63 protein-coding genes and 2 pseudogenes (2 of these 65 cut by a window edge) are annotated in these 55,771 nt (G+C 44.5%); 42 read left to right on the plus strand and 23 right to left on the minus strand.

Going from position 1 to position 55,771, the window contains the following annotated elements; translation table 11 throughout:
- Positions 1-228, minus strand: a pseudogene (locus N6H06_RS05165) (threonine synthase); it reaches 900 nt to the left of the window's first position.
- 167 nt (positions 229-395) lie between these two features.
- Here N6H06_RS05165 and N6H06_RS05170 point away from each other — a divergent pair.
- Positions 396-1,187, plus strand: coding sequence for a carbonic anhydrase (locus N6H06_RS05170; protein ID WP_263705792.1), 792 nt, complete (start codon positions 396-398; stop codon positions 1,185-1,187).
- Between the two features lie 162 nt (positions 1,188-1,349).
- On the opposite strand, the gene N6H06_RS05175 is transcribed toward N6H06_RS05170, so the two are convergent.
- Positions 1,350-2,627: a helix-turn-helix domain-containing protein gene (locus N6H06_RS05175; RefSeq protein WP_263705793.1), complete on the minus strand. Its 1,278-nt coding sequence runs from the start codon at positions 2,625-2,627 to the stop codon at positions 1,350-1,352.
- Positions 2,628-2,767: 140 nt separating this feature from the next.
- On the opposite strand from N6H06_RS05175, the gene N6H06_RS05180 reads away from it, so the two are divergent.
- The 3 genes from N6H06_RS05180 to N6H06_RS05190 all read left to right on the plus strand — a co-directional run bounded on the left by N6H06_RS05180 (position 2,768) and on the right by N6H06_RS05190 (position 7,169).
- Complete coding sequence (locus tag N6H06_RS05180; protein ID WP_062746185.1) at positions 2,768-4,213, plus strand: amidohydrolase; 1,446 nt, start codon at positions 2,768-2,770, stop codon at positions 4,211-4,213.
- A 102-nt stretch (positions 4,214-4,315) separates the two neighbouring features.
- Complete coding sequence (locus N6H06_RS05185) at positions 4,316-5,857, plus strand: AbgT family transporter (protein WP_212954197.1); 1,542 nt, start codon at positions 4,316-4,318, stop codon at positions 5,855-5,857.
- Positions 5,858-5,891: 34 nt separating this feature from the next.
- Positions 5,892-7,169, plus strand: coding sequence for an amidohydrolase (locus N6H06_RS05190; RefSeq protein WP_318527497.1), 1,278 nt, complete (start codon positions 5,892-5,894; stop codon positions 7,167-7,169).
- A gap of 150 nt (positions 7,170-7,319) precedes the next feature.
- On the opposite strand, the gene N6H06_RS05195 is transcribed toward N6H06_RS05190, so the two are convergent.
- The 3 genes from N6H06_RS05195 to N6H06_RS05205 form a co-directional block, all read right to left on the minus strand.
- On the minus strand, positions 7,320-7,559 hold the full coding sequence (locus N6H06_RS05195) for an indolepyruvate ferredoxin oxidoreductase subunit alpha (protein ID WP_062746188.1): 240 nt from the start codon (positions 7,557-7,559) through the stop codon (positions 7,320-7,322).
- Between the two features lie 18 nt (positions 7,560-7,577).
- A complete protein-coding gene (locus N6H06_RS05200) occupies positions 7,578-7,826 on the minus strand; it encodes a DUF1450 domain-containing protein (protein WP_062746190.1) in 249 nt (82 codons plus the stop codon).
- Between the two features lie 84 nt (positions 7,827-7,910).
- On the minus strand, positions 7,911-8,531 hold the full coding sequence (locus N6H06_RS05205) for a superoxide dismutase (protein WP_263705795.1): 621 nt from the start codon (positions 8,529-8,531) through the stop codon (positions 7,911-7,913).
- Positions 8,532-8,700: 169 nt separating this feature from the next.
- Here N6H06_RS05205 and N6H06_RS05210 point away from each other — a divergent pair, with 169 nt between their 5' ends.
- The 4 genes from N6H06_RS05210 (at position 8,701) to N6H06_RS05225 (ending at position 12,868) form a co-directional block, all read left to right on the plus strand.
- A complete protein-coding gene (locus N6H06_RS05210) occupies positions 8,701-9,348 on the plus strand; it encodes a helix-turn-helix transcriptional regulator (protein ID WP_062746193.1) in 648 nt (215 codons plus the stop codon).
- A gap of 177 nt (positions 9,349-9,525) precedes the next feature.
- Positions 9,526-10,983 carry an oligosaccharide flippase family protein gene (locus N6H06_RS05215; protein WP_212954193.1) on the plus strand — a complete coding sequence of 486 codons (1,458 nt, stop codon included), beginning with the start codon at positions 9,526-9,528 and terminating at the stop codon, positions 10,981-10,983.
- Entirely contained in the window at positions 10,980-11,780 is an 801-nt protein-coding gene (locus N6H06_RS05220) for a glycosyltransferase family 2 protein (protein WP_263705797.1), read from the plus strand. Before N6H06_RS05215 ends, N6H06_RS05220 begins: the two co-directional genes overlap by 4 nt.
- Entirely contained in the window at positions 11,777-12,868 is a 1,092-nt protein-coding gene (locus N6H06_RS05225; RefSeq protein ID WP_263705799.1) for a glycosyltransferase, read from the plus strand. The genes N6H06_RS05220 and N6H06_RS05225 overlap by 4 nt, the downstream gene beginning before the upstream one ends.
- A 92-nt stretch (positions 12,869-12,960) precedes the next feature.
- Here N6H06_RS05225 and N6H06_RS05230 read toward each other — a convergent pair whose 3' ends face one another.
- The gene (locus N6H06_RS05230; RefSeq protein WP_212954190.1) at positions 12,961-13,308 is read right to left on the minus strand and encodes a hypothetical protein; all 348 of its coding nucleotides are present in this window, start codon (positions 13,306-13,308) and stop codon (positions 12,961-12,963) included.
- A 268-nt stretch (positions 13,309-13,576) separates the two neighbouring features.
- On the opposite strand from N6H06_RS05230, the gene N6H06_RS05235 reads away from it, so the two are divergent.
- From N6H06_RS05235 to N6H06_RS05265, 7 genes are all read left to right on the plus strand, one after another.
- Positions 13,577-14,971 (plus strand): hypothetical protein, encoded by a 1,395-nt coding sequence (locus N6H06_RS05235; RefSeq protein WP_062746203.1) that lies wholly within the window; start codon positions 13,577-13,579, stop codon positions 14,969-14,971.
- Positions 14,968-16,338, plus strand: coding sequence for a UDP-glucose dehydrogenase family protein (locus tag N6H06_RS05240; protein WP_062746205.1), 1,371 nt, complete (start codon positions 14,968-14,970; stop codon positions 16,336-16,338). The genes N6H06_RS05235 and N6H06_RS05240 overlap by 4 nt, the downstream gene beginning before the upstream one ends.
- A gap of 104 nt (positions 16,339-16,442) precedes the next feature.
- Complete coding sequence (locus N6H06_RS05245) at positions 16,443-16,850, plus strand: hypothetical protein (RefSeq protein ID WP_263705801.1); 408 nt, start codon at positions 16,443-16,445, stop codon at positions 16,848-16,850.
- Complete coding sequence (locus N6H06_RS05250) at positions 16,823-17,575, plus strand: glycosyltransferase family 2 protein (protein WP_062746208.1); 753 nt, start codon at positions 16,823-16,825, stop codon at positions 17,573-17,575. The genes N6H06_RS05245 and N6H06_RS05250 overlap by 28 nt, the downstream gene beginning before the upstream one ends.
- A 125-nt stretch (positions 17,576-17,700) precedes the next feature.
- Positions 17,701-18,795 carry a glycosyltransferase family 4 protein gene (locus tag N6H06_RS05255; RefSeq protein ID WP_263705802.1) on the plus strand — a complete coding sequence of 365 codons (1,095 nt, stop codon included), beginning with the start codon at positions 17,701-17,703 and terminating at the stop codon, positions 18,793-18,795.
- A gap of 114 nt (positions 18,796-18,909) precedes the next feature.
- Complete coding sequence (locus N6H06_RS05260; protein ID WP_263705803.1) at positions 18,910-19,875, plus strand: Gfo/Idh/MocA family protein; 966 nt, start codon at positions 18,910-18,912, stop codon at positions 19,873-19,875.
- Between the two features lie 75 nt (positions 19,876-19,950).
- Positions 19,951-20,130, plus strand: a complete 180-nt coding sequence (locus tag N6H06_RS05265) for a CsbD family protein (protein ID WP_263705804.1) — start codon at positions 19,951-19,953, stop codon at positions 20,128-20,130.
- A gap of 50 nt (positions 20,131-20,180) precedes the next feature.
- Here N6H06_RS05265 and N6H06_RS05270 read toward each other — a convergent pair whose 3' ends face one another.
- The 4 genes and pseudogenes from N6H06_RS05270 to N6H06_RS05285 form a co-directional block, all read right to left on the minus strand.
- Positions 20,181-20,423, minus strand: coding sequence for a hypothetical protein (locus N6H06_RS05270; RefSeq protein ID WP_062746215.1), 243 nt, complete (start codon positions 20,421-20,423; stop codon positions 20,181-20,183).
- A gap of 388 nt (positions 20,424-20,811) precedes the next feature.
- Positions 20,812-20,911, minus strand: a pseudogene (locus tag N6H06_RS05275) (radical SAM protein); the annotation flags it as partial.
- A 36-nt stretch (positions 20,912-20,947) separates the two neighbouring features.
- On the minus strand, positions 20,948-21,481 hold the full coding sequence (adaB, locus tag N6H06_RS05280) for a methylated-DNA--[protein]-cysteine S-methyltransferase (protein WP_062746216.1): 534 nt from the start codon (positions 21,479-21,481) through the stop codon (positions 20,948-20,950).
- Position 21,482: 1 nt separating this feature from the next.
- Entirely contained in the window at positions 21,483-22,097 is a 615-nt protein-coding gene (locus N6H06_RS05285) for a bifunctional transcriptional activator/DNA repair enzyme AdaA (RefSeq protein WP_263705805.1), read from the minus strand.
- A 346-nt stretch (positions 22,098-22,443) separates the two neighbouring features.
- Here N6H06_RS05285 and N6H06_RS05290 point away from each other — a divergent pair, with 346 nt between their 5' ends.
- From N6H06_RS05290 to yidA, 4 genes are all read left to right on the plus strand, one after another.
- Entirely contained in the window at positions 22,444-23,355 is a 912-nt protein-coding gene (locus tag N6H06_RS05290) for a DNA glycosylase (RefSeq protein WP_263705806.1), read from the plus strand.
- A 414-nt stretch (positions 23,356-23,769) separates the two neighbouring features.
- Entirely contained in the window at positions 23,770-24,867 is a 1,098-nt protein-coding gene (locus tag N6H06_RS05295) for a Gfo/Idh/MocA family protein (protein WP_263705807.1), read from the plus strand.
- Between the two features lie 153 nt (positions 24,868-25,020).
- On the plus strand, positions 25,021-25,980 hold the full coding sequence (locus N6H06_RS05300) for a ribose-phosphate diphosphokinase (RefSeq protein WP_062746225.1): 960 nt from the start codon (positions 25,021-25,023) through the stop codon (positions 25,978-25,980).
- A 68-nt stretch (positions 25,981-26,048) separates the two neighbouring features.
- Positions 26,049-26,867: a sugar-phosphatase gene (yidA, locus tag N6H06_RS05305; protein ID WP_062746227.1), complete on the plus strand. Its 819-nt coding sequence runs from the start codon at positions 26,049-26,051 to the stop codon at positions 26,865-26,867.
- 44 nt (positions 26,868-26,911) lie between these two features.
- Here yidA and N6H06_RS05310 read toward each other — a convergent pair whose 3' ends face one another.
- The 3 genes from N6H06_RS05310 to N6H06_RS05320 form a co-directional block, all read right to left on the minus strand.
- A complete protein-coding gene (locus N6H06_RS05310) occupies positions 26,912-27,412 on the minus strand; it encodes a DinB family protein (RefSeq protein ID WP_263705808.1) in 501 nt (166 codons plus the stop codon).
- 65 nt (positions 27,413-27,477) lie between these two features.
- Entirely contained in the window at positions 27,478-28,392 is a 915-nt protein-coding gene (locus tag N6H06_RS05315) for a helix-turn-helix transcriptional regulator (RefSeq protein WP_263705809.1), read from the minus strand.
- A gap of 16 nt (positions 28,393-28,408) precedes the next feature.
- Positions 28,409-28,972: a YdeI/OmpD-associated family protein gene (locus N6H06_RS05320; RefSeq protein WP_062746232.1), complete on the minus strand. Its 564-nt coding sequence runs from the start codon at positions 28,970-28,972 to the stop codon at positions 28,409-28,411.
- 359 nt (positions 28,973-29,331) lie between these two features.
- Between N6H06_RS05320 and N6H06_RS05325 the strand changes: the two genes are divergently transcribed.
- From N6H06_RS05325 to N6H06_RS05335, 3 genes are read left to right on the plus strand one after another with little or no spacing between them, the layout of a single operon-like run.
- Positions 29,332-30,048, plus strand: a complete 717-nt coding sequence (locus N6H06_RS05325; RefSeq protein WP_062746236.1) for an SDR family NAD(P)-dependent oxidoreductase — start codon at positions 29,332-29,334, stop codon at positions 30,046-30,048.
- On the plus strand, positions 30,045-31,046 hold the full coding sequence (locus N6H06_RS05330; protein ID WP_062746238.1) for an S-adenosylmethionine:tRNA ribosyltransferase-isomerase: 1,002 nt from the start codon (positions 30,045-30,047) through the stop codon (positions 31,044-31,046). Before N6H06_RS05325 ends, N6H06_RS05330 begins: the two co-directional genes overlap by 4 nt.
- Entirely contained in the window at positions 31,043-31,405 is a 363-nt protein-coding gene (locus tag N6H06_RS05335; protein ID WP_062746239.1) for a VOC family protein, read from the plus strand. Before N6H06_RS05330 ends, N6H06_RS05335 begins: the two co-directional genes overlap by 4 nt.
- Here the strand turns inward: N6H06_RS05335 and N6H06_RS05340 are convergent.
- Entirely contained in the window at positions 31,374-32,033 is a 660-nt protein-coding gene (locus N6H06_RS05340; protein ID WP_263705810.1) for a response regulator, read from the minus strand. The genes N6H06_RS05335 and N6H06_RS05340 overlap by 32 nt on opposite strands.
- Complete coding sequence (locus N6H06_RS05345) at positions 32,030-33,142, minus strand: GAF domain-containing sensor histidine kinase (protein ID WP_263705811.1); 1,113 nt, start codon at positions 33,140-33,142, stop codon at positions 32,030-32,032. The genes N6H06_RS05340 and N6H06_RS05345 overlap by 4 nt, the downstream gene beginning before the upstream one ends.
- Before the next feature lie 149 nt (positions 33,143-33,291).
- Between N6H06_RS05345 and N6H06_RS05350 the strand changes: the two genes are divergently transcribed.
- The 3 genes from N6H06_RS05350 to N6H06_RS05360 all read left to right on the plus strand — a co-directional run bounded on the left by N6H06_RS05350 (position 33,292) and on the right by N6H06_RS05360 (position 34,572).
- Positions 33,292-33,531 (plus strand): hypothetical protein, encoded by a 240-nt coding sequence (locus tag N6H06_RS05350; protein WP_062746244.1) that lies wholly within the window; start codon positions 33,292-33,294, stop codon positions 33,529-33,531.
- Positions 33,532-33,820: 289 nt separating this feature from the next.
- A complete protein-coding gene (locus tag N6H06_RS05355) occupies positions 33,821-33,943 on the plus strand; it encodes a hypothetical protein (protein ID WP_255222684.1) in 123 nt (40 codons plus the stop codon).
- Complete coding sequence (locus N6H06_RS05360) at positions 33,940-34,572, plus strand: hypothetical protein (protein ID WP_062746247.1); 633 nt, start codon at positions 33,940-33,942, stop codon at positions 34,570-34,572. The genes N6H06_RS05355 and N6H06_RS05360 overlap by 4 nt, the downstream gene beginning before the upstream one ends.
- A 32-nt stretch (positions 34,573-34,604) precedes the next feature.
- On the opposite strand, the gene N6H06_RS05365 is transcribed toward N6H06_RS05360, so the two are convergent.
- Complete coding sequence (locus N6H06_RS05365) at positions 34,605-35,114, minus strand: RrF2 family transcriptional regulator (RefSeq protein ID WP_062746248.1); 510 nt, start codon at positions 35,112-35,114, stop codon at positions 34,605-34,607.
- A 93-nt stretch (positions 35,115-35,207) separates the two neighbouring features.
- Between N6H06_RS05365 and N6H06_RS05370 the strand changes: the two genes are divergently transcribed.
- From N6H06_RS05370 to N6H06_RS05385, 4 genes are all read left to right on the plus strand, one after another.
- Positions 35,208-35,972, plus strand: a complete 765-nt coding sequence (locus N6H06_RS05370) for an MBL fold metallo-hydrolase (RefSeq protein ID WP_062746250.1) — start codon at positions 35,208-35,210, stop codon at positions 35,970-35,972.
- Between the two features lie 87 nt (positions 35,973-36,059).
- Complete coding sequence (locus tag N6H06_RS05375) at positions 36,060-36,695, plus strand: bifunctional 4-hydroxy-2-oxoglutarate aldolase/2-dehydro-3-deoxy-phosphogluconate aldolase (RefSeq protein WP_263705812.1); 636 nt, start codon at positions 36,060-36,062, stop codon at positions 36,693-36,695.
- Between the two features lie 269 nt (positions 36,696-36,964).
- On the plus strand, positions 36,965-37,171 hold the full coding sequence (locus N6H06_RS05380; RefSeq protein ID WP_062746253.1) for a helix-turn-helix transcriptional regulator: 207 nt from the start codon (positions 36,965-36,967) through the stop codon (positions 37,169-37,171).
- A 1-nt stretch (position 37,172) separates the two neighbouring features.
- Positions 37,173-37,388 carry a hypothetical protein gene (locus tag N6H06_RS05385; protein WP_062746255.1) on the plus strand — a complete coding sequence of 72 codons (216 nt, stop codon included), beginning with the start codon at positions 37,173-37,175 and terminating at the stop codon, positions 37,386-37,388.
- 315 nt (positions 37,389-37,703) lie between these two features.
- Here the strand turns inward: N6H06_RS05385 and N6H06_RS05390 are convergent, their stop codons facing one another.
- Genes N6H06_RS05390 through N6H06_RS05415 form a run of 6 tightly spaced genes read right to left on the minus strand, consistent with a single transcriptional unit; the run spans position 37,704 to position 42,788 of the window.
- Entirely contained in the window at positions 37,704-38,900 is a 1,197-nt protein-coding gene (locus tag N6H06_RS05390) for a hypothetical protein (RefSeq protein WP_263705813.1), read from the minus strand.
- 11 nt (positions 38,901-38,911) lie between these two features.
- Positions 38,912-39,730 (minus strand): hypothetical protein, encoded by an 819-nt coding sequence (locus N6H06_RS05395; protein WP_212954183.1) that lies wholly within the window; start codon positions 39,728-39,730, stop codon positions 38,912-38,914.
- The gene (locus N6H06_RS05400) at positions 39,727-40,416 is read right to left on the minus strand and encodes an ABC transporter ATP-binding protein (protein ID WP_263705814.1); all 690 of its coding nucleotides are present in this window, start codon (positions 40,414-40,416) and stop codon (positions 39,727-39,729) included. The genes N6H06_RS05395 and N6H06_RS05400 overlap by 4 nt, the downstream gene beginning before the upstream one ends.
- Complete coding sequence (locus tag N6H06_RS05405; protein WP_062746263.1) at positions 40,409-40,789, minus strand: GntR family transcriptional regulator; 381 nt, start codon at positions 40,787-40,789, stop codon at positions 40,409-40,411. Before N6H06_RS05405 ends, N6H06_RS05400 begins: the two co-directional genes overlap by 8 nt.
- A gap of 17 nt (positions 40,790-40,806) precedes the next feature.
- Positions 40,807-41,967, minus strand: coding sequence for a hypothetical protein (locus tag N6H06_RS05410; RefSeq protein WP_263705815.1), 1,161 nt, complete (start codon positions 41,965-41,967; stop codon positions 40,807-40,809).
- Positions 41,967-42,788 (minus strand): hypothetical protein, encoded by an 822-nt coding sequence (locus N6H06_RS05415; protein ID WP_062746266.1) that lies wholly within the window; start codon positions 42,786-42,788, stop codon positions 41,967-41,969. The genes N6H06_RS05410 and N6H06_RS05415 overlap by 1 nt, the downstream gene beginning before the upstream one ends.
- 346 nt (positions 42,789-43,134) lie before the next feature.
- On the opposite strand from N6H06_RS05415, the gene N6H06_RS05420 reads away from it, so the two are divergent.
- Positions 43,135-43,977: an NYN domain-containing protein gene (locus N6H06_RS05420; protein WP_062746268.1), complete on the plus strand. Its 843-nt coding sequence runs from the start codon at positions 43,135-43,137 to the stop codon at positions 43,975-43,977.
- Between the two features lie 238 nt (positions 43,978-44,215).
- Here N6H06_RS05420 and N6H06_RS05425 read toward each other — a convergent pair whose 3' ends face one another.
- Entirely contained in the window at positions 44,216-44,581 is a 366-nt protein-coding gene (locus N6H06_RS05425; RefSeq protein ID WP_062746270.1) for a helix-turn-helix domain-containing protein, read from the minus strand.
- A 152-nt stretch (positions 44,582-44,733) separates the two neighbouring features.
- Between N6H06_RS05425 and N6H06_RS05430 the strand changes: the two genes are divergently transcribed.
- The 12 genes from N6H06_RS05430 to N6H06_RS05485 all read left to right on the plus strand — a co-directional run.
- Positions 44,734-44,982 (plus strand): helix-turn-helix transcriptional regulator, encoded by a 249-nt coding sequence (locus N6H06_RS05430; RefSeq protein WP_263705816.1) that lies wholly within the window; start codon positions 44,734-44,736, stop codon positions 44,980-44,982.
- 198 nt (positions 44,983-45,180) lie between these two features.
- Positions 45,181-45,438: a hypothetical protein gene (locus tag N6H06_RS05435; protein ID WP_153020500.1), complete on the plus strand. Its 258-nt coding sequence runs from the start codon at positions 45,181-45,183 to the stop codon at positions 45,436-45,438.
- A gap of 62 nt (positions 45,439-45,500) precedes the next feature.
- A complete protein-coding gene (nagZ, locus tag N6H06_RS05440; protein WP_263705817.1) occupies positions 45,501-47,069 on the plus strand; it encodes a beta-N-acetylhexosaminidase in 1,569 nt (522 codons plus the stop codon).
- A gap of 47 nt (positions 47,070-47,116) precedes the next feature.
- Positions 47,117-48,460, plus strand: a complete 1,344-nt coding sequence (locus N6H06_RS05445) for an ABC transporter substrate-binding protein (RefSeq protein ID WP_212954180.1) — start codon at positions 47,117-47,119, stop codon at positions 48,458-48,460.
- A gap of 56 nt (positions 48,461-48,516) precedes the next feature.
- Positions 48,517-49,422: a carbohydrate ABC transporter permease gene (locus tag N6H06_RS05450; protein ID WP_062746276.1), complete on the plus strand. Its 906-nt coding sequence runs from the start codon at positions 48,517-48,519 to the stop codon at positions 49,420-49,422.
- A gap of 86 nt (positions 49,423-49,508) precedes the next feature.
- Entirely contained in the window at positions 49,509-50,312 is an 804-nt protein-coding gene (locus tag N6H06_RS05455) for a carbohydrate ABC transporter permease (protein WP_213028931.1), read from the plus strand.
- A gap of 7 nt (positions 50,313-50,319) precedes the next feature.
- On the plus strand, positions 50,320-51,414 hold the full coding sequence (locus N6H06_RS05460; RefSeq protein WP_062746278.1) for an ABC transporter ATP-binding protein: 1,095 nt from the start codon (positions 50,320-50,322) through the stop codon (positions 51,412-51,414).
- A 4-nt stretch (positions 51,415-51,418) separates the two neighbouring features.
- Positions 51,419-52,111: a hypothetical protein gene (locus N6H06_RS05465; protein ID WP_062746281.1), complete on the plus strand. Its 693-nt coding sequence runs from the start codon at positions 51,419-51,421 to the stop codon at positions 52,109-52,111.
- A 415-nt stretch (positions 52,112-52,526) separates the two neighbouring features.
- Entirely contained in the window at positions 52,527-53,507 is a 981-nt protein-coding gene (locus N6H06_RS05470) for a LacI family DNA-binding transcriptional regulator (protein WP_404830333.1), read from the plus strand.
- A 142-nt stretch (positions 53,508-53,649) separates the two neighbouring features.
- Positions 53,650-54,621, plus strand: coding sequence for an ABC transporter permease (locus N6H06_RS05475; RefSeq protein ID WP_062746283.1), 972 nt, complete (start codon positions 53,650-53,652; stop codon positions 54,619-54,621).
- Positions 54,622-54,634: 13 nt separating this feature from the next.
- Entirely contained in the window at positions 54,635-55,525 is an 891-nt protein-coding gene (locus N6H06_RS05480; protein WP_263705819.1) for a carbohydrate ABC transporter permease, read from the plus strand.
- Between the two features lie 19 nt (positions 55,526-55,544).
- Positions 55,545-55,771, plus strand: partial view of an ABC transporter substrate-binding protein gene (locus N6H06_RS05485; RefSeq protein WP_263705820.1) — the beginning only. It continues 1,378 nt past the right edge of the window; only the first 227 of its 1,605 coding nucleotides appear in the window; the start codon lies at positions 55,545-55,547; its stop codon lies beyond the right edge, outside the window.

The following is a 55,771-nucleotide window of genomic DNA, read 5'->3' on the forward strand; positions in this document are numbered from 1 at the left end:
AGTATGGCCTTCGCCTAAAGTTACGGTTTGCCAACTCTTCGCGTTTTTTTCAAACGGCAATGCGTCTATAAATCGCCACAATGTAGGGGGGCCTGATTTCTAAGCAAAAGGTTGGAGCAACGGCGTTTGCTTATCAAGGTCGAGCAGACCGCCACAAGGGCATTTCCAAAGGTTTCGCGAAACAGCGTAGGTTGTATGGCAACTCCGGCAAACATAGGATTGCTTCATCAGACGATCTCTCCTTTTGTAACGTTCATAGAAAAAGGCAAGTTTGAGAAGAACTTGCTCAGTATGCAAATTTTTAACTTCCTTATTGGGAAAATCGAAAAACTACTAGTTTTATAAATTATGTTAATAGATACTAGATTAGGACCCATTATAAGGAGGCATGATCAATGAAACGCTATCACTTGTTTACTGGCTTTACGCTAGCAACCGTTGTTACGTTGGCAACTGCTCCGGCAGCTTCTGCCGCTAGTTTCCTGTCCCCATTACAAGCTTTGAAAGCATCATGGTCCTACGAGGGAGAGACGGGACCTGAATTTTGGGGAGACTTAGACGAAGCTTTTGCTGCATGTTCGCATGGAAAAGAGCAATCACCAATCAATTTGTTCTTTGAAAGGGAGCAAACACCAAAGTGGAATTGGGCCTTTTCATATAGCGAAGCTGCTTTTTCTGTTGAAAATAATGGTCATACGATTCAAGCTAATGTGGAAAACGATGATGCCGGTGGATTAGAAATTAATGGCGAAGCTTATCAGCTCACACAATTCCATTTCCATACTCCGAGTGAACATACGATTGAAAAAACATCCTTCCCAATGGAACTCCATCTTGTTCATGCAAACCATGCGGGGGATTTAGCGGTGCTCGGCGTTTTGATGGAAATTGGCACAGTTCATGAAGGCATTGAAGCCGTTTGGGAAGTCATGCCTGAAGAAGAAGGGACTGCTGAATATTCCATTTCTCTAGACCCGAGCCTATTCCTGCCTGAAAGTGTAACTGCTTACCAATACGACGGTTCATTGACAACCCCTCCTTGTAGCGAAGGGGTGAAATGGACGGTGCTTAATGACACCATTTCGATTTCAGCAACGCAACTTCATGCATTTAGGGACATCTATCCGCAAAACTATCGTCCAGCCCAAGAGCTAGGTGACAGACAAATCGGGTTCCATTATCATTAATAATAGGAAAGCGCCCATCCGGTAGTGGGCGCTTTAGATTGTAGCCAAACGCTTGCATCCTTCGTTGTCCGCCTCGGCCACATAATCATTGTAGCTGATCCTACATTTTACTCGCATCTTCCCCCTCATCTCACACGCGTCCATTATTCCGACGTGCCCACTCTAATGAAACAGGAGACGGTACCTTTTACGTGGCCTGCCACGAAGTTTTTCCTGCCTTACAGTTGTTTCTTCTGCGGCTTTTCCTTGCTCTAATTTCTTCAAAATGCGATTGGCGCTTCGCGTAGTGATGCCTAAATGGAGAGCGAGATCATTCGCACAGACATCATGACGCTTTGTTTTTGCAGGTATGGCCAAAATTTTTTGCAGTTGCAACACAGATACACCAGTTTGTTTGCTCCATTTTTGCAATTGAAGGGGATCTAGTTGTAGTTCGAGGCGTTTCCCATCGCCAAGAGGGCCGAGCAACGTGCTTTCAGTCAAGATATAAGGGCAGCCGATTTTCTTTTGTTGCTTGTTGGCCGTTTTTGCGTTTGTCCGTGCTTCATGGAGTGTTTTTCCTGCTCCCCAGCCTAATTGAAACATAATTTTTGGTTGTTTGCCTTTTAAATAGGCGGATAAAGCACATTGTTGGAAGCTGTTGGTGAGACGCTCTAAATCGCCAAACGAAGTCACCAATTCGAAACTTGTTTCATTCGCATGAACTAAAAGTGGCTCACCTTCCTTCTCTGAGTAAGAAAGCAATGCATGGTGGAGTTTGATTTTTTCTATTTCTGTTTTTGCCTTAAAAGTCAAATAGCCAATTGCGATTTGTTTGTCAGCCAATTCTTGTGTTTCCAACTGGAGCAGCAACGTTTCTATTTGTTTATGGACGGAGCTAGTTGACGGCGCTAAAAATAGTGTCGGGATGCCGTCCTTTTGCAAAACCGGCAAAATGTTGCTGAACCTTGTAATCGATAATTGCGCCCCTTCCATATGAGCGTGTCGATGAAAGGCAATCAGTTTCTCGTACATTTGGTCGTTGACGTCTTGAAATAGCGAATCGCTATAATAAAGGGGGAAATCGTCTAAAGGCACAAACGACTTTAAATTCATATAGTCATTCTCTTTGTTGAGAAAATCAATGACCGTTCGCTTCATTTCAAAGGATCGTTCAAATGTACAAGCGAGCAACGTTTTGTAAAAGTCTTTTTCGCTTAAATCGACAAACACAGATGGCTTAGGCAAAGGGCCGATATTTTGTTCAAAATAGAGCCTTGGTATAATGCCGCCAAAAACCCAGCCATCCATGTCATGGCGGTTTTGCTGATAAATGGTTTTGATTTCACTTAAGCTTTTATATGGAAAATAAATAAAGCTAGCATTTGTTTGTAAACTCATTAATGCTTTCTTTATATGGGGAGTGGTATGGAAGGCGGCCATAATGCCGATCGTTGCCATTGGTCATCCTCCAAATGTCTTATTTTTTTTAGTTTACCAGACTTTTTTAAAAAAAGTATTGGCGATTATGGCGATTTTATAATAAAGTAAGGAAAATACTTATGTCTAAAAACTGTCTTTTAATTGATAGGAGGGAGATTATGGATCAACGACTTTTTCTAAAACGCTATATTGCCGAACATCAAGAAGCTTTTCAGCGAGCGGCGTTAGCCATTTGGAATTATGCGGAGTTGCGGTTTGAAGAGTGGGAATCTTCAAAACTACTTAGTCGTATCCTTGAGAAAGAAGGATTTGCAGTTGAACGAGGTATTGGCGAAATGAAGACAGCTTTTATTGCATCGTATGGAACAGGAAAACCTGTCCTTTCATTTTTAGGAGAATTTGATGCGTTGTCTGAACTAAGTCAAGCAGGCGGTACAGCCGAGCAACAACCGATTGTTCCGGGCGGGGCCGGGCATGGCTGCGGCCACCATTTACTCGGAACTGCGTCACTGGCAGCAGCGCTCGCGACGAAAGCCTACATGGAACAGCACGGATTAGTTGGTACAATCCGTTACTACGGCTGCCCAGGCGAAGAAGGAGGCTCCGGCAAAACGTTTATGGCAAAAGAGGGCGCATTTGCTGGCACTGACACCGCCATTAGTTGGCATCCTGGTACTTATACGAGCGTTTGGACAGCGGAAACGTTGGCGAATATCCAAGCCTCTTTTGCTTTTACAGGGAGAGCTTCCCATGCCGCTGCGGCTCCTCATTTAGGGAGAAGCGGACTTGACGCAGTGGAGTTAATGAATATAGGGAGCAATTATTTGCGGGAACATCTTATTGATGAGGCAAGGGTACATTATGCAATTACAAACGCAGGCGGCCTTTCGCCAAATGTCGTCCAGCCAAAAGCAGAAGTCCTGTATTTAATGCGGGCGCCGACGCTTGAGCAAACGCAAGCTATTTATGAACGTGTGAAAAATATAGCAAAGGGCGCTGCACTAATGACAGACACAACGTTAGAGATCCGTTTTGAAAAAGCGTGCTCGAATTTTGTACGCAACTACGTGCTTGAGGATGTAATGAATGAGGAATTGATTGCGGCTGGCCCGCTTTCTTACACGGAAGAAGAGCGGCGTTTCGCTGAAACGATCCGCCAGACATTTTCGAAAGAAGACCGGGAACAAACGATGGTAGAGTTGGCAAATCTCGTAGAGAACCCGAAGCAGGAATGGCTTGGACAGTTGCGCGACAAAGCATTGATTGATGAAATTGTACCTGTCTCAAGAAAGCGAACGCTTTTGTCCGGTTCGACTGATGTAGGCGATGTAAGCTGGATTGCGCCAACCGTTCAATGCTTAGTGACATGCTATGCGTCAGGGACGGCGTTCCATACGTGGCAAATGGTTTCCCAAGGGGCGACAACGACTGCCTATAAGGGGATGAACCACGCTGCCTTCATAATGGCTGCGACAGCAGTGCGCTTATTGCATGATCCAGACTTGGTTCGTCAAGCGAAAGAAGAATGGGAAGAGCGGTTTGCCAACCTGCACTATGTCTCCCCTATTCCAAACGGCGTAAAGCCAGCACCTATTCAGCGCTAATTGTTCGTGACAGGTTATCTGCCAGAAAAGGCATTTGCACGTTCAAAACGTGATAGACTGTTAGCGAATTAAAGACATATTTAAGACATTGGAGGAACAACGATGACAGAACAAACTGAAAAACGTTCATTTTTTACGAAAGTACTGGATGGAATTGAACGTATCGGAAACAAACTCCCTCATCCGTTCATGTTGTTTATTTACTTGGCCGTGTTTTTAATGGTCGTTTCAGCGGTTTTACATGCGTTCGACTTGACGGTGATAGATCCAGGCACCAATGAAACAGTAGCTGTAAGGAGTTTGCTATCTCAAGAAGGGTTTCTCTATATTCTCTCGTCGATGCTTAGCAATTTTACAGGATTCGCCCCTTTTGGACTTGTTATTACGATGATGCTTGGTATTGGCTTGGCCCAAAAAGTTGGGCTGTTTGAAACATTTATGAAAACAACGATTTTAAAAGCGCCAAAATCGCTTGTAACGTACGCGGTTCTTTTTGCTGGGGTGCTTGGCAACATTGCTTCTGATGCGGCAATGATTATTATACCGCCGGTGGCGGCAATGGTGTTTCATGCCATTGGTCGGCATCCTCTGGCTGGTTTAGCAACTGGATTTGCAGGTGTTGGGGCTGGCTTTACCGCTAATTTTATGGTTGCTGGAACTGATGCGCTATTAGCTGGCATCTCGACCGAAGCGGCCCGCACGATTGATCCTGATTTTGTTGTGACGCCTGTTGACAACTGGTTTTTTATGTCAGCTTCTGTCATCATGCTCGTTTTTCTTGGTGTATGGGTCACGGAGAAAATCATTGAAAAGCGCCTTGGCACCTACAATCCAGCTTACGCAGACGAAGGCATCAACGACCAAAGCCTCGATTATCCAACAAAGCAGGAAATAAAAGCATTGCGCAATGCTGGGATCGCCCTCTTGCTTTATATTGGCGCGGTAGCTGTGCTTGTCGTCCCGGTAAATGGTATCTTGCGTGGTGAAGAAGGGACAATTATCCCGTCGCCATTTATCGATAATATTATTCCGATTTTATTAGTCATGTTTGTAGTGATAGCGGTTGCCTATGGGGTCACAGCCGGTACGGTAAAGTCGACAGCAGATGTACCAATCTTAATGGGAGAAGCAATGAAAGACATGGCCGGTTATATTGTGCTCGTGTTTGCCGCTGCCCAGTTTATTGCCTATTTTAACTGGACGAATATCGCGACATTGATAGCCGTTAGCATTTCTGATTTTTTGCAGCAAGTCGAATTTACCGGGTTAGGGTTGTTCGTTGTCTTTATCTTGCTTGTAACCGTGTTAAACTTGTTTATATCAAGTGGTTCCGCGCAATGGGCGCTTATGGCTCCTGTGTTTGTGCCGCTGTTCATGTTGCTTGACTACAATCCAGCATTCACTCAACTTGCTTACCGGATCGGCGATTCAGCGACCAATGTCATTACGCCTATGAATCCATATGTCGTGATGGTGCTTGGCTTTATGAAACGTTATGACAACAGAGCTGGTTTTGGCACGCTGATGTCGACGATGCTCCCGTATAGTTTGATCTTCCTTGGCGCTTGGATTGTCCTTTTTATCATTTGGAATGTGGCTGGTTTGCCGATCGGTCCAGGCAGTGGCATGTTGTTAACGAAGTAACCCCTATAAAAGGAATGAATGGACGGTGTATACAATGGAAAAATTACAGAATCAACTAAAAACATGGCGCCGTGATTTGCATAAGCGTCCCGAATTAGGCTGGTGTGAATACGAAACAACCGCTTACATTTACAATGTTTTAAAGCCTCTATGTTTTACCCTTCATCTTGGCAATGAAGTAAGTAGCAAAGATAAAATGGGTGTCCCTTCTGCTGAAGTGGATCGCCTCCATTTCAAGCGGGCAGAGGAGGCAGGCATAGATGCTAAATTGCTCGAGAAAATGGTTGGCAATCAAACGGGCCTTGTGGCGACTTTTGACACAGGCAAATCAGGTAAACATATTGCTTATCGCTTTGACATTGACGCGCTGCCCATTTTTGAGTCAAACGACGCCTCCCATTTGCCGGCTAAAGAAGGATTTCGCTCGATCTACGATGGCCAAATGCATGCCTGCGGCCATGATGGCCATACAGCTATTGGGCTTGGACTGGCTCAACTCATCCATGAACATCGGAACGAGTTAAACGGCGCATTTACACTGATTTTCCAACCAGCTGAAGAGGGAGTAAGAGGGGCAAAAGCGATCGTTGAAAAAGGCTGGCTTGATCATGCTGACTATTTCCTCGCTGGCCATATTATGGGTCAACCCCTTGGCACGGTCGTACCTGGCGTTGCTTCTGCATTGGCGACAACGAAGCTAAATGTCACGTTTACAGGAAAATCGGCCCATGCAGGAGGCAGCCCAGAAGAAGGCAGGAACGCATTGTTAGCCGCAGCACAGGCTACTGTTCAACTTCACAGCATTCCTCCACACTCACAAGGGGCAACACGTTTAAATGTTGGCACGTTTCACGCTGGCAGCGGTAGAAACATTATTGCTGACCGGGCAGAGCTTGAACTGGAAACAAGGGGCGAGACGACGGAACTGAATGCGTATATGGCTGAAAACGCCAAACGAATCATCCGCCATACCGCGCAAGCAAGTGGTGTCGACTATACGCTTGATCTAGTCGGAGAAGGGATTTCGGCCAAATCTGATCCCCAGTGGCTAGAAATTGTCAAGCGAGCGCTTGCGGCGAGCGATCTAGTTCAAAAAGTTAGTGACCGCTATGAAGCAATTGGAGGTTCCGAAGATGCGACATTCATGATGGAGCGTGTCCAACAACAGGGAGGGCTTGCTACTTACTTGCTTTACGGAAGCACTCTAGCGGAAAAACACCACCATCCATTATTTGATTACGACGAACGGGTGTTGGAAATCGCAGTTGATAGTTTATGGCGCCTAACCGTGTACCTACAACAAGCGTCCTAACTAAGCGTCATTCGTAGATGAGGGAAAATCACCTAGACTGATGGGGAATACTGTCAATAAAAATTTATAATCATATAAAATGAGGCAAGCGTCGACGTATTCAGTAGGTTGTCTATATGTAAAGCGGAGCCTGCTAGGCTCCGCTTTTCGTTATTCTACCCCAAAAAACGCCTCTGCTTTTTTCAAGAACGGCTCGTCCTCTTTGCTCATTTCATATTCCTCCACGATCGCATCCACAGGACAGACGCCTTGGCAGGCGCCGCAGTCGATGCATATATCGGGATTGATAAAGTACTGGTCCTCGCCTTCTTCGATGCAATCAACCGGGCAAACCTCAGCACATTCTCCCGCCTTTTCGCCAATGCAAGGACTTAAAATGACAAATGACATTCTTGTTACACCTCCAATCTACAGCTTGTACAAGGCAAGCTCTAATTCAATGCGGTCTTTTATTTTTGAAAGGCACTCTTCAGCAGTTTGCCCAAAAATCTTTTTGCCGTTCACGATCGCGTAAGGACGCAAGGCGCACATGCCGCAAAAAGAGAGGCAGCTGTTTGTAATTACAGCCACTTCTGGGTATTCACTTTCTAATAGCCCCTCCACATCTACAGTATGGATAAGGTTTGAATCACATAATTCTACAACAATAATGCCCATCGTTTTCCCTCCTTTCGCGGCCTGTGCCTGCCAAGCAAAAAAGAAAGGCGGAAAGCTTGAACCGCTTTCCTCCCTTCTTAGTCTTTAACCGATCGCCTTTTCGTATGCTTTCGATACGGCCTCCCAATTAATGATGGAGAAAAAGTTCGCAATGTACTCTGGCCGCTTGTTTTGGTAATTCAAATAGTAGGCATGCTCCCAAACGTCAAGACCGAGAATGGCTTGTTTTCCGTCCATAATCGGATTGTCTTGGTTTGCTGTACTGTAAACTTCCAACTCTTTGTTTTCATTAACGACAAGCCAAGCCCAGCCTGAGCCAAAACGTGTCGTCGCTGCTTTAGTAAATGTTTCTTTGAAGCTTTCAAAGCTGCCAAACGCTTTATTAATGGCTTCTTTTAAAGCAGCGCTCCTTTCATTTGCGCCTGTTGGCGGGGCAATTACTTGCCAGAACAATGAATGGTTAAGATGGCCGCCGCCATTATTGCGGACTGGGGTTTGAACCGATGCTGGAAGTGACTCGATGTTAGCGAGCAATTGTTCAAGCGATTTGCTCTGCAACGATGGCTCGTTTTCCAATGCCGCATTCAAATTGGTAACGTATGTTTGATGATGCTTGCCGTGATGGATTTCCATTGTTTTTCTGTCAATCGTTGGCTCTAGCGCGTCAAAAGCAAAGCCAAGTTCTGGTAATGAATGGGTAGCCATAGAATCCCCTCCAACTTGTTTATGTACTTTGTATACTTGTTAGTATAAAAAGTATGTCTTTATAATACCGTGAAATCCTTTTAAAAATCAAGGGGGTACGCATTACTTCTTTTCTGTTTTTATACGTTGTAGTAAACTAATGTGTAAGAGCAGCAGGAGGAGTGTAAAAATGGAAAAACAAACAACGAAAGAGAAAATCCTCGAGTTGCTGAAAAAGCAAGTAGAGATGAGTGTCGGCGAATTAACAGAGGCGCTCGGGATCACCCATATGGCTGTCCGCAAGCACCTGAATGTTCTTTTAAAAGACGGCTTTATCCAATTTCGTGAAATCAAACAAGAAATAGGGCGTCCTCTGCAACTGTTTTCGATTTCAGAAAAAGGAGAGCGCCTTTTCCCGAAAAATTATGAAGGGTTGACAGTCGACTTTTTGCGCGACATTCAAGACCTTCACGGCGACGAATCCATCCATTATTTGTTTAAAAAACGGGAACTGCGTTTAACTGATCGATATTTCAAGCGGATGGTCCACAAATCGCCTGAAGAAAAAATGGCCGAGCTAACAAAAATCCAAAACGAAAAAGGATACATGGCCGAAGTCACTCAGCATGATGCCCGGACATTTGAGCTTGTCGAGCATAACTGCCCTGTATTTGCAGTCGCCAAACAATTTAAAGCTGCCTGCCAATGCGAAACGTCCTTATTTAAAAATGTGCTTGAAACGGAATCAGTCAAACGAGTAGCATGTCAATCAGACGGCGACACTGAATGTCGGTTCGTGATGGCCTTTTCAGAAAATCGGCAAGTGGAGCACCGTTGAGCGTGAATGTGCGTATAAAAGCGATAGCAAGTTAAGATTGTGTAAAGGATGTTAAACGTTCGCGCCTTTTGTAAAGAAGGGCACTTTTTTCTTTTTGGCATGACTTTGCTACAATCATGCTGTCCATACTAGATGATAGAAGGAAATGGACGGGAAGGAAAAAGGTTGTGGTAAAACGTGCTTGCTAGACATGCATTTGCTTATCTCCTCTCACATGGGGTACCGGCATTGGTCGGGTTTCTCGGCATTGCCGTTTATTCACGGATGCTCTCACCAGAACAGTACGGGCGTTACGCTCTTGTGCTTGCAGTAAGTGCACTCGTCAACGCAATTGTGTTTGAATGGCTGAAAGTCAGTGTGCTTAGGCATTACAAAAGCAGCAAGCAAAGCGAAGCTTTCTATATGACGGTAAAAGTGGCTTTCATAGGGCTAATGGCCGGAACGCTAGCGCTCGCAGCCATAACGTTGCTCGTTTCCGAGTGGCTGTCGCCGCCGCTTTTGTTTTTAGCATTGTTGCTGTGTTGGGCCCAGGCATGGTACCAGTTGAATTTATCGCTTTTGCGGGCAGAGCTTTCCCCTGTAAGATATGGAAGGGTTGCGTTTGCCCGCTCATTGCTCGGGCTAATTTTAGGGGTCTTGTTCATTGCAGCGGGGTATGGGGAAATAGGCTTGGTCATTGGAATCGTTGTCGGTTTAGTGTTGCCGCTCCTCCCTTTATTTTGGCAACGGTGGGGATGGCGTTTCCATCATAAAGCAATGGACTACACGCTTTTACGGCAATTTGCAGCGTACGGATTGCCGCTTACGCTGACGTTGTTGCTTGGGATGGTGATTCACCAATCGGACCGGATTATTATTAGCGAAATGATCGGAATAGAAGCAACGGGTATGTATGCAGTGACATACGATTTGACGGAACAAACGATCTTCACACTCATGTTGATTATCAATCTTGCTGCTTTTCCACTTGCCGTTAAGGCGCTTGAGGAAAAGGGGGAAGAAGCAGCGCGAGAGCAAGTAAAAGCCAATACCAGTCTATTACTTGCTATAGGTATTCCGGCACTTTGCGGCTTGGTCGTGCTTCGCGAAGGGGTGGCCGAGCTATTTTTAGGAGAAGCTTTCCGGGAGACGGCAGTGCTGCTCATGCCGTACATTGCCGTGGGCGCCTTGTTAAAAGGCTTTAAACTCTATGGCGTCGATATTATGTTCCACTTGTATAAGCAAACAAAGCTGCAAATGGTACCTGTCGCAGTAGCTGCCATCGCCAATGTGATACTGACGATTGCCCTCCTTCCTACTTATGGCTTGGAAGGGGCCGCTTTTGCGACCGTAGTTGCTTATGGTTTGGCGATTGCTCTTGCGTGGCTGTTTATTAATAAGCAAATGGGGCGGCTGCCATTTCCGGGTAAAGATTTTGTAAAAGTTTTGTGTGCAACAGCTATCATGCTCCTTTGCATGTGGCCGTTTTTAGGCAGTGCCCACTGGGGGATGCTCATCCTTCAAGTGGGGATTGGAGGGCTTAGCTATGGTGTTGCCTGTTTGCTGCTTTTCCGAAAACAAGTTCAGCTTATGTACAAAAAGGTAAATCGAAAACGAAATCAAACAGTCATTGAAAAAAGGGGAGACGGACAATGATTACATTTGTCGTGCCAACGCTTGGTGAACGATGCAACGAATTTAAACGATTGCTTGTCAGTTTGGATAAGCAAACGGATAAACGGTTTGAGTTGATTGTCGTGTCTCAAGGCAATGACGACCAAGTAGAGGGATGGCTGAGCGCTTTCCAGTTGCGCTCGACCCATATTAAACTAGGGGAAAAGGGCTTATCTAGAGCGAGAAATGCAGCTTGGCCAGCGATGAAAGGCGACATTGTCTCTTTTTCCGATGACGATTGTTGGTACCCGCCTGATGCAGTCGAACGGGTACACAGCGCATTTGCGCAAGGGGGCGCTGATGCCTACTGCTTTCAAATTTATGACCCGATCCAACAAAGCCCGTATAAACACTATGACACATCGCCTGGCACTGTCCGGGGACGACGCGTTTGGAAAAAGTCCTCAATTGAGCTGTTTTTCCGCCAGTCAGCGATTGAATTGCTGCGCTTTAATGAAGCATTCGGGCTTGGAGGAACGTATCCAAGCGGAGAAGAAAACTTGTTTTTGCGGCAGTTTTTAGTGGCAGGCCATACACTGATGTACATACCTGAAACAATTGTATTCCATGAGAAACCGTCTCAAGCGTCACGGCTCCAGGAAGCGCAATTGGTCAGCAAAGGCCCGTTATTTAAAACAATGTACAACGGGCCGTTTGGCTTCGTCTTGCTTACAGCATTGTTTGCTAAAAAATTCAGGCACTTAAAGCACCCAGCTGCGAGCTATGCGAAAGCGGTACGGGCATTGCTGGACTATAAGCCGAAGGAGGCAAGGCCGTGAAAATCGCGTTTGTGCTCTATTCGTTTGCAGCGGGTGGGGTTGAGCGGATGACGCTTCATTTAGCAGAGGCGTTTTTACAAAAAGGCAAGCAAGTCGATTTGCTTGTTATACATCCTGAAGGCGAATACAAACAAGCCGTTCCAAAAGGCGTCAACCTTTTCACGTTTGGCAAAAGAACGGCAAAGGAGGCTTTGCCAGGGATGATTTCTTATTTGCGCCGGGAGCAGCCAGACGTGGTTTGTTCCGCAAAAGACTACTTAAATGTACTTGTGATTGCCGCTAAGAAGCTGAGCTTTTCGAAAGCGCAGTTAATCGTCTCATGCCGTGTCCATTTGAGCGAGCAAGCAAGGAAACAGCCAGCCCAGTTTAGCCGCATTAAAACAGCAGTCCGTTACAGCTATCGCTTTGCCGATGATGTCGTTGGCGTCTCCAAAGGCGTAGCTGAAGACATAAAGGCGATTGCCCAATTGCCTGATGAAAAGGTTCATGTCATCTATAACCCGGTTGTGACGAAAACGTTAGAGGAAAAGATGGTACAGCCTGTTAGCCACCGCTTCTTTGAAGAAAGGAATGCCAAAGTCATTGTCACAGTTGGCCGCTTGCATGTGCAAAAAGACTATCCTACCCTATTGCGGGCATTTGCGAATCTACAACAAAACGAGTTGCCCGAAGCAAGGCTGCTGTTTATAGGCGATGGGGAAGAAAAAGAATCGTTGCAAAAGCTCGCCGCAGAATTAGAAGTTGGCCAAGCTATTGATTTTGCTGGTTTCCAACCGAACCCTTACGCCTATATGAAAAAAGCGCATTTATTTGCCCTTTCTTCTGCATGGGAAGGGTTTGGAAATGTCATTGTGGAAGCACTTGCGACTGGGACTCCTGTCGTAGCGACAGACTGTCCAAGTGGCCCAAGGGAAATTTTAGCGGACGGAGAATATGGCCAATTGGTTCCAGTGGGCGATACGGTGGCATTGGCACAGGCAATGAAAGAAGCTTTGCTTAGCCACCATGACGAAGTGGAATTAATAAACCGTGCTCGTGAATTTACAGTAGAAGCTTGTGCTGCTGCCTATGAAACATTGTTTCGTTAGTAGGGGAATGTGGCTACCCTTCTAGATATAGGCGAACATCACCATTTTAATAAAAAGAAAGAGGGGCTTCCTTTATGGGGCCCCTCTTTCTTTTATGGAAACGTAAGTGCGGCGATTTTAAAGATGCCACTATCTTCTGCTTCTGCCCAGTCAGCAACGTAAAGCAACTCGCCTTCCGTATCGTAACGGTAAATCCGGTTTTCGGCCAGCATATAGCGTGTGTGTTCATGTTCAGCCAGTAATGTCTGTAGCTTTGTATAAGCGTCTTCCTCGATGGCGGCTTGTTGGGCGAGCAACGATTGGAATTGCTGCTCGGATAGTTCAGACGCATTGTTGCGCAAATAGCTGTCTCCTTCAAGGGCGCTGCGGATGACGAGCGTTTTCTCCCCACACCCCCCTAGGAAAAGCAGCAACATAACTGCAAAAGTCAGCTTTTTCATGATGACATTCAGCTCCTTGCTCCATTGTGCCCTAAGTATAGCGTGGTTAGACGCAGAAGTGTAGCTGGCAGAAAACGGATTGTAAAGGCGAAAAAAGGACATGCTAACAAGAGTTATCCTCTGTCAGAAGTGGGTTTACCGATTTTAAGGCTGGCCAAATTTTTTACAAAGGGCCAGAAACTTTAACCAATTCTTTACACCGCCTTTATAAATGCTCTTTGTTTGCGTGATACGATGGCGACAGTTCACGTTGAAAGGATCTTCATGTATGCAATCTTACCGATTTCCGTATGTCATTTCTGCGCATGTGCCTGCTTTTGCTTTTGCAGTGGTAGGTGTTTATGCAGCGCTGGCTCCAGTAGCCGTCTCCCACGTGTTCCAGCATGTTTTGTTTGTTCCCAGCTCAGTGTTATTGACTGGGTTAGCGATTTTTCTATTAGGACTAGCCTGGTTTTTGCGTGGTGAAGGAGTCTACGTAAGGCAATTACAGCCAGTCGCGATTAGCATGCTTGCCGCTGTCGTTATTCCAGCACTTTTAGCGACTATCGCTGCCGGGTATGCTTTAACGGTTTTCCAATCAACCGAGTATACTGCCTACATACAGCAGGCGTTGCCGCGCCGGTTAATGAACCTCGGTTTATTTGCTTCTTTAACCATTCTGATTTTGCTGTTTTTAAAACAGGACCCTTTGCGGATGACCCGTTCTCTGCTTATTGGCTATTTGACGGGCGCAAGCATTCTTGTCGTAGGGGGGCTCTGGCAATTTCTCCATTTTTCGATCGGATATCCGATGCCGGGGTTCGAAACGCGTGCGTTTGTGCATAGTGTTAGTCAAGATGTGCTCATAAATTTTCGACTAACTTCCTTTACTGACGAGCCAAGTTTTCTCGTTCCATTTTTAATTGATGGCCTGATTATTGGCGTGCTGCTTTTCACGAGAAAAAGCTACGCGTTGTATGGCATTTCTGCCGTGCTGGTCTTGTTGCTTTCTTTTTCCGTCAGTGGTTACGCCAATTTGGCGCTTGTTGGGGCGGCCGCCGTTGTGTTGCTGTTTTCTCGGGGATGGATATCGAAACGAGTCGGCCTTTATGCCGCCTTAGCGTTGCTCCTAATTGCTGTTTTAGCAACGCTGGCTTTTCCGCAAGTCGTAATGGGTTTATTTATGCCGATTATCGGCCGTTTAGACAGCCTGTTTGATGTGATGCATCATAGCCGTTTGTATATGCTCGTGTTCCCATTTGTGTGGCTGTTTGATTATTCTTTCGTCAACGCTTTGTTTGGATACGGGCCAGGAGGATATGACTTTTTGGCACGGACGAAATTTTTAAGCCACCAAGGCGCTGTTAGCGGCACGTCAAACAATGTGTTTGTCGATTTGCTATTTGAACATGGGATGATTGGCGGCATGACTTTTGCTGTCGTCTTTCTAGCTGTGTTTGTCTATTTGTGGAAAAAGCGAAGTGGCCATTTTTACTATTCGGTTGCCTTGGTGTTGTGGCTCCATTTAGGAGTGACCTCCTTGTACCGGTCTGATTTTGTCTCACCGCGTTTTTGGATTCTAGTTGCCATTACTGCTGGTTTAGCCGAGATGGCGAGGAGAGGCTTGTTTTTTCAAGCACATCAGGATGACCATACATCAGAAAAGAAGGTGGAAACGTTATGAAGCTCTGTGTGATCGGAACGGGATATGTCGGGCTTGTATCGGGTGTCTGCTATAGCCACATTGGCCATGAAGTTGTTTGTGTTGACCGAGATCTAGAAAAGATCAAGCGTCTTAGCCAAGGGGAAGTGCCGATTTTTGAACCGGGCCTTGAAGATATGCTAGCAAGCAACATGGCGGCAGGACGGCTATCGTTTACGACCCGTTTGTCCGAAGGGCTGGCCGGGGCAGATGCGGCGATTATAGCCGTTGGTACGCCAGCTCGGGCAGATGGATCGGCAAATTTGGATTATGTGGAAGCAGTCGCCAAGGAAATTGGCTCATGTATAAAAGCGGGGCTTGTCGTCATTACGAAAAGCACCGTTCCAGTCGGAACAAATCGGAAAGTGAAGAGCTGGATTGCTGAAACATGCGGGCACGAAGATTTCGAAGTTGCCTCCTGCCCAGAGTTTTTGCGAGAAGGCACTGCCATAGCCGACACGCTTGAAATGGAAAGAGCTGTCATTGGCGTAGAAAGCGTCAAAGCGGAGCGGCTCCTCCGAGATTTGCACAAACCGTTTCAGACAACGATTGTCGCATGCAATCTTGAAACGGCAGAAATGGCTAAGTACGCAGCCAATGCGTTTTTAGCAACAAAAATTAGTTTTATTAATGAAGTCGCCAACGTCTGTGAACAAGTTGGAGCCGATGTCACTTCTCTTGCCGAAGCGATTGGTTTGGATCGCCGGATTGGACGCCACTTTTTAAAAGCTGGCATTGGTTACGGTGGTTCTTGTTTCCCGAAAGATACGCAAGCGTTTATCCGTGTCGCCCAACAAGCAGGCTACGACCTGCAAATTGTGCCTGCAGTAGAACGAGTCAATGCTGCCCAGCGCTTAACGGTTGTCAATAAACTGAAAACAGCACTCGGTGATAATTTGGCGGGCAAACGGATTGCAATCCTAGGGCTAGCGTTTAAGCCAAATACAGACGACATGCGGGCTGCTCCCGCCCTTGATGTGTATCCAGCGCTAGAACGTGAACAGGCAAATATGGTTGCTTTTGATCCGATTGCCACCGAGCAAGCAAAAGCAGCGTTGCCTGGCATTCAACTAGCAAACACATGGCAACAAGCAGTCAGAGATGCTGATGCTGTTCTGCTACTGACGGATTGGGAGACATTTAAGGACATTTCCTTGCCAGAGTTGAAAAAGTTGACGAAGCAACCGATCGTCATTGACGGCCGCAACATGTTCGACCCTAAAGAAATGGAAATGCACGGTTTTTATTACGATTCGGTCGGCAGGCCGGTCGTTGATGGGCGGCTTGAACGCATCCGTGAATGGGAAGATCTTGTGTTGGGGATTTATGACCGCTTCGCCAATGGATAAATGTTGAACCTGAATGATGTTGCTGACTTTGTCGGCAACATCATTCAGATTGTCTATTATCTGGAGCACGAATCTTTGTTTTAGGACAAGCAAAGGAGGAGAACATGCTAAAAAATTCCCTAGTTGCCTGTGGCATTTTGCTGTTTTTAAGTGGTTTCTTTTTTTTAGATGAGGGAGAAGCCAATCCATATAAAGAAGAAACCGCGACCATTGACCAGAAGGCTTTCATGGAATTAAAGCTTGCTCATGAAGCGGCAAAATATGTACTCGAGAATAACGAGCAGCAATGGTACAGCCATCATTTTACAAGAACACTTTCGGAAGAAGAACAAGCTGCTTTTCTTGCCATTTCGTTAGAAGAAGAGGCCGAAGTTGCAGAAGAAGGCGAAGAACAGGTGGCCCTTGCTTATAATGGCACGGTCGTCTCGTATGAAAAAGTGGACAACGTTTGGAAAATAGCGCAAGTGGAGGAGGCGCATAGGCAGTGGAACAACAACCACTTGTATCAATAATTACTCCTGTTTATAATTGCGAGACCTTTTTACATGAGACGATTGAATCGGTGTTAGCGCAAACATATGCCAATTGGGAGCTATGGCTGATCAATGATGCTTCTAGCGATGGCAGCAAGCACATTGCTGCCCAATTTGCCGAAGCAGACAGCCGAATCAAGCTCGTTGATTTAGAAAAAAACAGCGGAGCAGCAGTGGCGCGTAACAATGGCCTAGAAAGGGCAGAAGGCAAGTATGTTGCTTTTTTGGATGGCGATGACCTGTGGCGGCCTCAGAAATTAGAGAGGCAAGTCCGTTTTATGGAGGAGACTGGTCATTTGTTTTCGTTTACGAGTTACCGGATTATGAGAGAGGATGGTACGGAGCGAAGCAAAGTGGTTGAAGCGCCATCTGTCGTCACGTACGAGCAGTTGCTATCCAACACGATTATTGGGTGTTTGACTGTCATGTTAAATCAAGATGCATTAGGACCGCTGCAAATGCCTACAATAAGGACGAGACAGGATTTCATGCTGTGGCTTTCAATATTGAAGAAAGGCTACTCCGCTTACGGAATAAAGGAGGAGCTGGCGGTATACCGCAAAGTCGGCAACTCGATATCAAGCAACAAATGGCAAGCGGCGAAACGGAATTGGGAAATTTACCGAAAACATGAGGAACTGCCCTGGCTGAAAGCGTGCCGTGTTTTTGTCGGTTACGCGTGGAATGGGATGAAGAAATTGTAAGGAATTTAAAGCGTTTTAAGGGTTCATGAAGAACATGTAAATTGTCCCTTTTATTCGATGGATTTTGCTATTCTTGCTTAAGTAGCAACTTGATAAAAAGAATAGCAAAAGCGAGGGTGGCAAACATGGAAGCTTACATACTTGCAATCATTAGCAGCTTTGCGGCAGCCATCGCGGTCACACCCCTTGTGATCAAATGGGCACATCGCTTTGGCTTTGTCGATCAGCCAAACAAGCGAAAAGTACATCAAAAACCAATGCCTCGGATAGGCGGTTTAACATTTATTTTTGGGACAGGAATCGGATTGTTGGCAGTGGCAGACCAGTTGGCGGCTGATTGGCAAACAACAGTCGCGATTTTGGCAGGCGCCTTACCAATCATAGCCATTGGCTTACTTGATGATAAGTTTGCGCTCCGAGCAAGGACGAAGTTGTTGTTTCAACTTCTCTCCGCCTCGATCGTCGTCATTGGCTCAGGAGTGTCGATTGACTTTATTTCAATCCCGTTTGGAGAGCGGATTGACTTAGGCATTTTAAGCAGCATTGTAACAGTGATATGGCTGATCGCGATGATGAATGCCATTAATTTAATTGATGGCTTGGACGGGCTTGCCGCAGGCGTCGCCGTCATCGCGCTAAGCACAATGCTAGTCATTGCGGCAGGAAACCCAGCAGCTTATGGGCTTGTCTTCGCCTTTGGTTTCCCTTTAATTGGGAGTGTTGGCGGTTTTTTGATATTTAACTTTCATCCAGCGAAGCTCTTCATGGGCGATACAGGCTCGCTGTTTCTCGGGTACATGATCGGGATTTTATCAACAATGGGCTTTTTCAAAAGTGTAACGATTGTCAGCATCGTGGTGCCTTTGTTCATACTCGGCGTACCTATTCTTGATACCGTGTTTGCGATTATCCGCCGCAAACTGAACCGACAAAAAATTGGTTCGCCGGATAAAGGCCATCTTCACCACTGCTTATTAAACAGAGGGTACGGCCACCGGCAGGCGGTGTTGACGATTTATGGCGTTAGCCTCCTGTTCGCGGCATGTGCGATTCTTTTGTCCATGTCGAGCTTATGGTTCTCACTGCTCGTGTTGATCGTTGTCGCTTTGCTGATCCAACTATGTGCAGAGTGTATAGGCTTAATTGGCGAAAAACGAAAACCGCTTTTAAATGCGATCAGAAAATGGGCAGGCGCAGGAGCGCCATTAAGAAGCAAATAACAAAGCTCTGGTGCATTCCGCTTGCACCGGGGCTTTGCCGTTTTCAAGCGGAATGCTGGCATATCATGGCACAGATCAGGTACGATTAGGAAAAAACGCCTTGGAGGAGATAGCATGACAACGATCAATTGGGCGATACTTGGCCCAGGAGCAATCGCCAGCGATTTTGCCCAAGCACTAAACAACATCAACGGAACGATTTATGCAGTCGGTTCAAGGTCGATTGAAAAAGCGCAGGCGTTTGCAAGCAAATTTGGTGTCAAGCATGCGTTTGGAAGCTATGACTCCATGCTTCACGATGAAAACATCGACGCCGTTTATATTGCAACGCCCCATTCCAACCACTATGAATACATTAAAAAAAGTTTACAAAATGGAAAACATGTTTTATGCGAAAAGGCCATCACGGTAAACGGCCAACAGCTTGAAGAATTAATGGGTCTTGCAAAAGAAAAACAACTTGTGCTGATGGAAGCAATGACCCTTTTTCACATGCCGCTCTATGCCAAGTTGCAACAGTTGATTCATTCAAATGCGTTAGGGCCAGTCAAAATGATCAACGTCACATTTGGCAGTTTAAAGGAAGCGAACCCGCAAAATCGTTTTTTCAATAAAGAACTTGCCGGCGGGGCGATTTTAGACATTGGCACCTACGCGTTATCGTTTGCGCGCTTTTTTTTAGATAGCCAGCCACATGAAGTGTTGACGACGGTCAAGCCGTTTGAAACAGGCGTTGATGAACAGTCGGGAATTGTCCTTAAAAACAAACAAGAACAGCTGGCGACGATTGCACTAGCAATGCGCTCGAAAATGCCAAAACGAGGCATTGTCGCCTGTGAAGGGGGCTACATAACCGTCGATGACTTCCCACGGGCCCAATCCGCGCTGCTCACTTATCCTGATGGCTCAACCGAGGAAATCACAGCAGGCGATACAGAACATGCCCTCCAATATGAAATACAAGCGATGGAAGCAGCAATAGCCGGCCAAGGAGACACACATATAGCGCTTTCCCGCGATGTAATGGAGCTAATGGATACCGTTCGCCGCCAATGGGGCATTACGTATCCATTTGAGTAACGGCAGAAAAAGAAGTTTAACATGGACCGATAGCGTCTATTTAGATAAATACACATCTAAAAGGAGGCGTTATCGATGGCAAACGGAACAACCGACAAAATGAAAAGCGCAGCAAACAAAGCAAAAGGAGCAACCAAAGAAGCTGCCGGAAAAGCGGCAGACAATAAAAAAATGCAAGCAGACGGCAAGAAAGACAAACTAAAAGGCAAAGCCCAAGAGATGGAGGGCGACGTTAAGAAGAGGATGAAGGAGTAAAAAAAACGGCCCGAGATCGGGTCGTTTTTTTACAGTACTCTCCAATTTTATTATTTTATTAAATACTTCTTTTCAAACTTATTAAACATCCATTTAGAGTAAATTATTTCTCCGTCCATCATCGCAAAGTGAAGTGCTTCTTTATATATGTGGTAATTATCGGTTGCCATGGCCCGATAAAATAAATTAAATTTGTTTTTTCCATTTTGTTGTTCGGCTAAATCCAATAAAGTTAATGCTTTATCAAACTGTTTACGAATAATGTATTGATGGGCTCGTTCTTCAATATCCATATCCTCATCTAAAGGAAAATATTTTTGGTGCACATTGTGAAGAAACGGTAAGTCATTGTTTTTTATCACGTCTGCTTGTGAAAACTTTAATTTCTGGTAAAGATTTATTGAAGTAAGTAGATGTTGTTTTGATTTCCTGAAATTTGAAAAATGAGTATTTGGCCGAGGATTTGATGGACATTAGCAAGAATATACTCTTGGCTTGTATAGCCCATTCTGTGTGTGCGTTTACAACCGCTGCCGGCAACCTGTGCAGTAATACCGAATTCAGCAAGCAGTTAGAGAATGTTAAGTCTTGTCGGAATAGGGGAAGCATAGTGTGTAAAACGCTTGTGAATATCTTCCCTGCTCGAAAGAGGGATATAGGCATTTGGCGCACATCACACTATGAACACCCAAATGAGCAGCCTGTATAAGGATTTAGTGAATGAGTATACCCAGGAAGAAAGCATGGTTTTCGGATTCTTATAGAACAATCCACTTTTCATGAGGGAACCTACTTTCCAACCATTGTAAGGCAATAATCACTCATTGCTAGCTGAGGCTTGTCTTTCCAAATCCAAAAGCCGTGTCTTCATTTCTAATCCGCCACGGTAGCCAGTTAATGATCCATTCTTTCCTACTACACGATGACACGGTACGGTTATTAATACTGGATTCGCCCCAATCGCCGCTCCTACAGCTCGAACGGCTGCTGGTTTATTTATAGAATTGGCAATGTCGGAATAGGACCTAGTCTGTCCGTACGGAATGGCACAAAGTGCGTTCCAGACTGCAAGCTGGAATGCTGTTCCATCGTAATCAAATGGAACAGTGAATGTTTTCCGTTTTCCTTCCAAATACTCGGTAATTTCAACCGCATGAGGCTCAAGCTTTTCAGCAGCTTCCACTAAAGGACTTCCACTAAAGCGCTTTTTAGCCCATTCGGATAATTCCTCAAATGGTTCGTTCGGTGAACCAACAAACACCAGTTCCTTAGAGGTTGAAGCGATATAAAAATTCAAATCTCTAAACGTTAGCAAAGACCAATATAAGGTTGGTTTGTTGTTTGATTCCATTTTACAGTTCCTCCATTTTACTCATTTGACGAAATTGTGCTGGTGTATGTCCCATTTTCTTCTTAAATAAAGTAATAAAATAGGACGTGTTAGGTATACCTACACTTATGGCGATATCCGCAATCGCTTTATTTGTGTGAATCAAATATTCTTTAGCAGCGTTTAATCTAACCTGATGGATATATTCAACGGGTGTGATGCCTTTTATTTTTTTAAACGTACGATGCAAATGATAGGGACTCCCGTGAGCCATATCTGCTAACGTTTCTAAAGTTAGCTTTTCGATGAAGTTTTTATCGATGTATTCGGTTATAAGAGCCACCCATTCACGATCAGGCAAGCTCTCATTCGTAGGCTTGCAACGTTTACAAGGGCGGAAATTGGCATGGAGCGCTTGTTTTGCGTTTGAAAAAATACATACATTTTCTTTTTTAGGAACGCGAGATTTGCATGACGGTTTACAGAAGATCCTTGTGGTTTTTACGGCATAGAAAAATTGATTATTGTACGAGGCATCATTCTCTATAATTGCTTGCCACTTTTCCTTTGTCATCAGGTTCTCGTCAGTCAAAACCCCATCACGATGTTGAAATGAATGATTGATACGATCCGGCATTACTCCCACCTCTTCTCACAATGATCCCCTTTAATGGCCGTTTTGTATGACTCTTCTTCACTATAAAGTTCTATGAAGGAGTCACATTCGTATTTTGTTACTGTAAGCTTTGCAAACCTCATTCGTTTTGAATGGAATCCTAGTTTAAGCATCTGACATTTATATCTTGAACGCTTTTTAGAACCTTTGATAACTAACACTATAACCTCATAAATAGAAAAATATAAGGTGTTTAGAATGTAATAGCAAGATAACAAAATTCGTACTAATTATTATGTGGTAAAGTGAAACGTCAATCAGTGTAAGTTTTCTTAGGAAAAAGTCATAAAGTGAGGAGCATGAAAAAGTGAAATGGGATGAAATCAACGATGATATGATTATTGCATTACCTGAAGAGTTTGACATGAATGTTAACCTAGGCTATCTAAAAAGGGAAAAAAATGAATGTATGTATGAAATCGAGAACGATATCATTACAAGAATGATAGCCATTGGGGAAATTCGGTCCTTGATACAGATAAGCGTCATTGATAATAAACAGATGGTTGTCAAGTTTTTAAATGATTCTAGACCTACCGAAAAGTGGCAACGAGAAAAACTTGTAAAATATATTCATGAATGGTTTGATCTTGATAACGATTTAACCCCATTTTATAAAATGGCAAAAGCAGATCCATTACTTAAAATGACGGTTGAAAAATTTTATGGATTGCGAGTCGTCGGCATTCCCGATTTATTTGAGGCTTTATGTTGGGGTGTTCTAGGGCAGCAAATTAACTTAGCGTTTGCGTACTCATTAAAAAAGCAATTTGTAGAAGGATTTGGCGATTCCATCGAATGGAATGGTAAAAAGTATTGGGTCTTCCCACCGTACGAACGAATTGCACAGTTGACAACTACCGACCTAGCAGGAATTAAAATGACCGTAAAAAAAAGTGAATATATCATTGGAATTGCTAGGCTTATGGCAAGTGGAGAATTGTCGAAGGAAAAATTAATAAAAATGGACTTTAAAGATGCTGAAAAAAACTTAATTCAAATACGAGGCATTGGTCCTTGGACAGCCAATTACGTTCTAATGCGATGTTTACGATTTCCTGCTGCTTTTCCAATCGATGATGTCGGTTTGCATAATGTAATTAAGCTACTCACAGGATCCGAAACAAAACCAACAATAAAAGAAATCAAAGAGTATGCTGCGGCTTGGACAAATTGGGAAGCCTATGCAACGTTTTATTTATGGAGAACCTTATATTGATGTATTGTTAAAACGGAGAATCCATCATAATTTACAAGGGAGGAGGCAAATACAAACAGTTTTTCTCTTAATGAAAAGTAGGAGAGAAAATGTGAGAACACTATTCAGGAATACACATTAGGTATTAGACAGTATATGAAATGGTTTGAAGGTTGATACGATGGAAGATTAACAAATTTGTACAGATTACATTAGATAGTTAGCTAAACAGAGGAGTTTTATGGATTTCCTCTTTACCCAATTCACGGGAAGGCTAGCTGGATGGGAAATTTTTTAGAACCAGCACAACCGTTTCCCATCCAGCTGATGCCTGTCTGCCTTAATCGCAATTAAATCTGAAATCAGTTGCTATTTTTCATTTACGAATTAGAATGAAAGCGCTATAATGTGGTGGACTGAAGGGAGAGTGGTGACATGAAAGCGTTAAAGGCTGGCATTGTCGGTTGCGGGAATATTAGTGACATTTATTTTCAAATGAATAACCGGTTTGATGCGATTGACATTATTGCCTGTACAGACTTGAATTTTGCGCAAGCAATGAAGCAGGCGGACCGCTACAGCGGCGTGGAAGCAATGGAAATGGATGATTTTTTTGCCAATGAAGACATTGACATTGTTATTAATTTAACTACGCCATCTGCCCACTATGTCGTCCATAAACGGGCGCTTGAAGCGGGCAAACATTCATATGGCGAAAAACCATTAGCGCTTACGCTTGAGGAAGCAGATGAACTGCAAGCGCTTGCCGACGAAAAAGGGCTGCTGTTAGGGGCCGCTCCTGATACATTTCTTGGCGGTGGTTTGCAAACGTGTAAAAAACTAATTGATGACGGCTGGATTGGAAAACCGGTTTCGGCAAACGGGTTTATGATGAGCCATGGCCCAGAAAGCTGGCACCCAAATCCGGACTTCTTTTATAAAGTCGGGGCTGGTCCAATGTTTGACATGGGCCCGTACTATTTAACTGCGCTGATCTCCTTGCTCGGCCCAATTAAGCGTCTGACGGCTTCGGCTGGCAAGGCATATACAGAACGGATGATCACGTCTGCGCCAAAATTTGGCGAAACGATATCCGTGGAGACGCCAACCCATTTAGCCAGTGTGCTTGATTTTGAAAATGGGGCAATCGCCACGCTTGTTACAAGCTTTGATGTATGGGGCTCAAAAACGCCGAACTTAGAAGTGCACGGCACAACAGGGTCGCTGCTTTTGCCTGATCCGAATACATTTGGCGGGCCTGTTTATGTGAAAAGGCAAGGAGAACAAGAGTTTCAAGAAGTTCCGCTCATTTATGGCTTCCAAGACAACAGCCGTGGCCTCGGCGTGCTTGATATGGTTCATGCCATTCAAGAACGCCGTCCGCACCGCGCAAATGCGCGCATGGCTTACCATGTCCTTGAAGCTATGCATGGCGTCCTTGCCTCATCTGAGAATGAGCGCTCTTATTATATGAAGAGCAGTTGTACACAGCCAGAGGCGTTGCCACTAACAATGACCACAAGAGGGTTTTAAGAAAACATACCTGCCGAACGATCCTTTAAGTAAGGAGAAGTCGGCAGTTTTTTTCGTTTGCTTGGTTTCACTGTAAATGGTTGCCGATGACGCCACGTTGTGCTTCGCAGCAAAGTAGGCTAAAATCGAATGTGAGAGACACATTGCGGAGGGATGCATGTGGGTTATTCTATTGACAAAAAAAAGTTTAAGCTTTTTACTGTTCGCTCCAATCCATTGCTAACAAATGAAATCGCTTCTTTGCTCGGTTGTGCAGTTGGAAAAAGTTCGGTCAAACGCTTTAGTGATGGCGAGGTGCAAATCAATATCGAGGAAAGTGTCCGTGGTTCTGAAGTGTTTGTCGTTCAATCCACATCACAGCCTGGCAATGAGCACGTAATGGAACTTTTGATTATGATCGATGCGCTAAAGCGGGCGTCTGCAAAAGAAATCAATGTGGTTATTCCCTATTTTGGCTATGCTCGCCAGGACCGCAAAGCTCGGGCACGTGAGCCGATTGCAGCCAAACTGGTCGCTAATTTGCTGGAGACGGCAGGGGCAGACCGGATTTTAACTGTAGACTTGCATGCTCCGCAAATTCAAGGGTTCTTTAATATTCCTGTTGACCCTCTTCAAGGGCTGCCGCTTTTAGCGCGTTATTTCCAAAACAAAGCGCTTCAGCAACCTGTGATTGTGGCGCCAAATCATTCTGGGCTTGGCCGCGCTCGGCGGTTAGCGGAATATTTGGATGCGCCGATTGCCTTCATCGATAAACGCCACCCAGAACCAGGGTTTCCACAAGCTGTGAACGTCGTCGGCGACACAGAGGGAAGGGAAGCGATTATTGTTGACGACTTAATTGATACGGCGGCCACTGTGACATTAGCGGCCAATGCGTTGCAAGAAAAAAAAGCGAGTGTGATTTATGCGTGTTGTACGCATCCTGTTTTGACAGGACCGGCGATTGAACGGTTGCAAATTGCGCCAATTAAAGAGATTGTCGTCACCAACACAATTGAATTAGACGAAGATAAAAAGGTCGGGAACTTGACTGTGCTTTCAATTGCTCCGCTGTTGGCGGAAGCAATTTACCGAGTTCATCGGGAGCAATCGGTGAGTACGCTGTTCCAGTAACCCTTGCTTGGGAAAGGGAATCTCCCAAGGAGGCATATCGAAAAGAGAGAAGCGTAGGAGTGGAAAATATGTACAAATTGATTGCGATTGATATGGATGGGACGTTGTTAAATGACCATCATGAAGTGACACTGGAAGTGAAAAAGGCGCTTTTAGAAGCGCGCCAAGCGGGGGCGACAATCGTTCTTTGTACTGGGCGCCCTTTAGGTGGCGTCACCCGCTATTTGCACGAGTTGGAATTGAACCAAAAAGGCGACTATGTGATCGCCTACAATGGGGCACTTGTACAAGATACACATACAAATCAAGTCGTAGTTTCACACACACTTCGCTATAACGACTTAGTCGAGTTAGACGAACTAGCAAAAACGTTAAATACGCCTATGCATTATTTTGACGATAAGCGGCTTTACACTGGAAATCGGGACATTAGCCCTTATACCGTGTATGAATCGTTTCTGACAAAAGTTCCGTTGCGTTATTGTCCAGTAGAAGAAGCAGATCCATCGATACTCGTGCCAAAAGTGATGTATATAGATGAACCTGAAAAATTGGATCAGGCGATTGCGGCAATTCCCGCTGCTTTAAAGGAACGTTATTCCATGGTCAAGAGCGCGCCGTTTTTTTATGAAATTCTCCATCCACTCGTCAGCAAAGGCAATGCGGTCAAACATCTTGCTGAAAAGCTTGGTTTTAAGCGCGAAGAAGTAATGGGCATCGGCGACAATGGCAATGATTTGTCGATGATCGAATATGCTGGCTGCGGCATAGCAATGGAAAATAGTATACCAGAGCTAAAAGCCGCTGCCGATATCGTCACAACTTCCAATAATGACGACGGCGTCGCACACGCGATCCGTACGCAATTTTTGCAACATGCTCATTAAGAAAAAAGAGTTGGCGGCGTTTCGCTGCCAGCCCTTTTTTGTGCCTAGCTTTGGTACCAATACAAGGAGAAGTCAGTCATTGTCGAAGCATATCCTTGTTGCCTTAACATGGTTGTGATGTTGCCTCGATGATACGTGCCATGATTGGCAACATGGAGTAAAATTTCTGCGTAAGCCGTTTCTCTAGCGCCAGACCATGGATTATTGACTTGTATTTTTTGTTCTAAGTCTTTTTGGCGATTTATCCACTCGTCATACTGTGAAGCTAGTTGTTCAAAAGACTGAACAAATTCATCTATAGAATATCCATTTGTCTTTTCTACAAGGGCGATCGATTCTTCCAATGCTTCTTGCATATCGATTCCTTTTAGGACTGCGAGCCACATTACATCTACCACATAAATGTGGCTAAACGTTTGCGCAATCGTCGGATACGAACTACGCACCTCTTCATAGAGGACATTGCTTGGCAATTCCTTCATTTTTTCCAGTAATACTTGATTCGCCCAAACATGATAGTGGTACATCTTTTTTGCATGGTTCATTTTTCACATCGACTCCTTAACGGTTGATAGTTGTAGTATAAAAAAAGATGTATGACAACAGCCTGTCATACATCTTGATAAACATTTATTATTTTTTTTGCCTCATCTACTAAAACCGCTTGTAATTCCACAGGTTTTACAATTTTAACGCCACTGCCGAAGCTTAAAAGAATCGTTTTTAACCATCGAGCATGTAAAGGTTGAAACACAGAAATAGTAAACGTCATACTTCCATCACTGTTCTTGACTTTTGAAGCATGCTGGAATTGGTCCAACACTTCTACTAAGGAATCGCGACTCACCCAAATGACAACATCCTCAAATCGTTCTAGATTTTTAGCTGAAAAAGAGGGGTCCCTTTTCATGTCGTGATTTTTGGGAAATGTCTCTTCCGTCAGCGTAATATTCATCATGCGTGATACTCTAAATTCTCTATAGTTGCGCCGTTCTCTGCAATAGCCATATAAATACCAGTTACGAAACTTATATTGAATGTGAATCGGTTCTATTTCCCGTGATGTCCATTCGTTTTTCGTACTTACATAATCAAAGCGAATGACCCTTTTTTCTTGTATCGCGTTTCGTAGATCGATTAATGAATTTGCTTCTGTTCGATGGCTTTCTAAGTCAACTGATAAAATTCCATTGTTTCCACTTGGATCGAGTGATTTTAGTCTTTCTATCGTATGGTCAATCGTTTTATCTTCAAAAATACCCGATAAACTACGAAGCACCATAATGAGATTCGATAGGTCATGGGAACCGATTAAGCTTTTATCAAATTTATACCCTTTGATGATACCGAACCCGCCGTTCGTACCTTGGTATGAAACGACTGGTATCCCAGCCGCACAAATGGCTTCAATGTCTCTATAAATTGTTCGCGATGATACTTGAAATTCATCAGCTAAACGAGAAGCGGACAAAATTTCATTGTTTAGGAGCTTGAATATGATCGATATCAAACGTTCTAATTTCAATTGTAAGTTCCTTTCTTCAATAATCGATTAAGCGACCGTTGTCATTCCACTGACCATACATGTTATTTTCTCTTGTATGGTCAATAAACTTTTTCAACCTCTTATTGAAAATATCCGGTTCATTTCGATAACTTTGTATCGTATCGATTCGAATCCTTCTGTATAGTTCAGGAAAATGAATAAAGTTCTGATATAATTGCTCATCTTCTTTCAAACGAGTTTCTATATCTTTATCAATTGTAAAAGATTCAGGTCGCATATCGGGTAGGGCTTTCATTCCTCCTTCTCTCATCAAACCTAATTTGTCTAATCTCCGTACTCTTTCTTTGTTTAATTCTGTCCAATGGCTGTTCTTTTTTCTCGGGGAAAGCCTTTGGGCTAGTTCAGTATCTGATATTTTCTTTTTTATGCCATCAATCCAACCAACACATAATGCTTCTTCCACAGCATCTACATACTGGATAACATTTGGTTGTTCAGCCATGCTTACAATGATCCAACAACATTTTTCTGTCGTTGAATGTTCCTCAAGCCAATCTCTTAATTCCTGCCTTGTCTTAACGCGAATGAAATTCTCCATTTTTGAAATTACCTTTCTTCAATCAGTATTTGTATTGAGTATCACTCACACAAAAGGTTTTAAAAATTATACCATTTATCCGATAACATCCAATAGGACTAAACCTTGATGAACCCCCTCTCCATACTCAGACTGATAGAAAACGCTTGTAACCAAGGCGAACAAAAAAGGTTGAGCGTTTAGCTACAAAATGAACCGGAGGGATTCATTTGTTAGGACGTAAGCGAACCTGTTATTCATACACCAAAAGATGTATACGCGACAGAACGAAAGGTGGAACCACATTTACACCTGCCTGCTGAAGCAGGAAGAGGCTCGTTTTCTTAAGATGAGAGTATACATCTTAGGGAGGGATAGAAATGACAACAATTGTAATGATTACGGGAGCGACAAAAGGGCTGGGCCGTGCTTTAGCTTGGCATTACGGAAGAAAGGGGTACGCTCTTGCGGTGACCGCACGGACGGAGGATGACTTAGTGCAGCTCGCCTCGGCGCTGCAGGCTGAAAATATACCGGTCGTTGCGGTAGCAGGTGATATGGCGAAAGCCGAAGATGCGGAGCGCTTTGCTGCCCTTACGCTGGCACGGTATAACAAAGTGGATGTGTTGATTAACAATGCGTCGATTTTCGGGCCTGGGCCAAGCTTGTTGCTTGATTATCCAGATGCCGCTTTTCAAGAGGTATTGTTAACAAATACACTGATTCCGTATTTCCTTACAAAGCAAATTTTGCCGACGATGCTTGCCCGTGATAATGGCATTGTCATTACGCTCACTTCAGAAGCAGGAAAGACAGGGTTTGCCGAGTGGGGCGCCTACGGCATTTCCAAGTTTGCAGTCGAGGGCATGGTACAAACGTGGGCCGATGAAGTCGCTGACAGCAATGTCCGATTCCATCTTGTCGATCCTGGCGAAATGGATACAGACATGCACGCCCAAGCGCTGCCTGATTGCGATTATCCCCTTGATCCGCCGCAAAAGCGTTTGGCTGTCTTTGACTATTTAATTGAGGAAGGAGCCGCAAACGGCAGCCGTGAAGAAGCGATCGTCCACCAACAGAAGGAGGGGGAGCGATGATGTTGATTCCGGCAGAAAAGCGACTAGATGCAGACACGCCTCCTGAGAAACGGGGGCAAAAGCGGGACGGTGTTCGTTTGCTAACATATTGGAGTGACAGTGGACGAATTGTACATGGGGAATTTTCCCAATTAGCTAACCAGTTGGAAGCTGGCGATGTGCTCGTATTTAATAATAGTCGCACGATCCCGGCTGAACTAAAAACGGTTGATGGCGTCCGTGTCCGTTTATCCCGTGAAGTTGAAGACGGCATTTGGGATGGGCTTATTCTAGGGGAAAGCAGCAAGAAGCTTGTGTTTATGCATGGGCTAAAGGCACTTGTAACAGGCCCTGGGACAGAGCCGCCGTTAGTCAGGCTTGTTTTTTCCTGTAGTTCCGGCCGGCTCCTCCGTGAGCTTTATAGGCAAGGGGATGTGATTCGCTATGAGCATGTGGCCCGCTCTTGGCCATTGCAAGATTACCAAACGGTCTACGCTAGCATTCCTGGATCGGTCGAAATGCCTTCTGCAGGACGGGCATTTACATGGCGCATGCTTGCCAATTTACAAAAACAGGGCATTCGCCTTGCTTTTGTAACCCTTCATGCCGGTTTAAGCTATTATGGCGACGACAAATGGCCAAATCCAGCGCTTCATCCGGAAGCATTCTCCATTGAAGACGAGCAGGCGACAATTATAAACGACGCCAAAGCGAATGGAGGGCGGGTGATCGCCGTCGGAACGACAGTCGTCCGTGCTCTAGAAACAGCAAGCGATGGCACGGCTATCATTCCACAAGCTGGGGTAACGTCACTCTATCTTTCCCGTACAAGCAAGCTGACCGCCGTCGATGGGTTGTTGACAGGTTTTCACGAACAGGAAGCGAGCCATATTGATCTGTTGCAAACTTTTGCCGAGGAAGCAGGGGTAAAAGCCATTTACAAGGAAGCGATTGCCCATCGTTATTTGTGGCATGAGTTCGGCGATATGAATTTAATAATGAAGCAGGCGCGGCCGTGAAGGTCCATCATCTTGGCCTGGCTGTCGCTGATTTACAGGCAGCCTGGCCTTATTATGTAGCAACGCTTGGCTTCAGGTGGGAATGGTGTATAAGTACGGGCGAGGAGCGCTTTGCCTTTTTCCGAAAAGGGCCGTTCACGCTGGAACTCGTGGAAACAGAACCAGGAGGGCAAACGCTCCATCTCGCTTTTTCATTAGCCGATCATGAAGCGTTTGCTGTGCTGGAAAATATCAAAAAACGCGGCTTTGTGCTTACCGATCGGTTTCTCCTTAACCGAGACGAAGAGTCGCTTTATTTTGTCCATCCAAATGGGGAAGAAGTAGAGTTCATTGTTCATCCAAAAATGAAATGGGCTTAGCAATCCCTGCTTGAATCGCAAACAACGCAGCTTGCGTCCGATCATGAAGCTCCAATTTGGCAAGAAGATTGGAAACATGGGTCTTTACCGTTTTCTCGGAAATAAACAGTGCGGCTGCGATTTCTTTATTGCTCTTGCCAGTGCTGATTTCTTTCAGCACGTCGACTTCTCTTTCCGTCAAACGGTTCACTTTGTCGGCGACAGAATTGGCCGGGCGCGCCACATGGGTGAGTACATGCTTCATAATCCGCGGGTCAAGGGGAAGTTCCCCGCTATTAGCGGCCTGAATCGTGTGGATCAACACGTCAGGTTCCACATCTTTTAGCTGATAGCCACAGGCTCCCGCTTGCAGTGCTTGAATCACAAAGTCTTTTTCTCCATAGCCTGACAACATAAACACTTTTGCCTGTGGATAATCACGTAAAATCACTTGTGTCGCCTTAATACCATCCATGACTGGCATGTCAATGTCCATCAATAATATGTCAGGGCGGTGGCGTTCATACAATGCAACCGCTTCTTCGCCATTGCTCGCTTCAGCGACAATCTCAATGTCGGGATGGGCTTCTAAAAAATAGGCGAGCCCTTTGCGGACAACATGGTGGTCGTCAGCTAGCAAAATTCTCATTCCATTTCCCCCCTTTTATCAGGAAAGCGAATTTCCCACGTCGTTCCCTTCCCTGGCGTTGAGGCCAATAACGCCTGCCCGCCTAGTTCTTTTGCCCGTTTGCGGATCGAATCAAGCCCTTGTCTGCGGCTCACGTGGTTTGTTTCAAAGCCATCGCCTTGATCAGAAATCGTTAAAAACCACTCCCCCTGTGCTTTTGTCAAAGAAATCATTGCTTCTTTCACGCCAGCGTGTTTTTTACAATTGTTTAATGCTTCTTGGATGATTCGGTAAGTAGCTAACTCCATTTTTGCTGGCCAGTCAATCTCAGTAGGAAGGAGGAGGCGTACGGAAATGCCGATTAAGCGGCTGTACTGTTCAACTGCCTGTGCCAGTCCCGCCTCTAATTCCTCTCCTGAATGGCCTCGTATAATGGCCCGTAGTTCACCCAATGCTGCGCTTACCAATTTGGAAACGTCAGTCATTTTCTCTTTCATTTCTTCGTCTTTTGTCCGGATAGCCATCCCTTGCAACGTCATGTTTACGGAAAAAAGCAATTGGTTGACTGAATCATGGAGATCCTGCGACAGCCGTTGCCGTTCATTTAATTCAGCCTGCTCTGCTTCAAAGGCAACAAGTTCAACACGTTTGATCGCTGTTCCGATTTGCAAAGCAATGAGTTCTAACAACTCCAGTTCATCTTGTGCATAATGGTGTTTTTGGGGATGGGCAACGTTTAAGATGCCAAGGGGCTCCTCACCTGCATAGATGGGAACCGTAGCATGATGGGTAATGCCATTTGTGTCGCCCCAGCTTCGTTCAATGGCCCGTTCTAAACGTTGGCATTCAATCATATTAACAGCCCGTTCCAATGTCCCGTGTAGGAATTGGTTTTTGCACCAGCAACCGCCGTCTTTAAGCGGGGCGCAATTTTTTCGCGAGAGTCCAGGAGGAATGCCGCTTGCAGCATAAAGGGTATGGTTTCCCCTTTGATCAATTAAAAAAATCCAGCCGCTCGAAAAATCGAGCTCCGCAAGCAATGTGTGCAACACGTTGTCAAGCATACGTTTCAAGTCATTCTCGGCATTTAACGTCTGGGAAATTTGCTTAAGCGTGTGGAGATGGCTCATTATATAAACTCCTTTTGATGAAAAAGGTACAGTGTAAATTTCTCTTTCTAGTTTAGCATAGGAGTTCTTTGCCGTGCTTTTGTAATGTTTAAACAAACAGCAAACGTGAAATAGCAAAGTAACACCTTTAGTTAGGAAAGGAAACGAACATGAAACGACACACATTGTTGATTATTGCTGGATTTTTGCTTTTTGGCGCTCTTGTTGGAGGCGGAGCTGGCGCCGGTTTACGCTACCTTTTCCACTACTTTTGGGCCGATGGTCAGCTGCGAGGAGGCGATTTATGGGTAGCGGCAGCAATTGCTGCTGTGCCTGGAATGGTGGCCAGCGTCTATTGGGGCTATTTTTACCGCAAAAAAGAACGCAACGAAACCAAGCATTTGCATTAAGTGGGACTCAACCCAAAACGTAAATGATTTGTAAAGACTCTGTGTGAAAGCATGGATTCTATTGCAGATAAAACAAGGATATCGTATAGTTAAACAAAATCAAATGGAAATTCCCAAAGGGGAGTAGCATAAAAGCAGCTGTCGTCATTACAGGAGCAATCCTCGGCACTGCTGGCAGCCCAGGCTTCATGAGCTGCTTGCGAGACCTTTGTCCATACTGTGGGCAAAGGTCTTTTTTGCGTGCTTTTGCCTGCGGCGGTTACCAGAAAACATAAGGGGGAGATCGGATATGTCGAAAATAACAAAGCTACTAAAATCAAAAGCTGTGCGGGAAGGGGTCAAACAAGCACAAAAACACCTCTTGCCGGTTGTCAAAAAAGAGTTGGCAAAGCGAATGTCAAAAAAACGATGAATGCGGAGACGTCTACGATCTATAGAGATGAATTGGCCAACATTGTATTTGTAAAACAAGGCAGGAATATAGCGCTAAACAACACTCCTGAGAATTGGGAACTAATTGGCAAGGGCAGGAGTGCATACGTCTTTAAAATAACAGGGGAACAGCGGGCGATCAAAGTGTTTTATCCGCCGTTCGAGCATTTGGCGATGGAAGAGGCACGCAACTATGAGAAAGTAGCGGGTATTTCGTTTTTCCCTCGCCTTTACGAAGCGGGTGAAGGATACTTAGTCATGGATTTCATTCGTGGGAAAACGTTTTTTGACTGCTTAGCAGAAGGCGTGGCAATTACGAGGGACCATGTTGCCCAAGTCGACAAAGCCCTTGAATTGGCAAGGAGCACCGGCTTAAATCCGTCTGACATCCACTTGCATAACTTGCTGCTGACAGAAACAGGCGCTGTCCGCTTAATTGATATTGCTCGTTTTTCCCAAAAAAAGCAATGCACACAATGGCAAGACTTAAAAAGAGGTTATGAGCGCCATTATGGACAACGTTATTTTCCGAAACGAGTGCCAAAGTGGTTGATGCGGATTGTCGCCTATTTCTATCAGTTGCGAAAACGTTTGAACGGCAAACAGTAAGCTAGCCCGAAAAAAGCAATGCCATTGTCCGTCTAGTGATTTCTCTGTTCTTTTAATTGGGCAATATCAGGAGAACCGAGGGCGCGGTTCCAGTCAACGAGCTCGATCTTTTCTCGGTTTAACGTCTGATGAATCGCTTCTGCCAATGTGGTTTTGGCCAAGCTAGCCATGTATTGTTCTTGCGCTTCCAGAAAAATGGCTTCAAGCCGTTTTGAACCGGCTTCTGCTGCAGGAGTCTCAGGGAAAACATATTGGATCAAGCCTTCTGTCTGGAAGAATGGGCTTGTTCCTTCAATGGCTTCAAGAATATCAAGCATGGTGATCGCTTCAGGCGATTTGGCGAGGGCGAAGCCACCGCTATTGCCAGGCACGCTCGTAATGAGCTTGCTGATGACAAGTTTGCGCATAATTTTCTTTAAATAAGAAGGAGAAACGCGGAGACGGGCGGAAATGGTATCGCTTTTGACGTGTTGCTGCCCTGTTTGCGTTGCTAAAATGACAAGGATACAAACAGCTTGTTCAACCCCGCTTTTAATTTTCATTCGCTTGCACACCTTTCTACAAAAAGGTTGTTCGTTTTCCACTATACGGCTAGTTGGTGAGAAAATGCAATCCTGTTTTTAGAGGGGCAAGTTATGGTATTTTTAATAGAAAGAAAGGAAGGTGCATTCGTGTTTACTTTTATTGGTTGTGGCAGTGCGTTTCATACAAAACTAGGCAATAACGGCATCATGGCAAAAGAAAGTGGCCAGCTTTTTTTGATTGATTGCGGCAGCTCTACGTTTCATCGTTTGCAATCGTTTCATGTATTAGACGGGGTTAAGACGATACACGTCGCCATGACCCACACTCACCCTGACCATATAGGCTCCCTTGGCGATTTGATTTTTTACTCCTATTTTAAAATGGAACCAGCATTTCAAGCAAAAGTAACAGTGCTAGCACCTAAAGCATTGCTGCCGGCGATAAAGGCAGTGTTGAAAGGAAATGGAGTAGACGATACCCATGTCTTTTGGCAAGAAATAAAAGATGCCTATATGTACGAAGGCTGCGGCGGGATCGAGCTTGTACCTGTACAAGTGCAGCATGCTGAAAATCTGCTTTGCTTTGGCTACGAAATTAACACGAAAGGCAACCACATTTACTATAGCGGCGATGCCAATGCAATCAGCGCCGACGTGTTGCAAAAATTAAAAGCAGGACAATATGACGTCTTTTACCAAGACACATGCACGGCCGATTATCCAGGAAATGTCCACTTGTCCTTACGTAAGCTGATCGAACTTGTCCCTGAAGAGAACCGGTCTGTTGTGTGCTGCATGCATGTAGATGAGGAATTCGATTTAGCCTACGCAAAAAAACAAGGATTTCAAACGGCAACCGATTATTTGATTTCGTGATCGCGTTTTTGTTGATTGACAACGTTTGCAATAAGCTCCTATACTAATGAAGATCCAAGTACAAAGACAACTGTGGAGGGTTTCCCTATGAGTTTAGACAAGCTTTTGTCTTCTGGGGTAGTGGCTGTTATGAGAAAGCTGCCTGTTGAAGACATTGAAAACATTGCCAGTGCGCTCATTGAGGGTGGCATTAGCGGTTTAGAAATTACGCTCGATTCAGACGATGCTTTAGGTGTGATCGAGCGCTTAAGCAAGCTCGTTGGCGAACGTGCTGTCGTCGGTGCCGGTACAGTGTTAAGTTCAGAACAAGCTGAAGCGGCCATTGACGCTGGGGCTAAGTTTGTATTTGCCCCTATTCTCGACAAAGGTACGATTGAAGTGGCGAAACGGCGGGAGACGATTGTCATTCCTGGCGTGTTTACGCCTACGGAAGCCTACCAGGCAGTAAAATGGGGCGCTGATGTCGTGAAAGTGTTTCCTGCTGATTGCGTTGGTCCTTCTTTTATCAAATCAGTGAAAGGGCCACTGCCGATGGTGCGGATGATGCCGACAGGGGGCGTTGATTTAACCAACTTAGCCTCGTTTATAAAAGCTGGCGCAGTTGCAGTCGGTGCAGGAGGCTCTTTGCTCGACAAAAACATCATCGCTGCCCGCGATTGGCCGCGTTTGACGGAACTCGCTAAGCAATATGTCGATTGTGCGCAAACGGCAAGGGGCAACTAAAACAGCGATTGTCCCCATTAAGCAACGAAGCTTAATATTGAAAACAAGAGCAATGATTCATAGATAAAGGAATTTGTCCAAGACTGGCGGGAACCAATGATTAAGAGCGTCTAAAAAGATGCTCTTTTTTTGTTTTTTACTATTTCTCTCAATGCTTGCCTGTGTGGGGAAAAATTGTTCACAAATGTGTAAAGATATGTTTACATTTTTACGCAAACGGGCATATCATAATATGTAAAGATATATTTACTTTTTTGAGGTGATGGGTAATGGCAGTGGAAAACAAAATCCGAGCCATCCGAAAACAAAAAGGGATCACGCAGGTTCAAATGGCACAAGATTTACGTATCACCAGACAAACGATCAATGCGATTGAAAAACATAAATACAATCCAAGTTTAGAACTTGCCCTTAAGTTGATCCATTATTTCGATGTCCCGATTGATGAGCTTTTTACATTAAAGGAGGATGAATAACATGACACGGCAAAAAGGTTTGGCATGGTTGCTTATTTTCGTTTCTTCTTTAGTAGGCGGGTTTTTAGCAATTTACTTCCTGAATGACGGACATGAATATACGATGCTATTTGCCATCGCAGGCGGCGTTTTACTGGCGTTATCATTTACTTCATTAGTGTCCGTTCACGAAAAGACAAAAAAGTGCCAACATCCGATGAACGCTCTGAATTTCTAGCAGAACGTTTTTTAGCAATCGCATTCATAGCGGTCTTGTTTATCAGTGCCCTATTATTGATTGGGCTCATGATAATGGCTATACGTCCATTCAGGTGGGAACATTGTTAATTTATCTCATGCTCGTTTTCTTTGGATTAGGCATTGGTGTAGTTGTAGCCAAGAGGATCTAAGGAAACATTAGTAAAAGAGAGGATTTGTTATCAGTTTTTACAATCAAGGAACGTTTATCAAAAGGGGGAGAACGCGCCTTGTCAGGGAGAAAAAAGTAGACAGTTGAAAATTGAATTTCCCAACTGCCTAACGGTTTGTTGTGTTATAGCGGACCTTCGTAATAGACATCTAGCCAGTTAAATAAGACCGAGGTATCTCCCTTATTAACAAATTGCCCTTCGTACACGGTTTCGCTGGAGCTTAAGTGAATGGCTTTAATGAATGCAAGTGTGTCTTGGTGTTGTAAATCTACGGCAAACACATACAACACCCCGTCTTTACAGGCAACACCAGCTACTTCTCCATCGATCTCAATGGTGGTTGCTTCAGGAAGCGTTCCATCAAGTTCTTCTAAATTAATAAGTTGATACGATAAGTAGCTTCCATCGTACTGTAAAATCATTAGTTCGTTCCCTACTTGAAAACGTTCATAGCCAATCATGTCATCTATAGCCAAAGCTCGTTGATCTTCCTCGCTTTTATCATTGCTTTTAGATAAGACATCAAGTTCCTCGCTGTCATAGTTGTACGAATAAACTTGAACGATTTCCGTATTTCCTTCAGGCGATACGTGTTCAATTGCCCAAGTTAAATAGCCGTTCGGCGAATAAAAGCTAGAAGGGTATGAGTCTAAGTAAATATCGGCTTTGCTTATGGTGCTTACGTAATCTTCAGAGCTACTAAAATGGGCCAGTTCCTGGCGTTCTTCAATTTGTTTGCTTTGAGGATCAATTTTGTAAAGGGAAACCACTTCACTGCTGCCAACGGATTCGAGCAATGTCATATGCAAAAGCGAATCGCGAATCTGGATGTCAAGCAAGTCAACTTGCTTAGTCGGCGTGGTTTCTATCTGAAAGTCCAAAGATTGCCCTTCCGAACGATCGAGCCAGCTAATTTGCAATGACGATGGTTTTTCGATCGGATGAGACTGGTAGGGAACATCAATATGGACAATAAAGTCTTGATCTACATATAGAGAGTTCCATGTATCTTTTCCTCTAAAAAAGGAGCGGAACTGTTTTTGCAACTCATTGATCGCAGGATTTGGGGTAGCATCAAGGGATTCAAGAAAAGACGGCTTATTTGCCTTGCCATATAAAGGAACATTATGGGTGTTGTCCCCTTGCCCTTGTACGCCAAAACCATCAATGACGTCCTCTGAGCCAGATACCGTTTTAAGTTCAATGCCATCAGCGATTTCCTTTATATCTTGCTGCTTAAGTGTGTAACTAATAGCCAACCAACTAAAGACGACAATACTAAACACAATCAATGTCATGCTATACCAATATCGTTTCATCATAAAGCCTCCTACACCGTCACATATTTGGCAATTAGCCGTCTGGACAGCAGAAGATTAATGGCGATTAACAGAGTGACTAACGCAATCGCCACAAAGAAAAGCTCTGAATCATAAATTCGCCCTGACAGCATTCCGAGAGGGACGGTCGCCGCACATAGGACGACCCCACCATAAGAAAGCGCAAAGGCAATCCCGATTAAGCGAAAAGACCGCTCAATTAAAACCATTGTAAAAATCGTCGTTAATGCGAACAGGCCACAGCCGAACATCATAAACAGATCAATCAAGTAGTTTTCGGTGTCAAACACATGAATAAAAACAAAATCAAGTGTTGTATTCAAACTGTCTGTCTGTAAAATTTCGTTTGGCAGCCGTAGCGATAAAAACAAGTCCTGGAGTGGATACAGACACAATTGGAATGCATAAACGACGATCGCCATGAAAACGATGGCTGCTAGTTTAGCAAAATAAACGTGCATCCGGCTGTTTGGCAACATGAGTAGCCTGTGTATGAAAGGGTGGCTGCCGTACCACTCCCTATACCAAATCAACAACGCGTAACAAAAGAGGGCGCCAAATAGAAATAGCAACGGACCTACATAAAGGGAGCTGAATAAAAACGAGTTCATGGAAATAGGGCCGTTCTCCATTAAGAACTCAGCAGCGGTTCGCCCAGACGCCAAATGAGCGTTGTATTCCGTTAATGTACTTTGCGTGTAGATGAAAACGACAGCAAACTGCATGAGCGCAAACAAGCCAAGTGCTCCGAGAAACAAAGGCATGACGCGCCTCAGTTCAAAATCAACCAACTTTAAATAGCTTTTCATGACTGGTATACCTCACGCATCACATCTTCAATCGATTTGCCTTCAGCTAGGCGCATTTCTTCTGTATCGAACTGTTTGAGGACACGCCCTTCATCAAGAAAGACGACTTTGTCTATTAAATGTTCAATATCATTGATTTCATGAGTCGTGATGATGACGCCGCGATCTTCGAGAAAGCCGCTGGAAAACAAATCGGTGATTTGTTCGCGACTGAAAATGTCAATGCCTGAAAACGGTTCATCCATAAGCACGTAGTGTGTATCTAGCGATAGGCCGAGGAGGAGGTTCACTTTGGCTGTATTCCCCTTCGATAAATCAGCAATTTTCGCCGCACGATCAAGTTTAAAGAATTTAACGAGTTCATTGGCGCGCTCATCGTTCCAGCTTTTATAAAAGTCGCGCATAAAAACAATTGCTTTGTCAATCGTCATTGAGGGCGGCATCGGGATGACGTCAGGGATGAATGTCAACGTTTCATATCCCTTTGGCGATAGCTTGCTGCCGTCAATCTTGATTTCCCCGCTACTTATAGGCGTTAAGTTCGCAATCATTTTGAGGACAGTCGTCTTGCCGACGCCATTAATGCCGATAAGCGAAGTAATTTCCCCGCGTTTGGCCGTAAACGAGACGTTATGCAGCACTGCTTTGCGGCCATATTTTTTCGATACGTTTTTCACTTCAATCATGTTCCGTTTCCCCTTCCTTATAGCGAGCTTGGATCATGGCAATGACTTCGTCGAGCGGAACTTGAATAGTGCGGATTGCTTGCAAAAATGTATCAACTGACTCCTGGATTAATTCATCACGGACTGAGTCAAGTACGTCTTGGTCATACGTAATCCGGCTAGGTTTGTTCCGTTCAGTATGAATCAACAATTGATCCTCCATTTCTTTATAGGCACGTTGTGCTGTGTTTGGATTGATTTTTAATGTCGCGCCAAGTTCTCGGCGCGAGGGGATTTCCTGCCCAGCAACAAGCTTCCCAGTAGCAATTTGCTCTTTAAAGTAGCGGACAACTTGTGCGTAAACGGGCTCGCGGGTGTTAAAATGAATATTCATCAAGCGCTCCCTTCTTTTTATGCACGTTTTAGTTTATGGAAATAAAGATACCCATTTTCAGTTCCATATTCGGTTTTCCCATGATAGAGGATTTGTCCATCTTCTAGTTTAACTGTGTAAAAACTATAGCTGGAAACAATCGGATTTTCTTCTGGCATCGTTTCGTTTACAAGCAAGTGAAGAAAGCCGTTTTCCTCGGTGAAACCAACTAAATAGTGTTCTTCACTCTCTGTTAGTTCCTTTGGCAGCTCACCGATTGGCGTGAGCGTTTCTGGGGAATCAGCTTCAAAGCGGTAGACGACTTGGTTGTCCGTCTCCCCTAACAGTGTGACACTGCCGTCATCTGCTTCTGAAGCATTTACAATGTTTTGTCCGTTGCTTGTGTCGATTTCTGACAAGCGGTTCGCTTTGAAATCGTAAAAAGCGAGCGATCCATTGATATTCAAAATGACTGCTGGCTGCTGTTTAAGGCCAATCAATACGTAGGCACTGTCGCTGGCAACCGAATCGGTGGCCAAATCGGCAAGAGCGGCTTCTTGCACAATCGCTTGTTTCTCCAAATCAATTACATAAAACAATAAGCGATCGCCATTTGGCGTTGAAGTCATTGTTTCCATAATGACGGAAACGGTACTGCCTTCCACATAAGCATAAGAAATATAACCTGTTTCTTCGCCATGATAGTCGTCAAGAGAAACAGTTGCCTGTATGGAATTGCCTGTGTTGTTCTCAAGGACTGTAATCAACATTTCCTGTTGATCTTGTTTGAGGCTAATAGCAGTAACCTGGTTATTTTCGTCATTCACGTCCGTGTAGGTATGAAGATGATTAAGTGGGCGAAATAAAGACCTATGTTCAAATGCCATTCGGTCATAGTAAGGGTCATACCTTGCGTCATAGCGTTCAAGCCATGACAATGGTTCACCAAAGGCGACAGTGTGCCCGTCTGTTTCAAATAAAAGCGAATTGCTTGCATAATCCTGCCATTTCTCCAATGTGCCACTTAGCTGCACTCTTTCTAAATACGACTCATCGCCGGAAATGGTTTCCCATTCAAATGGGATCGGTTCAATGTCTAAACGGTCAGAAATGGCCACATAAAAATAGGTGATTGTTACTGACAAAAACGCAATAAATACGAACAACACCATGTAGCGTTTACTGCTAACATGTTTCATTAGGCACTCACCTTCTTCCGGATTAAGTAAATGCTTAGCCAGGAAGACAACACGATTGTCGTCAGCCCCGTGGCTACGGCAATCAATAGTGCTTCCGACGGGAATACATAACTGTAGAAGTCACTTATAAAAAAGAAACTGTTCAACCAAAAGACAAAAGCCAGATAAAGCGCTCCTAACAATGCTCCTTTGACACGGAAACTACGTTCAAGGAGAATGGCCGAAAACAAAGCCGTTAAAAAGGCAAAACCTAGGCCATAAGCAAGCACGAATACAAACGGGTCGAGGGGAATGAGCAAGCTAAATAACCTGTTCGTTTGCATGATTTGAGCCATTGATAACGGAGCGAGAAAAAGTTCGCTCGGCACGACCGCTTCAATGATTTTGTTGCCTATTGCGGCTAGTACAATTTGCAGCGCCACTAAACCAAGAACGAGCAAGAACAGTAAAAGCAGCTTAGCTGCAAATAACTGGGCACGGTTGATTGGCAACATCAGCAGCCGGGTAATGACATTGTTTTTACTGAACCAATCGCGGTACCAAATAAGCAACGAATAAGCGAGCATGATCGCAATGGCGATCATAATCGAACCAATAATAGGAAGACCACCGTACAAGGACTCCCAGCGAATCGAGTAGGACTCGGCAATTTGCTCAAGTGATACGTTTGTGATTAAAGCTTCGTTTGCGAAGTTGGCAGCCTTCGTTGAGGCCAAGATGTAAATGGCAATAAGCTGGATCGCGGAGACAAGGCCGAATAGGCAAAAATACACCTTGGACACACGCTTCCATTCAAAATGCAGCAATGATAGAAATCGCATAAGTCACCTCTTTTTGTGTGTATGTATTAAATGATTCATACATTAGCATCTATGTGTACTATATGCTTGATACAGATAAACTGTCAAGCTTTTTTTTCAACGTATGAAACACGCTGTTTTCACATACATTGGAATAGTATTGTTTTGTTTTGACTGCCAGCTATGAAGACAATCGATTTGCCCAAGTGAAACAAGCCAGAATTTCATAGGCTTTTTCTGGATTTTATCGTACACTAGAGCTACAGACCATTCGTCGCAGCAGAACAAAACATAAGTCCTCATGGAATGAATAGGAGGGAGGCTGTCTTGGGAGGACAGCGAGAAATCGCGCAAGGCAGCTAGCGGAATGAGCAAAGTACACACAGATGAAAGAGAAGATATGTTTAAAACAAAAGACCATAACAATGTAGCGATTTTTATTGATTATGACAATGTGTATTGGACGCTAATGAACCGGTACAACCATAACCCTAACCACGAAGAGCCAGAAAAGAACTTATTCAACTGTTTATGGGATCGGTACGGGCAAAACCAAGTCCGCACGTTTCGCGCTTATGCCGATTTCCAGCGAATCCGTTCAAGCTTGACTGATCTCCAAAAGCAGCGCGTCCAAATCCGCCACGTCTATTCAAACGATAAGGAAGGCGATTCCCGCAAAAATTCGTCGGACATTGAACTTTGTATAGACGCAATTGAAAGCACTTATAAAGATGAGAACATTTCCTGTTATGTGTTTGTCACTGCGGATAGTGACATGGTTCCGATTATGAGCAGGCTGATGTATAAAGGGAAACGTGTCGAACTTTATTATCTATCGGAGGCAGCGCCGAAACATACCGATATTACAAATTACTCCCATTATAGTGAAGACTTGCGTGACTTTTTGCAACTAGAAATCAAAGAATACCATTTAGAATCATATAAACTGGATGCCCTTCGTTTTGTTGAGGAGTGGGAACAACGCTTTGGCTCGGAAAATGAATTGTATTTAGGGGCGCCGTGGTTGAGAAACCAATTCTCGGTCAAGTTTGGCATTCCTGCCAATTCAGCGAGTGAGTTGATTGATTTATTGAAAGTAGAAAAGCTGCTTGGCACTGAAAACAAAGAATTGAAGAATGGGGATATTAAACCAAGTCTAGCGTTAACAGAACAAGGGCGCAGTTGGCTTGCACCCTTGTCGAAAGCGTAGGTATGTTTTAGGTGGAGATTTGTCGAATCTTAAGGGTTGACTTGTAGATAAGTCTCAAATATTATAGGGATAGACAACAGATTCGTTATAATTCGCTAAAACATTAATGCGTTAGACAAATTCGTTATGAGAGGCAAGGACATACCTTGTCTCTTTTTGTATGTTTTTGACCACTCCTTTTTGATAGGGATTCGTGTTGTTATATGCTTTGTTCCCCAAATTGTAAAATTGTAAACCTCTAAATGAACTTATTTTCATTTGGGCTGGCATATCGTCTGTTTTTTCGAATCTTTCTAAATAACTTCAACTGCTCCTTTAAAAATTCCTGCTCTTCAACATCCAAATCTTTAAAATAATAGTGCTCCGTTTGTTCATTGACACGATAGAGGGAAACACTTTTTTCCTCCGTCTCTCCGGCAATATAAGCAATGGAAACGTGATAGATTTCAGCAAGCTGTTTTAGCTTGCTAAGAGAAGGTTCGTTCCGACCTTGCTCATAGAAGCCGTATGCACTTTCGGTAATGCCGAGAAAGGAAGCAACATCTTGTTGGGTCAACTGGTGGGCTTTTCGCAACTCGCGCAATCGTTTATTCAGCTCAACCATAAGCATACCCTTCCTGCATGTTCGCAATAATTTACTCGACCGTTAACAATGAGCATGGAGTAGCGGATGGTCATTTTCACTCTTTTTTATTGTGTTGTTCTATTGACTGACAATTATTTGTTGGGTAAACTGAAACTACAATATGTTGGGGAGTGATCACATTGTGCAAAAGGGATCAATTAATTTCCTTACGAAAAAGCAGAAACTGGTCTCAACAAAAAGTAGTTAGTCTATTGAAGAGAAGATACGACATCATCATCACGGAAAGTTACTATGGAATGATTGAACAAGGGTCTAGGCTTCCAAGTTTGTATGTCGCCCTTGCCATTTCCGATTTGTTTAAGGCTGAGCCGTCTTCCCTGTTTGGTGCCCCTAAGCGCAAACGTGAAATCCATTCTTAGGGACAATGGGTTCGATAAAAGGATGCGATAATCCTCTAGATAAGCTGAAAATTATATAGGAGAGGCGGCCATGTTCCCAGTGAGGAGCATCGTTTGGGAGGCATAAAAGCATGTTTTCATTGATAGGATGATAGAAAGGGAACGAAAATCAGCAGTGGAAAAAGACGCTGTTAAACAAACTACAGGACGAAGCGCCGTTTGTTTTTGCCCATGGAGTGCTGGCATGGCTGGGAGCGACCATTCACTTGCAACATAAATGATTACCGCGATGTTAGAGAGCACATGCCCCATAGTCGCTGTATGCAGGCACAAACGGCTGCCTTAATTAGCGAGACTGGCTCCATTGCTTTTGGCAAAGATGCAAAGGGAAAACGATGGCGTGCAGGAGGAGGGGCTATTTGCTTGGCTGGACGTTCCCCTGTCTATGGAGCGGTGCTTGCAGCAGAAAACAGCTAGGCAAGGACGAGGAATCGGCTTTTACAATCCATTTTTAGTGGCTTTAAGGGAGAGGGAAAGGCATGGATGGAGAACAAAAAAGAAAGTTGGGGCAGTTGCTAGTCTTTGGTTTTCATGGAACGACAGCGACGCCGGAAATAAAGGCGCTGATCCGTGACCATTATGTCGGCAACATCCTTTTGTTTAGTCGTAACATTGAAACGCCTGAACAGTTGCTATCCTTAACGAGCGATTTACAAAAAGCAGCAAAGGAAGCTGGTCACGAGCGCCCGTTGGCGATTTGCGTCGACCAAGAAAACGGAACGGTACGCCGCTTAAGTACAGGCGTAACAGCGCTCCCAGGAGCGATGCTTCTAGGGGCAACGAACAAACGCCGCTATGCATCCGTTGTCGGACAGTTGACAGCGAAAGAGCTTCGCGCTGTGGGGGTTAACTGGAACTTAGCCCCAGTCGCTGATGTGAACAATAATCCGAACAACCCAGTGATCGGCGTCCGTTCATTTGGCGAGGACCCAGGCAAAGTCGGCGAATATGCGAAGGAAATGATGAATGGCTTGCAGTCAGAGGGCGTCATCGCTACACTGAAGCATTTTCCAGGCCACGGCGATACGGTCGTTGACTCACACCATGCAGTGCCGACCATTCCCCATGACTTAAAACGCCTTCAAGAAGTGGAACTTACGCCTTTTAAAGCGTGTATAGAAGCAGGTGCAGAAGCGATCATGAGCGCTCACATCCATTTCCCAGCGTTGGAGACGGAGTTCATGCCTGCGACAATCTCTTATCAAGTGTTGACGGAACTTTTACGTCACGAACTAGGCTATTCAGGCGTATTGATGACAGACTGCTTAGAAATGGAGGCGATTGCCGGGACGATCGGCACCGCCCAGGGCGCTGTGGCCGCATTGCTCGCAGGTGCAGATATGCTTGTTGTCTCTCACAGCGAAAGCCGGCAACGCGCTACAATCGCTGCGTTGGAAGCCGCATTTGCTGAAGGGAGATTTGACCAAAAACAGCTGGACACGTCGTTTCAACGCATTGATGCTTTAAAAGCAAACTACTTGTCTTGGGATAGGCTACCTCGGCGAGAGGACTTGAAGAACGTCGGTTCAACATTTCGGCAAAGCGAGGCAAATGCCATTTATGCTGATGGGGTGACGGTAGTTGGTAGGAGAAAGCTATCCCCTCATCAACCTTTGCTGCTGTTTTATGGGAACGTTCAGCATAGAACACCTGCAGAAGAAAGGCAGGATGAAGAGCATCCACTTGTAGAGGTGCTCTATAAAAAGGCAGCAATGGCAAAAGCAATCGCATTTGACGATGAAAGCCAAAATTGGGAGCGCTGTTTAGCCGAGGCAGATCTTTATGAGCAAATCGTTGTCGCCACATCGAATATTGCCCAAGCGCCCTACCAGCAACGATTCATTCACGCATTAATGGCGAAAGGGCACAAGCCGGTTATTATGGCGACGCAAAACCCTTATGACTATCGCTTTGTTCCCAAATCGTTAACGTTTGTGGCCAGCTATGAGCCTACAGAGCCGGCGATTGCTGCAGCTTTAGCATACTTATTTGGCCAAGGCGAGGCAAATGGCCGTTTTCCTGTATCGGTAAGCGAGGGCGGGAGGTGATGGTTCGTCCTATATAAATATCATTTCGGGTTTAAGGGGGAAAGCATATGAAAAAATCGCTGCTCTACACAGCGGCAACAAGTGTTTTACTTGTTCCGCTAGCCGCTTGCAACAGCGCAGGAACAGGAAATGAAGGGAACGCAGGCAATTCAACGGACACAGTCACAGTCTGGACATACCCAGTACATGAAGAGTATGAAAGCGAATTGAAAGAGTCAATAGCCGAATTTGAAGATGCCAATCCTGATATAAAGATCGAGTATGAGATCCTTTCCTGGGCGGAAGGAGAGCAGAAGTTTGATATTGCTTTAAATACAGGGAGTCCACCTGACTTGTATTTCGGCAAAGCACTTGGAAAATACAAAGAAACACAGCTTTTAGTGGAGCTGGACGATAAACTTAATATTGATTTAGCCGACTATGACGACGTTGCTCTCGACCATATGCGGATTGAAGGTTCTTTGTACGGCCTTCCTCTCTATCAGTACCTTCATGTATGGGGCGGGAATAAAGCGCTGTTAGAGGACTACGGAATCGATTATGAGAAGATTCAGAATGAAGGATGGACATGGGATGAATTTTATGAGCTTGCTAACATCGGCGAGCAAACGAACGACAATGGCGACCGCCAATATGGATTTGTATTCCAAGGCGTGGATGAGGAACTTCTTGACCATCTCGCCCGCAACAATGGCCTTCCTTACAGGATGACGGAGCACGGAATTGCTTGGACAGATGAGCGGATTTTAGAAGCAATGGAGTTTATTGTCAAGCTTCGTGAGGAAGGCATCATGCCAAATGAAACAGCAGCAATTGACGCGGCGAAACGGAATGAAATGTTTTACAATTACCAAGCGCTTTTTTATGGCAGAGCCATTCCTTATTTTGAACCAAGTGCAGAAAAGCGCAACGAAGATATACGAAACGGCGACATTGACGGCGAGGAAATCGAAGTTGTCTTGTTGCCTACACCGCATAATGAAGGACAGGAAGAAGTAGCCCGAGGCGGGGCAGAAGGCTATTTGTTGTTTACGCAAAAAGGGGCAACGGAAGAGCATATTGGAAACAGTGTGAAAGTGCTAGAACATTTAGCTGGAGCTGATGCCATTGGCAAAGCCTCTTCAGCGCTCGCTTTGCCGATCGTCCATAAACAAGCAGCCGCTGATTACGATTTGCCTCTTTCTGAAGTGAATGAACGGGCCGCCCAACGTCTAGCAGGCAAAGTCTTGCCACCTAACAACATCAACAGCGAGCTAGCGGCCAAAGACGATATGTTTAATACGCAAGTCGTTGTACCGACATTCCAAGCATTAATAAATGGTGAAACAACGCCTGAACAAGCGCTGGAAAAATTTAAAGCAGAGGCCGAATCAGCCCCATTCAAACCTTAAAGCATCAGGCTAAAAAGAGGGGGACTCCCCCTCTTTTAAGGAAAGGAGAAAAATGCATGGCTACGACGATTCAGTCGCCTTCTAAGTGGCGTTTGTTTTTTCGTGATTACGGCTGGTGCTATTTGTTTATTACTGTGCCGATTCTTGTATTTTTGCTGTTTACGCTCATTCCTGTTATTTATGCATTTATTATGAGTTTTCAACAATACCATGTAATGGGTTCTACCTTTATCGGGTTGGACAATTATAAAACGATGATCAATGACGACGTATTTTGGAGGTCGATGCGTAATACATTTATTTTTACAGTTACGACTGTGCCTGTTAGCGTCGCGATCACATTAGTGCTAGCCGTTTTGATTTTCCCACGCGGCAAAAAAATGCAAACCTTTTTTAAGGCGTCTCTTTACTTGCCGACAGTCGCTTCAGGCGTGACAATGGCGCTCGTATGGTTTTGGATTTATGACCCGACGAATATGGGCCTCGTAAATATGATACTCGGCCTCTTTGGGATTGATCCGCAGATGTGGCTTGGCAGTTCCAACACTGCTTTATTTTCCCTCATTTTAATGAGCTGGCTGACTGGGCATGGGGCCGGTGTGATTTTATATTTGGCTGCCCTCGGGGGTATCCCTAAATCGCTGTATGAGGCAGCCGACATTGACCATGCCAGTCCCTTATCCCAGTTTTTCAATATTACATTGCCTTTGCTCAAACCGACAACGCTTTATTTGCTCGTAATGGGCATCATTACCTCGTTCCAAGTGTTCATGAGCATTTATTTAATGACACAAGGCGGTCCGAACTTTGCGACAACAACGATTGCTTATTTAATTTATGTACATGCATTTGAATATTACCAATTTGGCCTTGCAGCTGCAGAGTCGTTCGCTTTAGGGATCGTGATTATTGTTGCCTCTGTATTTCAATTCAAGTTAATGGCAAGCGACGTAGAATTTTGACTGGAGGTGGTTGCATGAACCAACCAGCGGCAAGCACAAAGGTGCCTCTTAACCGCCCGCCTGAACGAAAGGCAATAGCCGCAAAAATGGTCAGTTACGCACTTTTGTTGTGTTGGATTGTTATTACGCTGATCCCGCTTTACTGGATGCTGGTCATGTCGTTTAAGGATACAGCAGTGGCGTCTTCCTTTACTCCTGAGTGGTTCCCAAAGAATCCATCGATTGCTACATACGTGCGTTTTTTCACGGAAACCGATGCCGTCCGTTGGCTGTTGAATAGCCTGTTTGTGTCATCTGTATTGACGCTAACCAATGTGTTGTTTTGCTCTTTGGCAGGCTATGCGTTTGCGAAGTTGCGATTCCCAGGGCGGAACACGATCTTTTGGCTTCTCCTTGGAACGATGATGATCCCGGCGCAAGTGACATTGATTCCTGTTTATATTATTGTTGTCAACACGTTGCAGCTAGGCAATACATATACCGCAATCATGCTACCGATGTTTGCTACAGTTGGGAACATCTTTTTGATGAAACAATACATGTCGACTTTGCCGTCATCGCTCATTCAAGCGGCACGGATTGATGGTTGCAGCGAGTGGCGTATTTTTTACAAAATCATTTTGCCGATTTCAAAACCAGGTTTAGCTGTGTTGGCTATTTTTACATTTGTGGCGACATGGAATGAATTTTTTTGGCCTTTTCTTGTCACACAAACGAGTTCGATGCGGACGATTCAAATTGGTTTGGCTAGTTTTAAATTTGCCGATGCCACTGATTTCGGGGCAATGATGGCTGGTTCTGTGGTTGCAGCGCTGCCGATGTTTCTATTGTTTTTCTCGCTGCAAAAGTATTTTTTGCAAGGTATTACCATTGGTGCCGTGAAAGGATAGGTGAAAAATGGCGACGATTGTATTTGATCGCATTACCAAAACATTTGTTGACGAAAAGCGCGGAGGCACCTTTACAGCCGTGAAAGACGCTACGTTTACGATCAACGAGAAAGAATTTCTTGTTTTTGTCGGCCCCTCAGGCTGTGGCAAGACGACATCGCTGCGGATGATTGCTGGTCTTGAAAAGCAAACAGAGGGCAACATCTATATAGACGGCCAACTTGTTAACCACGTCCATCCAAAAGACCGCGACATTGCAATGGTGTTCCAAGATTATGCGCTTTATCCTCATATGACGATTAAAGAAAATTTAAGTTTTGGCTTAAAGAATATGAAAATCGACAAAAGCATCATTGACGAAAAGGTCCGTTATGCATCAAACATTTTAGGGCTGGATGACTTGCTTGAACGGAAGCCTAAAGAGTTATCTGGAGGGCAACGACAACGTGTCGCTCTTGGCCGTGCCATTGTCCGTGACCCAAAAGTATTTTTATTTGATGAACCCCTTTCCAACCTTGACGCGAAACTGCGTGTGCAAATGCGGATTGAATTGGCTGAGCTTCATCAACGCCTTGGGGCGACAATTGTCTATGTCACCCATGACCAAGTAGAGGCGATGACATTAGGTGAACGGATTGTGGTTATGAATAAAGGCGAGATCCAACAAATTGCTTCGCCACAAGAACTGTATGCCAAACCAGCGAATATGTTTGTTGGCGGCTTTATTGGTTCGCCGGCGATGAATTTTTTGGAGGCAAAAATTGTCTCGGATCAGCATCTTCAAGTTGGAAACAGCAAATGGCCTTTGGCCCCAGCATTGAAACAAAAAATTGCTAGCTACATTGGCAAAGACGTCGTATGTGGCATTCGTCCAGAACATATCCGTCTTATAGCTGAAGGCGATGGCCACGCTACTGTAACGGTGCGCGTATGTGAGCATTTGGGCTCGGAAAACTTAATTTATTTTTCTTTAAACGGCACAAATACGATTGCAAAAGTATCAGGGGAATCATTTGTCCAGGCTGGAGAAGAAGTGTCTGTTTCTCTACAAATGGATAAAATCCATTTGTTCGATAAAACAAGCCAACTACGAATAGGGTGAGTCTATGTTTTCAGTGACAGCACTTTTGCGGATAACGGCAAAGGATTTATACCAATACGTTGTTTCGGTCGTTGCTATTAGCTTGTTCGTTTCGATGATCATGTTGCCAGGCATCTTGTTTTTGCCTTGGCAGTTGGCGATTGCTTTTGCCTTGTTTGCCGGTGGGCCAGTTTGGTTTGGCGCGAGCAAAGCAGTTGAGACCATGCTGCAGGAGGAAAAGGCATCAACGATTTTAACGTTTTTAAAAGCAACGAAAACCCATTGTTTCCAAGGAATCGCCTTTGCTTGCTTTTTCGGCATATTTGTTTTGATTGTCGTTTCTTCTTGGTGGTTGTGGGCCGTCGAAGGCACATGGTTTGCCTTTGCAATTGCCTGTTTTCAAACGTATTTTGCTGGCATGGTTGCTTTAAGCCAGCTTTATACGGTGCCGCTCGCAATAAAATACGGGCTAAAATTGCCAAAAGCGATGCTCGTGAGCATCAAATTGTTGTTAGCAAACCCCCTTTATACGATTGGCGCTTTTCTTCAACTGATTTTGTTTACTGCGCTGCTGTCTGTGACCATTGTTGGCAATGCGCTCTTACTTCCGGGTGTGGCGGCAGTGTTCGTAAGCAGAATGACGAGCGGTGCTATTAGTCGATCTGATTTAGTAGACAACGGGGATGTTGTTCAGCAACAACCTAGTTCACACTGCTAGCATATGTGTAACATGCAGCATCTCCAATTAAGCTGCAATAAAGTTTTCGGCACGGCACCGGTACTAATTGCCCTATGTCAATGAATCGAAAAGCAAAGAGTGGCAGACCATGTGTTGGTTGTTTGATACGTCGGTAAGAAAACGCTTTAAAAAATGGTATAAACCAGCCCTTTTTTGTTTAAGATGCTAAAAAGGGGTGCTTGCAGATGAAGGATCGCCATATGCAAGACGGACGGTTTGTTTTAGGGCTTATTTGGGGTACGTTGATTAGCTTGCCGATTTGGATTATCCTCTTATTCATTGGTTACTGGCTTTTTTTCTAGCTTGCCTATTGCCATATGGCTTTAGGCTTTTTTATTGTGTGAAAGCGCTGGCTTCATTAATATAGAAGGCAGAAGAATAGGGGGTGTTTAAAATAAAGCCGAAAATTAGCGATGTGGCCAAAGCGGCAGGTGTTTCGCCCACCACTGTTTCGCGGGTAATGAACAAACGTGGCTACATAAGTGAAGAAACACGCCAAAAGGTTTATGACGCAATGAAAAAGTTAAACTATATTCCGAATGATTTAGCACGCTCGCTTTACAATAAACGCTCCAATTTAATTGGCTTGATTGTTCCAACAACCGCTAACCCGTTTTACGGGGAACTAACAGCGCGGATTGAACATTTTTGCGCGCTTGCTGGATTAAAAGTGCTTCTTTGCAATAGTTTACATAACGCAGAAAAAGAAGCACATTACTGGGAAATGCTGCGGCGCAATCAAGTGGATGGCGTGATCGTCTGTACATACAACCGTGGATTAATCGACGTGTCTGAGCAAATGCCTACAGTTGCATTTGACCACTATTTATCAAGTGGGATCCCAGTTATTAGTTCCGATAATTATGCAGGGGGAGAACTTGCTGCCGCCACGCTGATCGAAGCCGGTTGTAAATGCATCGTTCATATTAATGGGCCTGCTGAACTAGAGACGCCTGCCAATCTTCGGCGCAGCGGTTATGAAGCAGTCATGCAACGCTATGGTTTGCCAGCTATGACCTATGAGATTCGTAGCATTTTGTCACAAGCGGAAGCAGAAGCTGCGATTTGTGCTTTGTTTGATCACCAACCAAACATGGATGGTGTCTTTGCAAGCGACGATAGCATCGCTCTAAAGGTGATCCAAGAAGCGCGGCGCCGTAACAAGCGTGTTCCTGAAGATGTGAAAGTGATCGGATATGACGGCACGGAGTTCGTCCGTCAGCATGTGCCGGAACTAACAACAATCAAGCAGCCGATGGCCACGATGGCAGAGACAGCTGTGCAAATTCTCATTCAGCAAATAGAACAACCAGATAAGGCGCTAGAAAAAGAATATGTGCATAGCATTGAATTAGTAAGAGGGCATAGTGTATGAATAAAGCATAGGCAAAAAACATCATTGCCGAACAATCGGAGATGTTTTTTGCCTGATTTTATGTCAACCGGTTGACATATGAAACCGGTTGACATAAAATCATTTTGAAAGCGCTTTTCATAATAGGGGAGGTGGGAAACAGATGTCTGTCGTACAGCCATCGCGCATAAAGGACAATCGTGCCAGATTGGGGCACATTCAACCACAAAAACAGAAAAAGTTCGTCCGTGTGCTTCGTAGTTGGCAATTATATGTGTTGTTGGCGCCAACGATCATTTACTTTCTTATATTTAAGTATTACCCCATGTATGGGTTGCAAATTGCGTTTAAAAATTACTTGCCAAGTTTAGGAGTATGGGGCAGTGAATGGGTGGGGTTTGACCACTTTCTACGCTTCTTTCAGTCTTATCAATTTTGGACTATTTTGGAAAACACACTTGTTTTAAGCATTTATGAACTTGCAGTTGGGTTTCCGCTGCCAATCCTATTGGCATTAATGCTAAACATGCTTATCAGCCACAAATATAAACGATTTCTCCAAACAGTCGTGTATGCACCCCATTTCATCTCTGTCGTTGTCTTAGTAGGAATCTTATTTGTTTTTTTATCGCCATCAAGTGGATTAATCAATCATTTGATTGGATTGTTTGGCGGCGAACCAATCAATTTTATGGCGAGTCCAGAGTGGTTCAAAACGTTATATGTGTTCTCTGGCGTTTGGCAAGGAACGGGCTTTGCAGCGATTATTTATTTGGCTGCATTGAGCGGGGTCGATCCATCTTTGCATGAAGCGGCGGTGATGGACGGCGCCAGTAAGTTTAAACGAATGCTACATATTGATATCCCAGCGATTATGCCGATTTCCGTTATCATGTTAATTTTAGCGCTAGGAAACTTGATGAACATCGGGTTTGAAAAGGCGCTATTGATGCAAACACCGCTAAATAAAGAATCATCTAATATTATTGCAACGTATGTGTACGAGGTCGGCATCCAGCAAGCGCAATATAGTTTTGGCACAGCAGTAGGGTTATTTAATGCCATCATTAACTTGATTTTGCTTGTCACAGTCAACCAAATCGCACGAAAAATGTCCGACAGTAGTTTGTGGTAGGGGGAAAGATCGAATGGATAAATGGAAACGGACAAGAGGAGATAAGGCGTTTGATATAGTCAATATCACGTTGCTGACAATTGGCTGCCTGCTTGTGTTATATCCACTTTACTTTATTGTGATTGCCTCGATAAGCGATCCAAACCGTGTCTTTGCCGGAGATGTACTCCTATTGCCAAAGGATATTACGTTTGATGGCTTTAAGCGTATTTTTCAAGATGACAATATTGTAAATGGTTTTAAAAATACACTTCTATACGCAACACTTGGTACTGCGATAAGCGTGTCGCTGACGGTCACCTCTGGATACGCTCTTTCCCGTAAAGATTTGCCAGGACGCCATATCATTATGATGTTTTTGGTGGTTACGTTGTTTTTCCATGGAGGAATGATTCCAACGTATCTTGTCGTTCGCGAATTAGGAATGGTGAATACGATTTGGGCAATGGTAATTCCGAATGCAGTTGGGTTATGGAATGTCATTATTTGCCGTACTTTTTTTCAGACATCGATTCCGAAAGACATGCTAGAGGCAGCACAAATTGATGGCTGTAATGATTTTCGTTTCTTTGCAAAAATTGTTTTGCCGTTGTCAAAGCCTATTATTGCCGTCATGGTGCTTTTTCACGTCGTCACTCATTGGAACTCTTTTTTTGATGCGTTGATTTACTTGAATAATGATTCGCTTTATCCGTTGCAATTAATTTTACGAAATTTGCTCATCCAAAGTGAGGCATCGACGCAAATGATTGGCGACATTGAATCGAACCAAGTGCAGCTTGCTGTGGCAGAACAAATTAAATACGGAGTCATTATCGTTTCGTCTTTACCGTTGCTTGTTTTGTACCCATTTTTGCAAAAATATTTTGTAAAAGGCGTTATGATTGGATCGATTAAAGGTTAACAAAAGGGGGAAAACGCGTATGAAAAAATGGACCACATGTTTGCTTGTTTCTGCCATTGCTTTGTCTGCCTGCAATAACGAATCAAGCAACAAGGAAAATCACAATGCCGAGAAAGTAGAATTTAATGAAACCGGGCTGCCTCTTGTCGACGAAGGAGTTGATGTGTCTTTACAGTTTGTCTCGCCAAAGTCCGCATTGGCGCCAAATTTTGGTGAAATGACGATCTTTCAAGAGCTCGAAAAGAT

Origin of the sequence: Shouchella tritolerans (genome assembly GCF_025770735.1) — a bacterium.
GTDB lineage: Bacteria > Bacillota > Bacilli > Bacillales > Bacillaceae_D > Shouchella > Shouchella tritolerans.

Bases quoted from the DNA above. Each gene is read 5' to 3' on its own strand.
- N6H06_RS05360 (WP_062746247.1), top strand. From the start codon at position 33,940: ATGAATGCGGAGACGTCTACGATCTATAGAGATGAATTGGCCAACATT.
- N6H06_RS05170 (WP_263705792.1), top strand. From the start codon at position 396: ATGAAACGCTATCACTTGTTTACTGGCTTTACGCTAGCAACCGTTGTT.
- N6H06_RS05425 (WP_062746270.1), bottom strand. From the start codon at position 44,581: ATGGTTGAGCTGAATAAACGATTGCGCGAGTTGCGAAAAGCCCACCAG.
- N6H06_RS05415 (WP_062746266.1), bottom strand. From the start codon at position 42,788: ATGCGATTTCTATCATTGCTGCATTTTGAATGGAAGCGTGTGTCCAAG.
- N6H06_RS05365 (WP_062746248.1), bottom strand. From the start codon at position 35,114: ATGAAAATTAAAAGCGGGGTTGAACAAGCTGTTTGTATCCTTGTCATT.
- N6H06_RS05400 (WP_263705814.1), bottom strand. From the start codon at position 40,416: ATGATTGAAGTGAAAAACGTATCGAAAAAATATGGCCGCAAAGCAGTG.
- N6H06_RS05345 (WP_263705811.1), bottom strand. From the start codon at position 33,142: ATGAGCCATCTCCACACGCTTAAGCAAATTTCCCAGACGTTAAATGCC.
- N6H06_RS05190 (WP_318527497.1), top strand. From the start codon at position 5,892: ATGGAAAAATTACAGAATCAACTAAAAACATGGCGCCGTGATTTGCAT.
- N6H06_RS05300 (WP_062746225.1), top strand. From the start codon at position 25,021: ATGCATGTGGGTTATTCTATTGACAAAAAAAAGTTTAAGCTTTTTACT.
- N6H06_RS05175 (WP_263705793.1), bottom strand. From the start codon at position 2,627: ATGGCAACGATCGGCATTATGGCCGCCTTCCATACCACTCCCCATATA.
- N6H06_RS05210 (WP_062746193.1), top strand. From the start codon at position 8,701: ATGGAAAAACAAACAACGAAAGAGAAAATCCTCGAGTTGCTGAAAAAG.
- N6H06_RS05330 (WP_062746238.1), top strand. From the start codon at position 30,045: ATGATGTTGATTCCGGCAGAAAAGCGACTAGATGCAGACACGCCTCCT.
- N6H06_RS05445 (WP_212954180.1), top strand. From the start codon at position 47,117: ATGAAAAAATCGCTGCTCTACACAGCGGCAACAAGTGTTTTACTTGTT.
- N6H06_RS05465 (WP_062746281.1), top strand. From the start codon at position 51,419: ATGTTTTCAGTGACAGCACTTTTGCGGATAACGGCAAAGGATTTATAC.
- N6H06_RS05385 (WP_062746255.1), top strand. From the start codon at position 37,173: ATGACACGGCAAAAAGGTTTGGCATGGTTGCTTATTTTCGTTTCTTCT.
- N6H06_RS05380 (WP_062746253.1), top strand. From the start codon at position 36,965: ATGGCAGTGGAAAACAAAATCCGAGCCATCCGAAAACAAAAAGGGATC.
- N6H06_RS05355 (WP_255222684.1), top strand. From the start codon at position 33,821: ATGTCGAAAATAACAAAGCTACTAAAATCAAAAGCTGTGCGGGAAGGG.
- N6H06_RS05325 (WP_062746236.1), top strand. From the start codon at position 29,332: ATGACAACAATTGTAATGATTACGGGAGCGACAAAAGGGCTGGGCCGT.
- N6H06_RS05320 (WP_062746232.1), bottom strand. From the start codon at position 28,972: ATGGAGAATTTCATTCGCGTTAAGACAAGGCAGGAATTAAGAGATTGG.
- N6H06_RS05230 (WP_212954190.1), bottom strand. From the start codon at position 13,308: ATGAAAAAGCTGACTTTTGCAGTTATGTTGCTGCTTTTCCTAGGGGGG.
- N6H06_RS05220 (WP_263705797.1), top strand. From the start codon at position 10,980: ATGATTACATTTGTCGTGCCAACGCTTGGTGAACGATGCAACGAATTT.
- N6H06_RS05350 (WP_062746244.1), top strand. From the start codon at position 33,292: ATGAAACGACACACATTGTTGATTATTGCTGGATTTTTGCTTTTTGGC.
- nagZ (WP_263705817.1), top strand. From the start codon at position 45,501: ATGGATGGAGAACAAAAAAGAAAGTTGGGGCAGTTGCTAGTCTTTGGT.
- N6H06_RS05260 (WP_263705803.1), top strand. From the start codon at position 18,910: ATGACAACGATCAATTGGGCGATACTTGGCCCAGGAGCAATCGCCAGC.
- N6H06_RS05405 (WP_062746263.1), bottom strand. From the start codon at position 40,789: ATGAATATTCATTTTAACACCCGCGAGCCCGTTTACGCACAAGTTGTC.
- N6H06_RS05370 (WP_062746250.1), top strand. From the start codon at position 35,208: ATGGTATTTTTAATAGAAAGAAAGGAAGGTGCATTCGTGTTTACTTTT.
- N6H06_RS05180 (WP_062746185.1), top strand. From the start codon at position 2,768: ATGGATCAACGACTTTTTCTAAAACGCTATATTGCCGAACATCAAGAA.
- N6H06_RS05285 (WP_263705805.1), bottom strand. From the start codon at position 22,097: ATGCCGGATCGTATCAATCATTCATTTCAACATCGTGATGGGGTTTTG.
- N6H06_RS05450 (WP_062746276.1), top strand. From the start codon at position 48,517: ATGGCTACGACGATTCAGTCGCCTTCTAAGTGGCGTTTGTTTTTTCGT.
- N6H06_RS05205 (WP_263705795.1), bottom strand. From the start codon at position 8,531: ATGGCTACCCATTCATTACCAGAACTTGGCTTTGCTTTTGACGCGCTA.
- N6H06_RS05340 (WP_263705810.1), bottom strand. From the start codon at position 32,033: ATGAGAATTTTGCTAGCTGACGACCACCATGTTGTCCGCAAAGGGCTC.
- adaB (WP_062746216.1), bottom strand. From the start codon at position 21,481: ATGGAATCAAACAACAAACCAACCTTATATTGGTCTTTGCTAACGTTT.
- N6H06_RS05200 (WP_062746190.1), bottom strand. From the start codon at position 7,826: ATGGGCATTATTGTTGTAGAATTATGTGATTCAAACCTTATCCATACT.
- N6H06_RS05480 (WP_263705819.1), top strand. From the start codon at position 54,635: ATGGATAAATGGAAACGGACAAGAGGAGATAAGGCGTTTGATATAGTC.
- N6H06_RS05390 (WP_263705813.1), bottom strand. From the start codon at position 38,900: ATGAAACGATATTGGTATAGCATGACATTGATTGTGTTTAGTATTGTC.
- yidA (WP_062746227.1), top strand. From the start codon at position 26,049: ATGTACAAATTGATTGCGATTGATATGGATGGGACGTTGTTAAATGAC.
- N6H06_RS05245 (WP_263705801.1), top strand. From the start codon at position 16,443: ATGCTAAAAAATTCCCTAGTTGCCTGTGGCATTTTGCTGTTTTTAAGT.
- N6H06_RS05265 (WP_263705804.1), top strand. From the start codon at position 19,951: ATGGCAAACGGAACAACCGACAAAATGAAAAGCGCAGCAAACAAAGCA.
- N6H06_RS05295 (WP_263705807.1), top strand. From the start codon at position 23,770: ATGAAAGCGTTAAAGGCTGGCATTGTCGGTTGCGGGAATATTAGTGAC.
- N6H06_RS05420 (WP_062746268.1), top strand. From the start codon at position 43,135: ATGAGCAAAGTACACACAGATGAAAGAGAAGATATGTTTAAAACAAAA.
- N6H06_RS05410 (WP_263705815.1), bottom strand. From the start codon at position 41,967: ATGAAACATGTTAGCAGTAAACGCTACATGGTGTTGTTCGTATTTATT.
- N6H06_RS05195 (WP_062746188.1), bottom strand. From the start codon at position 7,559: ATGTCATTTGTCATTTTAAGTCCTTGCATTGGCGAAAAGGCGGGAGAA.
- N6H06_RS05375 (WP_263705812.1), top strand. From the start codon at position 36,060: ATGAGTTTAGACAAGCTTTTGTCTTCTGGGGTAGTGGCTGTTATGAGA.
- N6H06_RS05235 (WP_062746203.1), top strand. From the start codon at position 13,577: ATGCAATCTTACCGATTTCCGTATGTCATTTCTGCGCATGTGCCTGCT.
- N6H06_RS05240 (WP_062746205.1), top strand. From the start codon at position 14,968: ATGAAGCTCTGTGTGATCGGAACGGGATATGTCGGGCTTGTATCGGGT.
- N6H06_RS05475 (WP_062746283.1), top strand. From the start codon at position 53,650: ATGTCTGTCGTACAGCCATCGCGCATAAAGGACAATCGTGCCAGATTG.
- N6H06_RS05460 (WP_062746278.1), top strand. From the start codon at position 50,320: ATGGCGACGATTGTATTTGATCGCATTACCAAAACATTTGTTGACGAA.
- N6H06_RS05255 (WP_263705802.1), top strand. From the start codon at position 17,701: ATGGAAGCTTACATACTTGCAATCATTAGCAGCTTTGCGGCAGCCATC.
- N6H06_RS05310 (WP_263705808.1), bottom strand. From the start codon at position 27,412: ATGAACCATGCAAAAAAGATGTACCACTATCATGTTTGGGCGAATCAA.
- N6H06_RS05455 (WP_213028931.1), top strand. From the start codon at position 49,509: ATGGTCAGTTACGCACTTTTGTTGTGTTGGATTGTTATTACGCTGATC.
- N6H06_RS05395 (WP_212954183.1), bottom strand. From the start codon at position 39,730: ATGAAAAGCTATTTAAAGTTGGTTGATTTTGAACTGAGGCGCGTCATG.
- N6H06_RS05185 (WP_212954197.1), top strand. From the start codon at position 4,316: ATGACAGAACAAACTGAAAAACGTTCATTTTTTACGAAAGTACTGGAT.
- N6H06_RS05270 (WP_062746215.1), bottom strand. From the start codon at position 20,423: ATGGATATTGAAGAACGAGCCCATCAATACATTATTCGTAAACAGTTT.